The organism is Desulfobacterales bacterium, assembly GCA_030066985.1.
In the GTDB taxonomy this organism is placed as follows: domain Bacteria; phylum Desulfobacterota; class Desulfobacteria; order Desulfobacterales; family JAHEIW01; genus JAHEIW01.
This window is the reverse complement of record JASJAN010000012.1, coordinates 1-57,671: the sequence shown is the minus strand read 5'-3', so window position 1 is coordinate 57,671 and position 57,671 is coordinate 1. Positions and strand designations below refer to the sequence as shown.

General features: G+C 49.8%; 47 protein-coding genes and 1 riboswitch (1 of these 48 running past the window's edge). Of the genes, 15 read left to right on the top strand and 32 right to left on the bottom strand.

Annotation, left to right across the window (positions count from 1 at the left end; all coding sequences use genetic code 11):
• A protein-coding gene (locus QNJ26_07860; protein MDJ0985445.1) for an FHA domain-containing protein crosses the window boundary here: on the top strand, positions 1-398 show its 3' portion. The gene continues 265 nt to the left of window position 1, outside the view; 398 of the gene's 663 nt are visible here — the last part of the coding sequence; the start codon falls outside the window, past its left edge; it ends in the stop codon at positions 396-398.
• A 76-nt stretch (positions 399-474) separates the two neighbouring features.
• Here the strand turns inward: QNJ26_07860 and QNJ26_07855 are convergent, their stop codons facing one another.
• The 7 genes from QNJ26_07855 to QNJ26_07825 form a co-directional block, all read right to left on the bottom strand.
• A complete protein-coding gene (locus QNJ26_07855; protein ID MDJ0985444.1) occupies positions 475-3,357 on the bottom strand; it encodes an ATP-binding protein in 2,883 nt (960 codons plus the stop codon).
• Between the two features lie 194 nt (positions 3,358-3,551).
• Positions 3,552-4,550, bottom strand: a complete 999-nt coding sequence (locus QNJ26_07850; GenBank protein MDJ0985443.1) for a divergent polysaccharide deacetylase family protein — start codon at positions 4,548-4,550, stop codon at positions 3,552-3,554.
• A gap of 50 nt (positions 4,551-4,600) precedes the next feature.
• Positions 4,601-5,947, bottom strand: coding sequence for a S41 family peptidase (locus tag QNJ26_07845; protein ID MDJ0985442.1), 1,347 nt, complete (start codon positions 5,945-5,947; stop codon positions 4,601-4,603).
• A 179-nt stretch (positions 5,948-6,126) separates the two neighbouring features.
• Entirely contained in the window at positions 6,127-7,305 is a 1,179-nt protein-coding gene (locus tag QNJ26_07840; protein MDJ0985441.1) for a peptidoglycan DD-metalloendopeptidase family protein, read from the bottom strand.
• Between the two features lie 175 nt (positions 7,306-7,480).
• Positions 7,481-8,362 (bottom strand): permease-like cell division protein FtsX, encoded by an 882-nt coding sequence (gene ftsX / locus QNJ26_07835; GenBank protein ID MDJ0985440.1) that lies wholly within the window; start codon positions 8,360-8,362, stop codon positions 7,481-7,483.
• Positions 8,343-9,059, bottom strand: coding sequence for a cell division ATP-binding protein FtsE (gene ftsE, locus QNJ26_07830; GenBank protein MDJ0985439.1), 717 nt, complete (start codon positions 9,057-9,059; stop codon positions 8,343-8,345). The genes ftsX and ftsE overlap by 20 nt, the downstream gene beginning before the upstream one ends.
• The gene (locus tag QNJ26_07825) at positions 9,056-10,303 is read right to left on the bottom strand and encodes a TolC family protein (protein ID MDJ0985438.1); all 1,248 of its coding nucleotides are present in this window, start codon (positions 10,301-10,303) and stop codon (positions 9,056-9,058) included. The genes ftsE and QNJ26_07825 overlap by 4 nt, the downstream gene beginning before the upstream one ends.
• Before the next feature lie 540 nt (positions 10,304-10,843).
• Here QNJ26_07825 and pyrE point away from each other — a divergent pair.
• Positions 10,844-11,419, top strand: a complete 576-nt coding sequence (gene pyrE, locus QNJ26_07820; protein MDJ0985437.1) for an orotate phosphoribosyltransferase — start codon at positions 10,844-10,846, stop codon at positions 11,417-11,419.
• Positions 11,420-11,625: 206 nt separating this feature from the next.
• On the opposite strand, the gene queD is transcribed toward pyrE, so the two are convergent.
• The 6 genes from queD to QNJ26_07790 form a co-directional block, all read right to left on the bottom strand.
• Entirely contained in the window at positions 11,626-11,997 is a 372-nt protein-coding gene (queD, locus tag QNJ26_07815; GenBank protein ID MDJ0985436.1) for a 6-carboxytetrahydropterin synthase QueD, read from the bottom strand.
• Between the two features lie 64 nt (positions 11,998-12,061).
• Positions 12,062-13,177 carry a molecular chaperone DnaJ gene (gene dnaJ, locus QNJ26_07810; protein MDJ0985435.1) on the bottom strand — a complete coding sequence of 372 codons (1,116 nt, stop codon included), beginning with the start codon at positions 13,175-13,177 and terminating at the stop codon, positions 12,062-12,064.
• Between the two features lie 265 nt (positions 13,178-13,442).
• Positions 13,443-14,624, bottom strand: a complete 1,182-nt coding sequence (locus QNJ26_07805; GenBank protein MDJ0985434.1) for an MFS transporter — start codon at positions 14,622-14,624, stop codon at positions 13,443-13,445.
• Positions 14,625-14,881: 257 nt separating this feature from the next.
• The gene (gene uppP / locus QNJ26_07800) at positions 14,882-15,709 is read right to left on the bottom strand and encodes an undecaprenyl-diphosphatase UppP (protein ID MDJ0985433.1); all 828 of its coding nucleotides are present in this window, start codon (positions 15,707-15,709) and stop codon (positions 14,882-14,884) included.
• A 9-nt stretch (positions 15,710-15,718) separates the two neighbouring features.
• A complete protein-coding gene (locus QNJ26_07795; protein MDJ0985432.1) occupies positions 15,719-17,647 on the bottom strand; it encodes a molybdopterin biosynthesis protein in 1,929 nt (642 codons plus the stop codon).
• 196 nt (positions 17,648-17,843) lie between these two features.
• Positions 17,844-19,073 (bottom strand): molybdopterin molybdotransferase MoeA, encoded by a 1,230-nt coding sequence (locus tag QNJ26_07790; GenBank protein ID MDJ0985431.1) that lies wholly within the window; start codon positions 19,071-19,073, stop codon positions 17,844-17,846.
• A gap of 309 nt (positions 19,074-19,382) precedes the next feature.
• Between QNJ26_07790 and QNJ26_07785 the strand changes: the two genes are divergently transcribed.
• From QNJ26_07785 to QNJ26_07760, 6 genes are all read left to right on the top strand, one after another.
• Entirely contained in the window at positions 19,383-20,933 is a 1,551-nt protein-coding gene (locus tag QNJ26_07785; GenBank protein ID MDJ0985430.1) for a DEAD/DEAH box helicase, read from the top strand.
• Positions 20,934-20,992: 59 nt separating this feature from the next.
• Complete coding sequence (locus QNJ26_07780; GenBank protein MDJ0985429.1) at positions 20,993-21,778, top strand: class I SAM-dependent methyltransferase; 786 nt, start codon at positions 20,993-20,995, stop codon at positions 21,776-21,778.
• 120 nt (positions 21,779-21,898) lie between these two features.
• On the top strand, positions 21,899-22,912 hold the full coding sequence (amrS, locus tag QNJ26_07775) for an AmmeMemoRadiSam system radical SAM enzyme (GenBank protein ID MDJ0985428.1): 1,014 nt from the start codon (positions 21,899-21,901) through the stop codon (positions 22,910-22,912).
• A gap of 208 nt (positions 22,913-23,120) precedes the next feature.
• Positions 23,121-23,651: a TRAP transporter small permease subunit gene (locus QNJ26_07770; protein ID MDJ0985427.1), complete on the top strand. Its 531-nt coding sequence runs from the start codon at positions 23,121-23,123 to the stop codon at positions 23,649-23,651.
• Positions 23,651-24,976, top strand: coding sequence for a TRAP transporter large permease subunit (locus QNJ26_07765; GenBank protein MDJ0985426.1), 1,326 nt, complete (start codon positions 23,651-23,653; stop codon positions 24,974-24,976). Before QNJ26_07770 ends, QNJ26_07765 begins: the two co-directional genes overlap by 1 nt.
• 181 nt (positions 24,977-25,157) lie before the next feature.
• On the top strand, positions 25,158-26,315 hold the full coding sequence (locus tag QNJ26_07760; protein MDJ0985425.1) for a TRAP transporter substrate-binding protein: 1,158 nt from the start codon (positions 25,158-25,160) through the stop codon (positions 26,313-26,315).
• A gap of 103 nt (positions 26,316-26,418) precedes the next feature.
• On the opposite strand, the gene QNJ26_07755 is transcribed toward QNJ26_07760, so the two are convergent.
• The gene (locus tag QNJ26_07755; protein ID MDJ0985424.1) at positions 26,419-27,582 is read right to left on the bottom strand and encodes an MFS transporter; all 1,164 of its coding nucleotides are present in this window, start codon (positions 27,580-27,582) and stop codon (positions 26,419-26,421) included.
• 885 nt (positions 27,583-28,467) lie between these two features.
• Between QNJ26_07755 and QNJ26_07750 the strand changes: the two genes are divergently transcribed.
• Entirely contained in the window at positions 28,468-29,319 is an 852-nt protein-coding gene (locus QNJ26_07750; GenBank protein MDJ0985423.1) for an amidohydrolase family protein, read from the top strand.
• A 309-nt stretch (positions 29,320-29,628) separates the two neighbouring features.
• On the opposite strand, the gene QNJ26_07745 is transcribed toward QNJ26_07750, so the two are convergent.
• Together QNJ26_07745 and QNJ26_07740 are read right to left on the bottom strand one after the other, a co-directional pair.
• Positions 29,629-30,309 (bottom strand): YkgJ family cysteine cluster protein, encoded by a 681-nt coding sequence (locus QNJ26_07745; protein ID MDJ0985422.1) that lies wholly within the window; start codon positions 30,307-30,309, stop codon positions 29,629-29,631.
• A gap of 67 nt (positions 30,310-30,376) precedes the next feature.
• A complete protein-coding gene (locus QNJ26_07740) occupies positions 30,377-31,678 on the bottom strand; it encodes a porin (GenBank protein ID MDJ0985421.1) in 1,302 nt (433 codons plus the stop codon).
• Between the two features lie 249 nt (positions 31,679-31,927).
• On the opposite strand from QNJ26_07740, the gene QNJ26_07735 reads away from it, so the two are divergent.
• Positions 31,928-33,250, top strand: a complete 1,323-nt coding sequence (locus QNJ26_07735; protein ID MDJ0985420.1) for a hypothetical protein — start codon at positions 31,928-31,930, stop codon at positions 33,248-33,250.
• 186 nt (positions 33,251-33,436) lie between these two features.
• Positions 33,437-34,981, top strand: a complete 1,545-nt coding sequence (locus QNJ26_07730) for an 8-oxoguanine deaminase (protein ID MDJ0985419.1) — start codon at positions 33,437-33,439, stop codon at positions 34,979-34,981.
• Between the two features lie 45 nt (positions 34,982-35,026).
• Here QNJ26_07730 and QNJ26_07725 read toward each other — a convergent pair whose 3' ends face one another.
• Entirely contained in the window at positions 35,027-35,980 is a 954-nt protein-coding gene (locus QNJ26_07725; GenBank protein MDJ0985418.1) for a glycosyltransferase family 9 protein, read from the bottom strand.
• A 390-nt stretch (positions 35,981-36,370) separates the two neighbouring features.
• Here QNJ26_07725 and QNJ26_07720 point away from each other — a divergent pair, with 390 nt between their 5' ends.
• Positions 36,371-37,780 (top strand): DUF1800 domain-containing protein, encoded by a 1,410-nt coding sequence (locus QNJ26_07720; GenBank protein MDJ0985417.1) that lies wholly within the window; start codon positions 36,371-36,373, stop codon positions 37,778-37,780.
• Positions 37,781-37,792: 12 nt separating this feature from the next.
• Positions 37,793-38,959: a DUF1501 domain-containing protein gene (locus QNJ26_07715; protein ID MDJ0985416.1), complete on the top strand. Its 1,167-nt coding sequence runs from the start codon at positions 37,793-37,795 to the stop codon at positions 38,957-38,959.
• A gap of 430 nt (positions 38,960-39,389) precedes the next feature.
• On the opposite strand, the gene QNJ26_07710 is transcribed toward QNJ26_07715, so the two are convergent.
• From QNJ26_07710 to QNJ26_07675, 8 genes are all read right to left on the bottom strand, one after another.
• On the bottom strand, positions 39,390-40,139 hold the full coding sequence (locus QNJ26_07710) for a FliG C-terminal domain-containing protein (protein MDJ0985415.1): 750 nt from the start codon (positions 40,137-40,139) through the stop codon (positions 39,390-39,392).
• Positions 40,140-40,344: 205 nt separating this feature from the next.
• The gene (locus QNJ26_07705; GenBank protein MDJ0985414.1) at positions 40,345-40,863 is read right to left on the bottom strand and encodes a hypothetical protein; all 519 of its coding nucleotides are present in this window, start codon (positions 40,861-40,863) and stop codon (positions 40,345-40,347) included.
• An 11-nt stretch (positions 40,864-40,874) separates the two neighbouring features.
• Positions 40,875-41,096, bottom strand: coding sequence for a helix-turn-helix transcriptional regulator (locus QNJ26_07700; protein MDJ0985413.1), 222 nt, complete (start codon positions 41,094-41,096; stop codon positions 40,875-40,877).
• Between the two features lie 75 nt (positions 41,097-41,171).
• On the bottom strand, positions 41,172-41,996 hold the full coding sequence (locus tag QNJ26_07695) for an alpha/beta fold hydrolase (protein ID MDJ0985412.1): 825 nt from the start codon (positions 41,994-41,996) through the stop codon (positions 41,172-41,174).
• Positions 41,997-42,003: 7 nt separating this feature from the next.
• A complete protein-coding gene (locus tag QNJ26_07690) occupies positions 42,004-43,170 on the bottom strand; it encodes an ArgE/DapE family deacylase (protein MDJ0985411.1) in 1,167 nt (388 codons plus the stop codon).
• Positions 43,171-43,251: 81 nt separating this feature from the next.
• Complete coding sequence (locus QNJ26_07685) at positions 43,252-43,755, bottom strand: GNAT family N-acetyltransferase (GenBank protein ID MDJ0985410.1); 504 nt, start codon at positions 43,753-43,755, stop codon at positions 43,252-43,254.
• 12 nt (positions 43,756-43,767) lie between these two features.
• The gene (locus QNJ26_07680) at positions 43,768-44,058 is read right to left on the bottom strand and encodes a DUF1330 domain-containing protein (GenBank protein MDJ0985409.1); all 291 of its coding nucleotides are present in this window, start codon (positions 44,056-44,058) and stop codon (positions 43,768-43,770) included.
• 204 nt (positions 44,059-44,262) lie between these two features.
• On the bottom strand, positions 44,263-44,406 hold the full coding sequence (locus tag QNJ26_07675; protein ID MDJ0985408.1) for a DUF5679 domain-containing protein: 144 nt from the start codon (positions 44,404-44,406) through the stop codon (positions 44,263-44,265).
• A gap of 618 nt (positions 44,407-45,024) precedes the next feature.
• Between QNJ26_07675 and QNJ26_07670 the strand changes: the two genes are divergently transcribed.
• Positions 45,025-46,419, top strand: coding sequence for a BNR-4 repeat-containing protein (locus QNJ26_07670; protein MDJ0985407.1), 1,395 nt, complete (start codon positions 45,025-45,027; stop codon positions 46,417-46,419).
• A gap of 159 nt (positions 46,420-46,578) precedes the next feature.
• Here QNJ26_07670 and ftsH read toward each other — a convergent pair whose 3' ends face one another.
• The gene (gene ftsH, locus QNJ26_07665) at positions 46,579-48,429 is read right to left on the bottom strand and encodes an ATP-dependent zinc metalloprotease FtsH (protein ID MDJ0985406.1); all 1,851 of its coding nucleotides are present in this window, start codon (positions 48,427-48,429) and stop codon (positions 46,579-46,581) included.
• A gap of 78 nt (positions 48,430-48,507) precedes the next feature.
• Entirely contained in the window at positions 48,508-50,997 is a 2,490-nt protein-coding gene (gene lon / locus QNJ26_07660) for an endopeptidase La (protein ID MDJ0985405.1), read from the bottom strand.
• An 86-nt stretch (positions 50,998-51,083) separates the two neighbouring features.
• On the opposite strand from lon, the gene QNJ26_07655 reads away from it, so the two are divergent.
• The gene (locus QNJ26_07655; protein ID MDJ0985404.1) at positions 51,084-52,049 is read left to right on the top strand and encodes a MerR family transcriptional regulator; all 966 of its coding nucleotides are present in this window, start codon (positions 51,084-51,086) and stop codon (positions 52,047-52,049) included.
• Positions 52,050-52,359: 310 nt separating this feature from the next.
• Here QNJ26_07655 and QNJ26_07650 read toward each other — a convergent pair whose 3' ends face one another.
• From QNJ26_07650 to QNJ26_07630, 5 genes are all read right to left on the bottom strand, one after another.
• A complete protein-coding gene (locus tag QNJ26_07650; GenBank protein ID MDJ0985403.1) occupies positions 52,360-52,596 on the bottom strand; it encodes a MoaD/ThiS family protein in 237 nt (78 codons plus the stop codon).
• A gap of 281 nt (positions 52,597-52,877) precedes the next feature.
• Entirely contained in the window at positions 52,878-53,411 is a 534-nt protein-coding gene (locus QNJ26_07645; GenBank protein MDJ0985402.1) for a hypothetical protein, read from the bottom strand.
• Positions 53,365-53,631, bottom strand: coding sequence for a hypothetical protein (locus QNJ26_07640; GenBank protein MDJ0985401.1), 267 nt, complete (start codon positions 53,629-53,631; stop codon positions 53,365-53,367). Before QNJ26_07640 ends, QNJ26_07645 begins: the two co-directional genes overlap by 47 nt.
• 275 nt (positions 53,632-53,906) lie before the next feature.
• Entirely contained in the window at positions 53,907-55,646 is a 1,740-nt protein-coding gene (locus QNJ26_07635) for a hypothetical protein (protein MDJ0985400.1), read from the bottom strand.
• Positions 55,647-55,760: 114 nt separating this feature from the next.
• Positions 55,761-55,841, bottom strand: a riboswitch (cyclic di-GMP riboswitch).
• Between the two features lie 273 nt (positions 55,842-56,114).
• Positions 56,115-57,671, bottom strand: a 1,557-nt coding sequence (locus tag QNJ26_07630) for a DNA polymerase III subunit alpha (GenBank protein MDJ0985399.1), incomplete at its 5' end; no start/stop codon positions are given.

The following is a 57,671-nucleotide window of genomic DNA, read 5'->3' as shown; positions in this document are numbered from 1 at the left end:
GCGAAGAACTCAACAGTACCCAAATTTTTGAACCCTCCAAAAGTATGGGCAGCTCCATATCCGCTTCCGAGAGTTTGAAACATGCCGTATACCCGCTGGTCAAAGGTGAATATCCGGCAACTCCCCGCGGAAGCTTTTATATCGGGCGTATCAACGGTAACGATATGATTATGCCCGATTATGCCATATCCAAGCGCCACGCCATCATTGACATTGAAGATAGCGCCTACTTCATTCGGGATGCCGGATCAACTAATGGCACCAAGATAAACGGCTCGCGATTGGCTAAAAAACGCGTCAGGCTCAAAGACAAGGATGTCATTGGTTTCGCCCGGTACGAATTTACCTTTCTGTATCCAAAATCTCTCTACGAAATGTTGTGTGAAGCGAAGAGCTAAAGGTTAGCTAATCGATGCACTTGAAACCGACCGCGCTTGTGGCGGTAAGGTGAGGTGGTTTTGCAGGTTACGGCGGCTAAAGATTTAGTTCTGCTTTAACGGCACGTCCAAATTTTTCAATCAGGTACGGCTTTTTAATGTAGGTTCCCGCACCAATCCGTTGGGCCTCTTTGACCCGCTCGGATTCTGAATATCCACTGGCAATGATGGTTTTTTGACCGGGATGTATTTGCAATATTTTCTGATAGGTCTCAAGGCCGTCTATGCCCGGGTCCATGATCATATCCAGCACGATTAAATCCACTTTATGATTGACCAGGTAATCGACCGCCGCTTCACCGCTGGAGACAGTGGTTACCGTATAGCCCAATTTCTCCAGCATTTCAGAAGCAATTTGCCGCTGATCAGCTATATCGTCAATAATCAGGATGGATTCTCCATTGCCCTTAATGGCTTCAATATCAAATAGCTCCGTGTCTTTGTCCAATTCCTGGCGGGTTACCGGAAAATAGAGGGTAATGGATGTACCCTCACCCTCCTGGCTTTTAATATCGATAGAGCCCCTGTGATCTTTTACCGTTCCCCAAACCACTGCCATTCCCAGGCCGGTGCCACTGCGTCCCATGCTTTTTTTGGTATAAAACGGTTCAAATATACGCTCAATATCTTCGGGAGAAATGCCAATACCGGTATCTTCAACCGTCAGGGTAACGTAATCGCCTTTGCCAATCTCATCAAAAGCATTCAGCAGTTTGTCTTCGTGGCGATTTTCAGTGCGTATCGATATGTGTCCCCCATCGGGCATGGCCTCCGCCGCGTTGGATACCAGGTTCATGATGGTTTTGGACAGGTGAACCGGCGAACCCAATATATTTAACAAGTTGGCGTCTAACTGACGCGAGACCTTCACATCCGGGTTGTCCAGCAGCAGTTTCTCATACTCGGGGCTCAGCAAGTATTCTGATACGATACTGTTTATATTAACGACTTCGGTAGCCGCCACGCCCCTGCGGGCCAGGGTTAATAGATCCTGTACAATGGCCGCCGCTTTTTCGCCGGATTTTTGAATGGTCAAAATGGGCTTGGTCAGCGGGCTTTTTTCTTCCAAATCCATCAATATGAGTTCCGGATAGCTGACGATGCCGGACAATATGTTGTTCAAATCATGGGCAACACCGCCGGCCAGCGTACCGATGGCCTCCATTTTTTGGGCGCGTTGCAGCTGGGCCTGCAAATCCTTTTTTTCGATATCGGCTAATTTGAGCTCCGTAATGTCGTTGCCAATACATAAAATTTCCACAAAGCGCCCATCGTCATCAAATATCGGTTTATAAGTCCAGGCGATCCAAGCCCTTTCATTGTTTTTGAGCTTGGTTTCATTTTCACTGACCACGGGCCGATCTGGGTCCTTTTGCAGAATTTGGATCCAATTTTCAAAACCTTGCCGCGTGATACGGCGTTGCGGCCACATGATCTCACCGGCAGCCTTACCCATGATCTCATTTTCAGCATAGCCGAAGAATCGATGCGCAAATTCATTGGAAAAAGTGATCCGGCCCCGCGTGTTCATTCTCAGGATAATACTATTGGCAGTTTCAACCAGCTGGCGATATTTATTTTCGCTCTGCTCAAGTTTTTTAAATGACATGGCATTGATGATGCTGGTTGCCAATTGGGATGTGACACCGATTAAGAGATTAACATCCGTTTGCCGCAGCGGTGCTTTGGATTTGATATTGTCGACAGCCAAAATCCCAAGCGGTTCCTGTTCGTAAACGATAGGGACACAGATTACCGATTGACCGCCCATGCGTTTGGCAAATTCCAGGCTGCGCGGAGACAGTGTGTCTTCAATTTCCCTGATATCTTCAATTAAACGCGGCTTGCCCTCCCGCATGGCCTGGACAAATAGGCCCCTGGATTCCGGATTGGTTAAGCTAAATTCAAGGTTTTTTAAAAATTTTTCCTGTTCGCGCGTATGGCCGTATCCGGCGCTGAAACGCAAAAAGGACTTGTCCTCTTCTGCGAGCATGATCATGCCGCGATCGTAATTAAGACGCTTTTCCATAACACTGACAATGCTTTTGAGCAGGTCGTCAATGGCCAATATTTTAGATGCCGCCTGGCCGATCTCCTGTACGAGCAACGCATTGTTGTAGCGAATATTGCTTTCCAAAATATGATCTTCGGCGGCGGTTTTTTGGGTTTTTAGTGTCTGGGTCAGCTCTTTTCTGGCAAGAAATTCCGAATAAACGGAAATGGCTGCGGTCAGCAGCGCGATGCACAATGCCCCGGTACTCAAAACCGGCGAGGATCCAAACCAGAAAAGCACCAGAACGGAAAAAACAGCGGCCAGCAAAAAATAATTGCGAAACCGCTTCCAAAACAAATGCGGCTGTTTGGTCCAGCTAATAAGGTAGCGGCAGCAATCATCTCCCTTGTGAAAACAGGCAGGATGCTCAACGGTGGCCAGCGTATCTGTAAACAGCTTGGCTAAACCTTCCAGGGTCCCCATCCGATTGGCACATTGGTAGGGTTTTTCGGCGACACCGGGTTTGGGTTTGGCGGTCACTTCCACAGCATTGGGCTTCAATTTTTTTGCTTTGACGCTGGCGCCGCGACTCATATAAGGGTACAGCTTCTCTGAAAGTTGATAAGTTGCCGTCAAACTCATTAATCCCAAGATAATCTGCTTGACAGCACCGGCAGCCGCTGATGTTGCTGAATAGCGCCCGACATCCCGGGCAATATTGGCATTGCCGGTCTTTTCTACGAGCGCTGCATGAAACCTGTCGATCTGGCCCTGATTAAACCAATGCGCAGGATCTTCAACCTCAAAGCGGGTCATTCTGGCAGCATCCAACACCGCATCAATAGAGACTTCTGGATAATTTTTGATGAGGAACTCTAAATAGATCTTCATCAAACGGCTATTGTATAAAGGTGCTGTGTCATTCATGCCGACAACTCGCTCAGCATAGTGTTAAGGCTTTGTCTGTCCACCAATGCGTCCCAAAAATTTAACATTTTTCCTGTGGTCCCGACAGTTTTTCCCGGGTGTCCAATGACCCATTTTACCTGATTTTTGGCCGGCAATACAAGGCCAAAGAATTATTTCTAATGATTGCTTAAGGATATTACCATCGAGAGGTTTCATCCGACGGGGCGCACAATTTTAGAAGCCGGCACCAGATGAACCTTTTTTTGCAGATCCGGCAACATTTCCCGTAATATCTGATACGTTGTTGCGTGTGGGTGGAGGATGCCCACCGCCTGACCGTTGCGTCTGGCAATCCGTATCAGTTCTTTGATCTGGTTGCGGATAAACTCCGGCGTCGGGTCATGGTCGAGAAAAACATCGCGCTGGGCGAATGGTATCTGAAACAGCCGTGCGGATGGTTCGCACAAAGAATCCGCCGATGTACGGCTATCAATAAAATAAAGACCTCGTTTCTTCAAAACTGAAAATATCTGATACAGCTGGGTCGATTCTGCGGTTAACCGGGAACCCATGTGGTTATTGACGCCTTTCACTCCCGGCAGCGAGTTAAGGTTTTTATCAAGTTGGGCAATCAATTCATCGGCGGACATGGAAGTCAACAGCGTTCCGGGGCCCGGGTTCACCGCGGGATACTCAACCGGTTCCATCGGCAAATGCAGCATTATTTCCAATCCCTTTGATTCTGCCAGCCGGACAGTTTTTTGCTGAAAAGGACTGTGGGGCAAAATAGAAAAGGTCAAAACCACATTCAATTGCGCGAATTTTTTGGCTATTTTTTTGTCATAGCCCAAATCATCGATAATCAGCGCTACAGATGGCAGGCTTTTGTGTGGCTGCGGTTCGGGAATCGTTTCTGGAATTTTTGCTTTAGCCAACGGCTTGGCAGGCGGCGGCTTTTCTTTTGGATAAATCTCAAAAGTCGGTTTGGGGGCTGCTGGCGCTGTTTTGGTCTTCGCGGACGAGGTGTTGGCAGGGCTAGAAACAGGGGTCCCGGGCGGCAACAGGGTATAGATCAAAAAACCGGCAGCGGCGACCACCACAGCCAAGATGACCAGTCCGGACAAGGCTTTATAAAATGGACTTTTAGCGGCGGCCTTTTTGCGTGGTTTTTTGGGTCGTCGTTTTTTACGGGTTGGTTTTCGTTTAGCCATTTAAACGCTATCGTTAGGAGCACCGGTTTCCATCAGACCGAAATAAAGGATCAGCTGTTCAAACTTTTAAAGATGTCATAGCTGTTCAGGATTTCAAGCGCCCGGACGACCTGATTATCAGTCATAAGTCGATCGCGATTCAATGGGCCGACTCTAAACTGTATTTCTTGATTTTGTGACTCGCTGTTTTGGGAATCGTCGCTTTTCTTTTTATCTTTTCCAGGATCGGCTTCAAGATGATTTAACAAATCTTTTTCTTTTAATAAGCCTTCGTCCTTTGAATCTTTGGGGTCAATCCGTTTGTGTTTTAATACGATGTCCGGTTCGATACCCTTGGCCTGAATGGATCGCCCATTGGGTGTAAAATACCTGGCAATGGTCAGTTTAACCCCGGAACCGTCCCGCAATGTCTCCACGGTTTGCACGGATCCTTTGCCAAAGGATGTTGTGCCCAGTATCAGGGCTCGTTTTTGATCTTGAAGCGCACCGGCCACGATTTCAGAAGCGCTGGCACTGCCACCGTTGATCAGCACCACAAGCGGATAACTGCGAATATCTTCATCCGGCGTGGCCATATATACCTTAGTGTTTTTCTTGTTTCGTCCTTTGATGGATAGAATTTTGCCATCTTCCAGAAAAAGATCGGTTACCTGGATGGCCTGATTCAGCAAACCGCCGCCGTTGTTTCTAAGATCCAGTACCAGGCCTTTAACCGGAACCTCTGCGGATTCCATTTTATCCAATGCAGCTTCGAGCTCCTTCGTAGTGCTGCCTGAAAACTGCGACAAGCGAATGTAGTTGTAGCCCGGTTTAAGCTCGATGGCCTTAACACTGATAATTGGAATAACATCCCGAACCAGCTCAAACTCAAGCGGTTCTTTTTCCCCTTCGCGTATGATCGTCACCACAACTTTGGTGCCTTTCGGACCCCGCATCATATTGACAGCGCCACGTAAATCTTTCACCGGCTTGCCATCAACTCTTACAATTCGGTCCTGGGCCACAATACCAGCCTTATCTGCGGGTGTGTCTTCGATGGGAGAGATAACGGTGACAAACCCATCTCGCATGGTGATATGGATCCCAATACCCGTAAACTTGCCCTTGGTATCAATTTGCAAATCTTCAAATGCCTCTGGCGGCATCAGGGATGAATGCGGATCCAGGCTATGCAGCATACCTTCGATCGCTTTTTCAATCAGCTCCTTTGCCTCAACATCGTCAACATATTCTTTTTCGATAAGTTCGATAACATCCGCAAAAATCTTGAGTCCCTCGTAGGATTCGTCACTTTTAGCGGCAAGATCACCAAAAAAACCGGCCCCAATCGTCCAAAAAACCACGGCGCTGACCATGATCATCCAGATCTTAACATTTTGAATCTTTTTCAATTTCATTTATGCACTCCTTGAAAGTGTAGTCTCACAAACGCACCGTGATCAACAGTTCTCAATTGCCCATCTTGGGCGACAAGCCCGTCAGCTTTTGGTGAGATTTCCAATTCTTGTCAACAATCGGCTATGGCAAGCAACTGTAAGCTCGTTTGTATGGTTGTTGTTATGTCTTAACTGAAAAATTAGCTGGATTCAAGCCATTGCATTGGATCCAATGGTTCGCCATGGTGTCGAACTTCGAAATATAGCATAGGGCCGCTGATAGAGCCGGTATCTCCCACGGTGGCAATCACCTCACCGGCTTCGACCGAATCCCCCTTTGATTTAAAGGCATCTTCAAGATGGGCATAGACCGTATAGTAGCTGTCCCCATGATCTATGATAATCATGTTTCCGTAGCCTTTAAACCAGTCGGCATAAAGAACTTTACCGGCAAATACAGCCTGAATCGGTTCGCCTATTTCGGTTTGAATCTCAATCCCGCTGCGAAAATTCAATACCTGATAACGGGTATTTTTAAACTCACCGAAAAGACTTACTATTTTACCCTTTACCGGCAGTTTAAGCAAGCCTTTATATGACCCAAACGACTCGTCTGTGCGATAATCATCAGGCACTGCTGAGCTGGTGCCCAACATTTTAATTTTTTCATCTAGATCCTGGGCGGCCTGCTTCAATGATTCAATTGCGGCCAACTGGGCTGATTTTTCTTTGCGTACATAGGCCAAAAGTTTGGAGCGTTGGTTGCGCTCGGTAGCCACGCGATTGATTTGTTTCTGATAAGTGTCGGCTCTGCGGCGCTTTTCATTTCTATGCGTCTCCAGACGCGATCGCACAATGTCAAATTCGCGCCGGTTTTCAATTAAATCCCTGATCACCTTGTTATCCTGGGCAAGAATCAGCTCGATGGCCTTTTGGCGCTGGAGGAGTTCTTGCAGATTTTCAGCCGAAGCCAGCACGTGGAATTTTCCCAGCCAGTTCAATTTATAGAGCGCCACCATGCGGTTGGCGACATAGCGCTCATTGGCCTCTATTTGATGCGCCAGTTTAGCGGATGCCGCCTTTGTTTCGGTGATCATTTTATCCAGACGATCAATTTCGCGACTGAGACTGGCGGTGCGCTTTCGTGAGCGGTTCAACGCCCGATCCGCCCGGTTTAACTGCTGAATAATATCGCTTTCCTTGTGGATGAACTTTTGAATTTTAACCCGGCTCTTTTCGATTTCACGACTGATATCCTGGGCTTTCTTCTTATATTCGTCGATCGGCGCTTCTGGCTCCTGGGCATTTATCAAGGAGCCAACGACAACTATCAAAAAACAGCCTGTCATCTGGCATAAATATCGAATATATCTGTTCATTTTAGATGACACCAGGATCACCTTGGTGGTACAAGGCATTCGTTTAAATTGTGCCAATCGATTGACCTGCTAGATCTATTTTGCCATATCCGGCACAAAACCGCAAAGCTTTGCAAAGCGAGAGGATCTTAGGGCTTTGGCATCTTTGCGTGAGGATATGATTCCGTTTTCGTTGCTAAGTTCTCAAATATTGTTTGAGAGATAAATAAGAGCCAAACCAGCCAATCAGCATGCTCGTCAAAATGATCAGACCCGCCATAAGCGGCGAGAGAAAACGAATGTTAAACAATCCTGCAAAGGCGCCTTGTTCGATATTGGAGGCCATCAGCCAGTAAGCCCCAAACAAGATAGCCAACCCGATGACCGCGCCGGCGGCGCCCTGCATCAGACCCTGAAAGTAAAACGGAATCTTGATAAAATGCTCAGCGGCACCCACCAGCCGCATGATTTCAATTTCATCCCTTCGTGAATAGATGACCAAGCGGATCGTATTGGCTACGATAAACACCGCTGCCATAAAGAAAATACCGCACATGATATATCCGGCTAATTTAAACAGATTAAAAATCTGAGTGAAGCGTCCCAGATACCGCTGCCCGTATTCAACTTCGTCGATGGCTTCCAAAGCATCAATCTGGGTGGCCAGGACTTCCGCATTTTCCCAGTTTTGGGATTTTGGGTTTAACTGGATTTCAAATGCGTCGGGTAAGGGGTTTTTATCCAGGTTTTCAAAAAGCGATGCCTGGCGTTTCATGCGGGATTTCAATTGCCGCAACGCCATCTCTTTTGAAATAAAGCGCACGTTTTCAACACCGGGCATCGCCTTGATTTGATCCCATACGCCCGTGCGCTGTTCCGGTGGAAAATCCGGCTTAAGATAGGCCATCACCCGCAGTCCTTTTTTCCAGAAATTCATCATTTCACTGGTGTTGATAAAGAAAAGAATGAATGTGCTGACGATGAGGATGGATAGCGAAATGGTCAGTAGCGTGATGATATTTAGCAGCCGATTATTGCGAAAGTCTTCAAGGGCTCTTTTAAAAAATAGAATTATCATATTGCTTATCGATTATTGACGATCCTTCTAATCGCCCCTGATTTAAAAGCAACACCCGCCCGCCGGTTTTGTGAATAAGGGCTTTATCGTGCGTTGCGATGACAACGGTTGCACCCCGGATGTGCACGCCATTTAACAATTTCATTATAGTTTGGGCGGAATCATCATCCAGGCTTCCAGTGGGTTCATCGGCCAGGATAATTTTCGGATCCCCGACGATGGCGCGGGCAACAGCGACCCGTTGCTGTTCTCCGCCTGATAGACTGGGTGGATAAGCGGTTTGCCGATCTTCCATGCCGACTAGGCGCAGCACACCGCTGACCCTCTTTTGGATCAAGCGTCTTTTTTTACCGGCGGCCTCAAGTACCAGCGCAACATTATCAAAAACGCTACGGTTGGCGATGAGCTTGTAATCTTGAAAGATAATACCAAATTTTCTGCGCAGGAACGGCAGGCGCTTGCGCGGAACGCGGGAAAGATTCATTCCATCAATCAAGACCTGGCCTTCCGATACCGGTTCAGCCAAATACAACAGCTTGAGCAGCGTGGTTTTTCCTGCGCCGCTGGCACCGGTAAGAAATACGAAATCATTTTTGAAAATATCGAGTGTAATATCAATCAGGGCTTTTTTGGTGCCGTAATTGCGATGAACATGGAACATCCGAATTATGGAGCGCTTGTCATCGGTTTCCATCATTCAATGATTTCCTGCCCCATCGCACGATAAAGTGTGGCTTTTGCAATCTTAAAATTGTAAAGGGCATTAAAATAATTGGTCAGCGTATCGGAAAGCAACGTTTGGGCGTCTAAAACATCGGTGGTGGTGGCTACTTGTTCTTTAAACCGTTCCTGGTTGATACGGAAATTTTCCTTGGCCTGCTCGATGGCTTTTTCAACAGTGAGGATATTTTTTTCACTTTCGCGGGTTCGCAGAAAGGCCGTTTTAACCTCCAGCTCTATGTTGTCTAAAATCTGCTCCCGGCGATACTGCGCTTGTGAAAGACGGTGCAATTTTTCTCTTACGCCGAAATGGGTGCGGCCCCATTCCCAGAAGTCCCATTCAGCTGTTGCCCGGATATTCCAGCTTTTCGCATCGGAAATGCCGTCCCCGCCGCTCGAATTCCACTCATCTCCGACGCGGATATATTCACCTCTTAAATTAACCGATGGCATGTAATCTCTTTTGGCCAGCGTCACTTCTTTTTCAGCGATTTCAACATCCAGATCCGCTATAATGATTTCGAGGCGGTCATTTTTAGCGGTGTCCAGGCAATATTGGAAATCATGCACAAACGGCGTATAGTCAAGGACATCCTGCAACTCCACCGCTGCGTTGACCCGGCGCCGCAGAAGTATATTGAATTGAGATCTGGCGATCGCCAAATCGTTTAGGGCGACTATTTCATCCTGGCGGGCATTGGCCAGCGATGCCTGGGATTCCAGTAAGTCGTTGAGCGGGGACATCCCCACCTCGTAGAAGTTTTCGGCCACCTCTTTTTGAGCGGCAATCTGGTTGACCCTTTGCTTGGCAACATCCAGCAGTTTGACGGCTTTTAGTACCGAGTAAAATGCATTTTTGGCATCCAGAATCACATCCTGCCGCGTAATTTTCTCACTAAACTCGGCTGCATCCAGGCCCAGATCAGCGATTCGATACTGGTTAAATATTGAAAAACCTCTGAATATCGGCTGGTTAAAGGACGTCACAAACGTATACTCATCGTCGGGACGCACAACAAAGTCTTCTCCGACCAGACCGGTTAGTTCCTGGGTCTGCTCCCGGTTTCGATGCAGATAATCATAGGAGGCACTGAGGGTCGGGAAAAACTCAGTGATGCGCGCCTTGCGGTTTTCCTGGGCGGCCTTGACTTCTTCCTGGGATCGTTTCAGGTTTAAATTTGCCTCCAGAGCTGCTTTGATGGTATCAGTGAGTGAAAGCATTTGATGCTGCTCATCGGTCGCTGAAACCGCTGGTATCAACAGGATGTGTCCAGCGAGCAAATATAAAAATAGATTCCGAAGAGCCTTGCTGATTATCTTCATATTGGCGCCTTTATCGGCTAGCATGCGAAGCATTTTAAAGATACGAATTGACCGATCCTAATTTTATTGCTACAAACCTGCGTGAGTTCAAGGAGTGCCTCTCGGGTTTTCCTTGCTTAAAGCCTCCGCTGAATCCCATTAACAGGCTTCTTCATTATTGGTGGAGGCTTTTTTATATCCAATGATACTTTTAAAATCAATATTTTCTTGGCAAGCGATTCCAATCCTATAATTCGATTCGTCCAACAAATCCTGTAGTTACTCGGAAAAATGTGACAAAGAAGATACCTGACTATAACGGTACCCCGGTGGCGGACTGCAGGCTAAAATTCCTGTTTTTATATTTTGGCGATTTCGTGTTATACCTTTTTTTAATGATATGATCATTGTTAGCGTAAAACTATCATAACCCCCCATTCCATGACCAGGACATTCGCCATGAAAGCAGAATTAATCGAGCTGTTGTGTCAGAAGTCTTTCAAATTCAGCCAAGAACCCATCTATAAACTGGTGTCAGGCCGCATGAGCCAGTTTTACGTCAATTGCAAACCGGTAACTCTCAGCGCACGGGGCATGTTTCTGGCCGGACATCTGTTGTTTGAGTCGATCAAAGACGAGGATGTCAATGCAGTTGGCGGCCTCACTTTTGGCGCCGACCCGCTGGCAGTGGCCACAGCGTTTGCTTCCGAATTAAAGGCCAAACCCATCAACGCCTTCTCTATTCGTAAGACCCAAAAGGATCATGGCATGATCCGCTGGATCGAAGGCGATGTTGCACCCGGTGAGCGGGTGGCCATTATCGATGATGTGGCCACGACCGGCGGCTCCACCATCAAGGCCATCGAGCGGGCCCGCAGCGAGGGGCTTGATGTTGTCAAGGCGGTCATATTTGTTGATCGACAGGAAGGTGGGCTTGATAACATTCGGCAGCATGTGTCGAATGCTGCCAGCATTATTACACGGGATGAGCTTGTTGAGCGGTATAAGGCCCTTTTTGAAGGGCCCGGTTCATAGGTTCAAGGTTCAAAGGTTCAGAGGTTAATTAACAGCAGAACATGTTCTGATTTGATAACAAGGCGCGACAATTAGCAGCAGGTTCGCGAAAAGCATACTTGATTCTGAAACCCTCGAACCTCTGAACCCAGAACGCGGAACCGATTGGTGGCATAAAACTTAGGAAGTACTAAAACCCTTTTAATGAAACAAGAAGCCCCAGGCCTTCACTTCACAATATATGTGGCACACGCATCGTCGGATTCCCAGGCAGTGACCCGGCTGATACGGACCGATTTATCGCCGATTTTGCTATGTAGCGCAGTCGCCACATAATAAGCGATGTTCTCCGATGACGGCTTGCCATCCGGTATATAGTCGAGCTCGTTTAAATATTTGTGATCCAATTTTTTAATCACATCGGCCAAATGGGCTTTGATCTCTCCAAAATCCATCAGTACGCCGCCGGCGTTTAATTTGTCTCCGGTGACATACACCTCAATTTTCCAATTGTGACCGTGCATATTTTCACATTTGGCACCGACCATTGTTAGCTGATGCGCTGCTGCAAAACGTGTGACCACTTTTAGTTCAAACATGTTTGGTTTATCTCAACTTTCATTTTCAAATGCTTAAAATTTGCATTTCGTGATCTAAAATCGATTAGCCGGTGGCTTTGTTGGCATCGCCTTTGAGGATGTTTTTTATTTTATGTGATATTTTCTTTGATTCGAGTTTGGCAAACTCTTTCAGAAGTGTTTCCTGCTTTTTGGTAAGGTGTGTGGGGGTCTTAACGGCAACCTGAATGATCTGGTCTCCCCGTTGTGTCGTTCTGAGAGAAGGAATACCTTCTCCATGGAAATAAAATACATCGCCCGGTTGAGTGCCTTTCGGAACTTTGAGGATTTTATCGCCGTTTAGGGTCGGTACGCTGATTTTATCGCCTAAGGCTGCCTGGACAAATGAGATGGGGATCTCACAAATGATATCCGTATCCCGCCGTCTGAAAAACTCATGCGGCTGGACATGGATAAAGACATACAGATCGCCCGGGGGGCCTCCCATAGCACCGGGCTCGCCCTCTCCGGTCAGGCGCAACCTTGAGCCGTTGTCGACACCGGCCGGGATTTTGACCGCAACCTTTTTACGGGCCATCACCTGACCGGTTCCGCGACATTTTGGACAGGGATGGGTAATAATCAGGCCGTTGCCCCGGCATGTCGGGCAGGTGGTGCGAACGGTAAAAAATCCCTGACTGCGCGAAACCTGTCCGCTACCGCTGCAATGCCGACAGTTCTCCGGTTCGGTGTCTTTCTCGCATCCGTTACCGCCGCATTCGGGGCACACCTCCCGCTTTTCAATTTCGATTTCAGTTTCGATGCCAAAAACCGCTTCCATGAAATCCAGTTTGATATCATATCGCAGATCGGCACCGGGCATGGCGCGGCTCCTTGATCGGCGGCGGGATGAGAAACCAAAGAAATCTTCGAAAATGTCACCGAAGCTGGTAAAAATATCTTCAAAGCCGCCAAAACCGCTAAAGCCGCTATTTTCGAGTCCGGCATGGCCGTATTGGTCATACAAAGAACGCTTTTGGGGATCCCGCAGAACCTCGTAAGCCTCAGCAGCTTCCTTGAATTTTTCTTCTGCTTTTTGGTCGTTTGGATTTCGGTCCGGATGGTATTTTAATGCCAATTGACGGTAGGCGGCTTTAAGCTCTGTATCAGAGGCATTTCGGCTGACACTAAGAATTTCGTAATAATCCCGTTTGTTACTCATAATTTTTTCCAAAAAATCGATATTTCTGCGCCTAATTTGAGTGATTGTCGAGGTTGCCGCAGCTACAAGGCAGATGTCGTTCCGCTATAGTCACTATGCGGAACGGCATTTTACGCAGTAGATGTGGTGAAATCGACAAGCCCGAAGGGTTTTAAATTTTGAAATGTTAATTGGTAGAATTCATTTAAATAACATATTAATACCTTTTCAAAATTTAAAACACTCAATTTAGGACTAAAGTAATGCACCTAAATATGATGTCAATTTAACGCTGTGGTAATCGGTCTCGGGCACGCGTGCTCCATAGGAAAACCGCAACCGATATCATCATAACCGCTGCCCCCAGCGGAAATGCGGCTTGAAGCTGAAATACATCCATCATCAAACCACCGATTAATGCGCCGCTCAGCATTCCCAGGCTGTGTGCCAGTGTCAGAAGGGCCATCACAGAGCCCATTGAGTCTGTTTCACTGCCCTTAAGGACAGCAATGGCCATCAAGGCCGGCACGGCGATGCCGCCGCCGATGCCTAAAAGGATACTGGCCCACACCAGCCCCGCGAAATCCGGCACCCACCTAAACGAAAAAATGGCACCCGCAACGATCAATCCTCCGGACACCACCATCCAACGTTTGTTCAGTTTGTCGGCCAAATACCCCATGGGCACGTGCAATATGCCGCTGACGAGCACACCCAGCATGATGAGTATACCGATGGCCGAACTTGAAGCGTTATATTTAATTTTGGCATACAGTGGCAGAAAGGTCCAGATAATTCCGATACACAGAATGTGGGAAAACCTGATCAGAAAAATACTGGTTATATCCCGCTCTGCAAATAGCTGTTTCCATTTTACCGGTGATTTTCCGCTGCTGAGGTATTTTTCACTATGGGTCGGGGGCAGCAAAAACAGGCTCAAAAAAAAACCGATGAGGGCCAACAGCCCCATACAGGCAAAAGATGTTTCAAGACTGAACCGGTCATGGATGAAACCGCCTAAAAACGGCCCGAGACTTAACCCGCAGAACATGGACATGTTAAATAGCCCCATGCTAAACCCCTCATTGCCCGGAGGTGTAATATCGCCAATATAGGCTTGAATGATGGGCATCAGCATGGCCGAGGCAATCCCCTGAAAAAACCGCAGAACAATCAGCGCGTTGATGTCTTTAAAAACGATAAACCCCATTGAAATTGCCGCGTAGGCCAAAAGTGCAGGCACAATCAAGGGCTTACGCCCTTTGCGGTCCGACAGACGGCCGAAATACGGCAGGAAAAAAATTCGCGCCAGCGAAAAAGAGCCAAAAATCATCCCGATATAAAATCCGCTGGCCCCCAGCTTATGGGCGTAGACCGGAAGCAAGGGTATGACGATACCCACACCGGTGACGGTGGCAAATATGGAAAAAAAAAGGGTTGAAAATATTCTTTTGTCGCCAATGTTCATGGATCTGATTATTTTTCTTGCTTCTATAAATAGGCAGCTGACTATTTGCTGGTGAATGAGGGAACTGTTTTGGAGCTAACCATTTGTTTAGCGCGGCACAATTAGAAAACAACCGAGGACGAGGACGAGTAGGAGGACGAGTACGATAAAGCGCATGAGCCTTCGTCCTCGTCGTCCTCGTGCTCGTCCTCGAGATTTCAAACCACCAGGTTCCCGAAACCCGCAACACGTAATGCAATACCCGCCGTCAGCACCTACTATCCCCAAATGATCGCTACCAGACCGACCAGCCCGCAGTAGGGTGCAAACAGATGCAAGCCCCCTTTTTTGACCACCTGCAGCAGCACTTTTAAAGCGGCGTAACCCACAATTGCCGCTGTGATGGCGCCCACCAAAGGTATCTGAATGGTCGACCCTGCAGCGAATAAGCCCTCTTTGGGGCTCAGCATTCCAGCGCCGACGATGGCCGGTATCGAAAGCAAAAAGGAATATCGAGCTGCAATCTCGCGGTCGATACCCAATAGGAGGCCCGTACTGATGGTGGCGCCCGATCTTGAGATGCCGGGGATAATGGCCAATCCCTGCACGATGCCGATAGTAAACGCGTTTTTAGGAGTGAGGCGATCGATACCGGCCGCTGGGCCGTCTTTGGTTTTACCTCGGGTCGCCCATAACAGCAAGCCGGTGACGATCAGCATCACACCCACGATCATCACCGACGAAAACAGCCGGTCTGCTATACTGTTAAATAACAGCCCCAGCACTGCGGTGGGGATGGATCCGATAACGATCAGCAGGGCCATTTTTAGTTGCGGATCGGATTCAATTGCAGCCCGCATCTCCTCTTTTTGACCTGTCATCGCCATTAGCCGCAACAGCGCCAGGACGATATCTTTAATCTCCTGTCGAAAGACGATGATAACGGCCACCAGTGTTCCCAGATGAACACAAACGTCAAAAAAAAGCTCGGCTTCTTTGAGCCCAAGTAATTGCTGCAGCAGCACCAGGTGTCCCGAGCTGCTGACCGGTAAGAATTCGGTCAAGCCCTGGACAATGCCCAGTAGTATCGCATCCGCCAAATCCATATGCTGATCCTATAAAATAATTTCGCCTGTTCGTGCGGTACTGTACCCACCCAGATCTTCCACCCGTTGCTTAAAATCACGGCGGTTGATGATGTCAAAAAGCATCCGGATGGCATCGGTTTCGAAAAATTCCGGGAGAACAACCAGATCGTACTGTTCGGTAACGACCGGGATAAAGTCCAAATCCAGTGCCTTGGCAGCGGCATAAATCCCGAGGCCGGCATCTGCGGTTCCACTCAAAACGGATACGGCTACGGCCATATGGGTAAATTCTTCGTTTTGATACCCGTTAATATCGGCGGCTTTGATGTTCAATTGGCTTAATTTGTAATCCAATAAAATTCGCGTGCCAGAGCCGATTTGACGGTTGATAAAAGAAATCCCTTTGCGACTGAGATCTGCGATACCGCCAATTTGCTTTGGGTTGCCCTTCTTGACAATCAGACCCTGATCGCGCTCTACCAGATGGACCAGCCTGGCAGGCGTATCCGGCAGGTATTTTTTGAGATAGGACACATTATAGCTTCCATCAGCGGTATCCAGAAGGTGGGTGCCAGCCAGGTGGCACACGCCGCGCTTGATAGCCATCAGCCCGCCCATGCTGCCGACATGACTGGAGGAAAGCGTTAGCTCACTGTTGCGGGCCTTGAGCTGATCAGCGAGAACATCCAGGGAATTATCATGGCTGCCAACGATAACGATGGTTTTGCGAATGGCTGGCAGTGCGCGAAGCAATTCCGCCGAAACGATCTCATTGTCGTTAATGCCTTCGATGTGGTTGGGTATGCGAATGATGCCGTCGGCTTCGGTGATGGATGTAATCGTGCCGGCGCCTCTGGGCAGCGGGCTGGCGACAATACGTCCGCCGACATCACCCAGTTTGACGCGCAAAAATTCCTCCACGCCCAGTTTGGAAGCGATCTTTTTTGTCGGCAAAACATCAATGGTTTCTCGTTGCGATTCAGGTTGGCCGAGCAAAGCCAGCAGCAAGGGTTGGACAAACTTCTCAAAAGCGATAATGGCTGAAACCGGATAACCCGGTATGCCAAAGACAGGTTTAGATGCCACCGATCCGATCACAATGGGTTTGCCGGGCATGATGGTAACGCCGTGAACATGTATATCGCCCAGCTCAACGATGGCGGTTTTGGCAAAATCCTCAGAGCCGGCAGAAGATCCTCCGAGGACTAAGATCATGTGATAATTTTCGTCCACAGCGGCTTTGACGGCGTTTTTAATTTTAGCGCTATCGTCCACAACCATTTCATGGCGCTCAAATATACCGCCGCTCTTTTCAATCAGCTTGCCCAGAACAAACGAATTGGTTTCCAGTACCTGCCCGGGGCGAAACGCATCGAGCTCAAGTTGACGCCAGTCCACCAGTTCTGATCCGGTGGGAATAATCAGCACTCTGGGCCTGATCTTAACTGGCACGCGAAACACCCCGCCTGAGAGCAGGGCGCCGACGCAATAAGGTGTGATCACATGATTTTGGGGAAAGAGCAATTCGGTGGCGACAATATCTTCACCGACTCTGCGAACGTTTTGCCAGGGAAATACGGGCGCTTCGATTTCAATGTGTTCTTCATCCAGCGCATTGACATCTTCAACCATGATAACCGCATCCGTATCATCCGGCAGGACCTGGCCGGTATTGACATAAAAGGCTTCGTGTCCGACGATCAGGGTTTTGGGCGCTGCGGCGCTAGCACCGAAAGTGATGTCCGCTTTAACGGCCAGTCCGTCCATTGCCGCCAAGTGAAAATTGGGGGAAGACAGCCGGGCATTTATCGGTTCTGCCAGCACCCGGCCAACGGCATCGGGCACCGCTAGGTTTTCACTCGCCAAAGGCGGCAGGTTGGCAAATGTATCAAAAAGGATGTCCCGGGCTTCTGCCAAGGTCTTCATTTTCAGGTAGACGTTGCGTTTAAATTCCATTATTTTTTCCTAATAATCAGGTTCAGGGTTCAGAGGTTCAGGGTTCAGGGTTTCCAAGTTCCGAGGGCTAGCTTCAGTGATCCGGGCGACTTTCACTCAATATCTGTCTATGGTCATCAAAGCTCGCAACCTTTGAACGTTGAACCTTTGAACCTGTTGATTGAAATCTAATACCTGCATTCTGTTGACTCTCTGACTAGATAGGGATTACTTCCACTTCGGCACCCTTGTCCAGCCCTTCGGTATTGATATCAATCTGCACCAGACCGTTGGCATTGACCATGGTGCTGATCAATCCGGATTTTCCCAATACCGGATCCGCCCATAAACCGTCGTCCTCTTCGCGCAGCCGGACCCTTATAAAATCCACTCGGCCCTGCTTGGAGGCCACATTCCGGCTCAATCTGGCAGGCAGGCGCTGCACGCTGTCCTCTGTATCAGATTGTCCAGCCACATAATCAACAAAGGGTTTAACCACTTTTGAAAAAACAATCATGGCAGAGACAACATGGCCAGGCATCCCCCAGAAGGACTTATTGGCAACCCGTGCCAGTATGGTGGGTTTGCCGGGACTGATCGATATGCCGTGGACCAGAATTTTTGAATCCTGCAGGGCTGAAAGCACATCGACAGTAAAGTCACGGGTGCCGACCGAACTGCCGCCGGATATCAACACCACATGGCATTGTTCCAGCGCACGCTGGCATTTTTCAAACAGCAATTGAAAATCATCACGCACAATTCCATATGGCACAGCAACCGCACCGGCTTGATGAATCTGGCCCGCAAGGGTATAGCTGTTAATGTCGCGGATTTGTCCCACCTGCGGCGTTTTGCTGATCGGTATAATTTCATCTCCGGTGGAAATGATGCCGACCATGGGTTTTTGATAAACGGGTATTTGCTGTTTGCCCAGAGCTGCCAGAAGTCCGGCTTCCTGCGGGCGGATGACCTGTCCCTTGCTCAGCACAGCAGCGTGTTTTTTGATGTCCTCTCCAACAGCGATCATATTCTGACCTGGGGCAACACTGCGGTAAACTTCGATGGTGGTGTCATCTATGGCTTCGGTATGTTCAATCATGACCACACTGTCGGCGCCCCGCGGAAGCATTCCGCCGGTGGCGATGCGGGCGGCCTCTCCAGGAGCAATTTCAATGTCCGCCGACTGCCCCATAGCGATGTTGCCGGTGACCACCAGGTAGGCAGGGTTGCCTTCACTGGCACCAAAGGTGGAAGCGCCATTAACGGCATATCCATCGACAATAGTGCGCGGGAAATCAGGAAGATCTTCCTCGGCAGTGATATCTTCGGCCAAAATTCTGGAAATGGCTTCCGGTAAAGGAACCTGCTCGACCCCAACCCGCGGGAAGGTGCTGCGAAAGTCTAATACCGTTGCTAAATCGGTAACCTTAAAGAAATCTTTCATTGTTTGGCGATGTCCATTGCAATGTATTTAAAAATGAAAACCTATTGTTAGCATACCGTGTTACGCAATTCAATGCAGGTTTCAGAGGACAGCCTGCGACGAGCTCAGCCGAGTCGAGGGCAGAAGTCAGAAGACAGAGGCCAGGCGTCGTATAACTGCTTTTGCGCTTCACTATCCATATTTTTCTGTCTTCTGACCTCTGACATCTGACCTCTGTCCTTGCAAAACATGACAATAAATGGGTATAATCGCGAGGAAAATGGATTCAAAATGACACCTTCCCAACAATTCCAAGAATAATGAAATCTTATGTCTGAAACGGATGAATCTCCAGCGCCGGTACCGCGGGCTGAGGAACCGGATTTTTTAACCGAAAAGCGCTTTGACGCCTTTGAGCTACCGGAGCCAATGTTGTCGGCTTTGAACGACGCCGGATTTGTGCATTGCACACCGATCCAGGAGCAGACGCTTCCCATATCGCTGAGCGGCCGGGATGTTGCCGGTCAGGCGCAGACGGGAACCGGTAAAACAGCTGCTTTTTTGGTGACGGTGATTACGCGTCTGCTGATGTTGTCTGATCGTAATCCGCTTTTGCCCTCGGCTCTGATCATCGCGCCCACTCGGGAGCTTTCCCATCAAATCTACGAAGAAGCGCGTACCCTCTGCCGGCACTCTGATCTAAAGATTGCCGAAGTTGTCGGTGGTGTCGATTACAAACGCCAGGCCAAGATTCTGCGACAGGGAGTTGATATTGTTATCTGCACACCCGGGCGCATCATTGATTACTACAAAAAGGGCATTTTCAAAACGGAAGCCATCAAAATTCTGGTTATTGACGAAGCGGACCGTTTGTTTGATTTAGGATTCACCAAGGATATGCGCTATCTGCTGCGCAAGCTGCCCCTTTATGAAAAACGACAATCCATGCTTTTTTCAGCAACCCTTTCTTACCGGGTCATGGAGCTGACTTATGAATACATGAATTTACCCGAATTCATATCCGTCACGCCCCAGACCATCACCGTCGAGGGAATTGACCAACAGCTGTATCACGTCGGAACGGATAAGAAACTGGAGCTCCTGCTGGGTTTGCTCAAAAGAGAAGACTGGCGCCGGATGCTCATATTTGTGAATACCAAAGTCGGCGTTGATTGGCTGACGCGCAAACTGAAAGGCAATGGCTGGCCGGCGGAAAGGATCACCGGCGATTTGCCCCAACCCAAGCGATTCCGGCTGATGGAGCAATTTAAAAATGGCAAAATAAAAATACTGGTGGCTACCGATGTCGCCTCCCGCGGCATCCACGTTGAAGATATCAGTCATGTGATCAACTATGACCTGCCGCAGGATTCGGAAAACTATGTGCATCGTATCGGCCGCACCGCGCGGGCCGGCAAGACCGGCAAAGCCTTTGCTTTAGCCTGTGAAGACTATGTCTACCATCTGGAGCCTTTAGAGGAAATGCTCGGATACAAAATACCAGTGGTTTGGCCGGACAATGACTGGTTTATTTCCGATAAATCAAAGCCCATCGCCCGCGAGCGCAGGTCACGCATCAGAAAGTCTGGCCGCAAGCGCAGCCAGCAGCGAGCCAAGAGGCGCTCTCAGACACCAACGGCACCCAAAAAAACCAAGACCCGTTCGTACCCGGGTGCATTGTTCGGGTTTGGCCCTGAATCTGCTAAAGGCGCGGCTGCCAAGAAATCAGGAGATTCAGATTCACCGCCCCCCAAAAAACGAGCCCGGCGCAAAAAAAAGAGCACCCGCCGGGCGACCAAAAAATCTGAACCGGCAAAATCGGCCAAACACACCAAACACACCAAACCCACCAAACCCGCCAAAGCGGCCAAGAAGCATTAAGCTTCTGCTATATCTGCTATAGTTGTATTGCGTACCTACATCTCGCCTGACAGAACCTGATGCTGAATGTACGGTTTTCTTCCTTGCTAAAGCCCAACTTTTTACTTAAATTACCTGCTATGGGGCATGTATTCGATTTTAAAGATGCGATCGCTTATGAGCAGTGGTTAAAAAAACCCGAGAACAAAGCCACATTTGAACTGGAAACCCAGCTGATGCAAACCCTGCTCAAACCCATGAGGGGCGAATCGGTATTGGATATCGGGTGCGGGACCGGTGCCTGCCTGCAGGCGCTGCTGGATATGGACTTGCAGGTGACTGGCCTGGATGCCTCGACTTACATGCTGGATATTGCTTCGCGAAATGTCGACAACCGTGCTGATCTGTATCAGGGTTATGCTGAGGATTTGCCGTTTGATGATAATTCTTTTAATTATGCCTGCCTGTTTACGACCCTGGAATTTGTCGATAACCCCCAAAAAGCGTTGGAAGAGGCGTGTCGGGTCGCTAAAGATCGTATCTTTATTGGTGTTTTGAATCGTTATGCCATCAAAGGCATCCAGCGACGCGTAAAAGGCATGTTTACGGCGACTATTTATAATCATGCGCAATTTTTCAGTGTCTGGGAACTGAAACAGCGAATCCGCCAAATCGTCGGCCACACCCCCGTATCCTGGCGGACGGTATGCCAGCTGCCGTCTCAATCGGGAAAAATCGCCGCCAGTCTGGAGCAATCCAAGATTATTCAGCGTTGCCCGTTTGGTGCTTTTGCCGGCATGGTCGTATCCCTGGTTCCAAAATTTAGGTTGCGTCCGTTGACAATGCGATACCACGCCGGAAATTAGGGCAGAGCGATAACATGATGTGCGGCCGGTTATTGCATCATGCAATTAGGTTCGCACAGCAGTTTAAATTAGGGGTCTACTTCTAATTCTCGAGTTCTGCCATTCCTCAATGTGATTGTAATGGAAGCGTATCTGTATGAGGCCATAGAAGACCGCAAGGTCAAATGCAATTTGTGCAACCATCGCTGCCTGATTAAAGACGGCCGCCGCGGCCTGTGTGCTGTGCGTGAAAATCAAGCCGGGAAGCTCCAGACATTGGTCTATGGCAAACTCATTGCGCGACATGTGGATCCCATTGAAAAAAAACCGCTGTTTCATTTTCTGCCCAGGACCCTGTCATATTCAATAGCCACCGTCGGGTGCAATCTGCGCTGCCGATTTTGCCAGAATGCGGATATTGCCCAGATGCCGATCGATTTCAAAGGCAAAATCATGGGAAATGCGGTCACCGCCTGGCAAGTTGTCGAAGATGCGGCTGCATCCGGCTGCCGCAGTATCGCTTATACGTACACCGAGCCAACGGTGTTTTTTGAATTTGCCTATGATACTGCCAAAATGGCCCATGCCCGCGGCATCCGCAATGTTTTTGTCACCAACGGTTACATGACCTCTGAAGCAATTGACATGATCAAGCCGTATCTGGATGCCGCCAATGTGGATTTGAAGGCTTTTAGTGACGACTATTACAAAGATTTATGCGGTGCGCGCCTCGGCCATGTCCAGGATACCTTGAGACGGCTGAAAGCTGCGGGCGTTTTTATTGAAGTGACGACATTGATCGTAACGGGTCTTAATGACGATCCGGCTGAGCTGCAACAGTTGGCTGAATTTATCGCCCATGACCTGGGAACTGACACCCCCTGGCATATCAGCCGTTTTCACCCGACATACAAACTGACCGACCGTCCGGCCACTCCAGTGCAAACACTTGCGCGGGCGCGTGAAATCGGATTGCAGGCTGGACTTAAATACGTCTATACCGGCAATGTGCCCGGTGATGACGGCGAAAATACCTTCTGTCCCGGCTGCGGTCAAAAGGTCATCGAACGCTGGGGATTTCAGGTGGGCGCCCTGCACATCACAGACGGCAGCTGTACCTACTGTGGTGAGAAGATTGATGGCATTTGGAATTAAATTGGTGTTGGCCACATCATAGCCTCTTAATTTCCGGCGCCAAACGACGCAGGCTTTCATTTCCCCAAAATCCATTCCATCCGATTGTCCAAAGCATCTTAAATTAAAGCAGCAGATTAAATCTTGACTCCCAAATTCCATTTCTTTATAGTCGCATATTTAAACACCATTATATGCCAGATCCTTTGGGGATCGAGGTGGACGCCTGATGCAAACACTCCAAAAAATAAGCGCCAAAATTGATACGCTCAATCAGTGGGTTGGGCGGGGCGTTGCCTGGGTGACACTGGGCCTTGTACTGGTGGTATTTGTCGATGTGGTCATGCGCTATATGTTCAGCACCAGTTTCGTATTTACCCAGGAGTTGGAATGGCATCTGTTTGGCTTTATTTTCCTGATCGGTGCCGGTTATACCCTGTTGCATGACGGCCACGTGCGGGTGGATATCATCTATCAACGGGTCGGGTTTAAAACCCGGGCGTGGATCAATCTTTTTGGCGTGATTTTATTTCTGATACCCGGCTGCATCATGGTGATTTCAACTTCATGGACATTTACGGCCAATTCATTTGCCATTTTGGAGGGCTCTCCGGATCCCGGCGGCATCCCCTTTCGGTTTATACTCAAAAGTTGTTTGCCCATCGGGTTTACGCTTTTGCTGCTGCAGGGCATTTCTTTGGGTATCCACAGCCTGATGCAGATTTTAGGAATTGAGACGGCAGAGGAGGCGAAACCCTGATGGAATATCTCGCCGCCTGGATGTTTTTAGCGCTGACCATCTTATTGATGGGTGGGTTTCCGGTCACCTTCACCCTGTTGGGTACCGCGCTGACGTTTGGGTTGATCGGTTTTGGGTGGGATTTTTTTAATTTACTGCCCTTGCGGATCTGGGGTCGCATGACCAACGTGACATTAGCGGCGGTACCATTGTTTGTTTTTATGGGCGTTATGCTGGAACGATCGGGTCTGGCCGAAGAATTGCTGGATACCATGGGATTGCTTTTCGGACGCCTGCGGGGTGGATTGGCCATATCAGTGGTTGTGGTCGGCGCTCTTTTGGGCGCTTCCACCGGAATTGTCGGTGCGACGGTGGTCACCATGGGACTGCTGGCGGTGCCGACCATGATAAGGCGAGGCTATCAGAAAGAATTGGCCACCGGTACGGTATCGGCCTCTGGCACCCTGGGGCAGATCATACCGCCCAGTATCGTATTGGTGCTCATCGGCGATATTGTTGGGGTCTCCGTCGGTGATCTGTTTATCGGGGCGGTCCTGCCGGGCCTGTTGCTGGTGGGTCTTTTTATCGTCTATATCCTTATTATTTCCTATTTGCGGCCCGGTGTGGCACCGGCCATCTCAAAAGAAGAGCTGGCGGAAATCGGCCCCCGCCAGCTGGCCGCCCGCGTCGGTCGTGCGCTCGTTCCCCCTTTAGTTTTAATGGTGGCTGTGTTGGGCTCCATCTTTGCCGGCATCGCATCACCGACTGAAGCGGCAGCCGTTGGCGCGGTGGGTGCCACTTTTCTAACGATCGTCAACCGTAAATTTAGGCTAAAAATTCTGCGCGAGGTCATGCACACCACTGTGCGGTTAACCTGTATGGTGTTCATTATTCTGTGCGGGGCGGCGGCATTCGGTCTGGTTTTCCGGGGTCTGGGCGGCGATACCATCGTGCGTGAGTTTTTGGGAGGCATCGCCGAGCAACACAGCCAGACAGCGGTCCTGGTTATCGTAATGCTCCTGATTTTCTTTATCGGATTTTTTCTGGACTTCATCGAAATTACCTTTATCCACGTGCCGGTTCTGGCACCGATTATGATCGATTTCGGCTATGACCCGGTCTGGTTTTGCATCCTGCTGGCGGTCAACCTGCAGACATCGTTTTTAACACCGCCTTTCGGTTTTTCATTGTTTTATCTTAAAGCGGTGACACCGCCCGAAGTGAGCACCGGCCATATCTACCGCGGTATTATTCCGTTTGTCCTTTTTCAGCTTATCGGGCTGATGATCGTCGTATTTTTTCCCAAACTGGCCACCTGGTTGCCCCGGCTGGTTTTTGGACCTTAAACAACCGATAAAAGTACCCCCATGCCTTGACTTCAAATGCGGAGTCAACTAAGGTGAGCCGATATTCATTGGCCGCTGGAAACAACGGCCGATTATTATATAATAATCAAGATATTTTTTAACGTGGGTTTCTGTCGAAACCGTTTTAGAATCAAAAGTTGACGTATAAAGGAGGATCGTTATGAAGAGACGTGATTTTCTGAAAAAGGCAGGTATTGGAGCCGCTGCTGCAGCTACAGCGGGTGTTGCCGGCCTGGTGGGCTGCGCCAAGGAGGAAGAAAAAAAACCTGAACCGGCAGTCGAAAAGGCGCCGGCGGTGGTTGCCAAAAAAACCTATAAGTGGAAAATGGTCACTACCTGGCCGCCCAAGCTGCCGGTATTGCAGGAAGGCTGTGAACGTCTGGCACAACGGGTGAATGAAATGTCCGACGGGCGCCTGACCATCGAGGTTTTTGCCGGCGGCGAACTGGTTCCCCCATTGGAAAGCTTTCAGGCAGTTTCCGACGGCACGGTTGAGGTCGGCAGCGGTGCTTCTTATTACTGGGCCGGGAAAGAACCTGCAACCCAATGGTTTGCGGCTGTGCCTTTCGGCATGAATGCTCAGGGTATGGGCGCCTGGTTTCACGGCGGAGACGGGCTCAAGCTCTGGGAGGAAACTTATGCACCGTTTAACCTGATCCCGCGTCCGGGCGGATCGACCGGTGTTCAAATGGGCGGCTGGTTTAACAAAAAGATCGACACCATCGATGACTACAAGGGTTTGAAAATGCGTATCCCGGGCCTGGGCGGCAAGGTCGTGGCCAAGGCCGGTGGAACGGTGGTGCTGCTGCCCGGCGGCGAAATCTTTACTTCCCTGGAGCGCGGCGTTATCGATGCCACCGAGTGGGTAGGCCCCCTGCATGACCTGCGGATGGGATTTTATCAGGCCGCCAAATATTACTATTATCCCGGGTGGCACGAACCCGGCACTTATTTGGAATATTTTTTCAACAAAAGCGCCTATGAAGGATTGCCCAAAGACCTGCAGCACATATTAGATGCCGCCTGTATGGAAAACGAACAATGGACACTGACCCAATTTGATGCCCAAAACGGTGCGGCCTTGCAGACGCTGATCAACAAGCACAAAGTCGAAGTGATCCAGTTTCCGGATGAGGTCCTGAGCGCATTACGGAGCCTGGCCACCGAGGTCGTGCAGGAAGAAGCTGCTAAGAGCCCCATGGCTAAAAAGGTTGCCGAGTCCTTTGCCAATTTTCAAAAAGTTGTCGGCACCTGGGGCAGCGTGTCCGAGCGCGCCTATTTTAACGTTATACAACAGGCGATGTCTCTCAAAGCATAGGCTAATATGTAACCAGGGTTAAACTGCTTTACATCTCATAAACAACCAAACGCCAGCCGGAATTGTTACCCGGCTGGCGTTTTGTATTTTGGGGTAGGTATGTTTACGCCGCCGTCTCTTTTTGCCTGATGCTTTTGTCGATCGCCTGCACTGCCAGCAATGAAATGAGTGCCATGGCAGCACCGCCCAAAAACGGAATGCGATAGTCGATGACCCATAGCATTCCTCCCAGGGCCGGCAGAAATACGGCGGCGATGTGATTGATGGTAAAGCCGACGGCCATGCTGGGCGCAATATCGCGCGGATCGGCTACTTTCTGGAAGTAGGTTCGAATGGCAATGGCAAAATTAAAGAAGATATGATCCAGAATATAGAGTACGGCCACCATCCATTTCGCATCAGTCAAGGCGTAGGCCACAAAAATGATCACCAAGCTGGCATATTCGGCAGTCAACACCTTGCGTTCACCAAAACGGATAATGCTTTTTCCGATCAGCGGGCTCAGATAATAGTTGATCAGGTTGTTGATCACAAAAAGGATGGTTATCTCCTGAACCGAATACTTGAATTTTTGCACCATCAGCAAAACTGAAAAAGCAATAAAAATTTGGCGCCGCGCACCGGCCATGAAGGTTAGAAAATAAAACAGCCCGTACTTTTTGCGAAACACCATTTTCTTGCGCTGCGGTACCAGGTCCTTCTGTTCCGGTTTGCGGGTCAGGGCCCAGGCAGATGCGGCCATGATCAATGCACCGATCAGCAAATAGATCTGGGGAAAACTGAAGAAAAAGGCCAGAAAGTAAATGGCCAATCCGACCGCGATGGCGGAAGCGGCGGCATAGCTGCGCTGTTTGCCAAATACCCAGGGTGAAGTTTCGATATCAAAATATTGCAGCGTCAGAGACATATTGGTGGTTTCAAAATAATGGAAACCGAAGCTCATCAGCAAGGTGGTCAACATCAGACCGGCAAAACTGGGCAGTAAACCGGTGATGGCCAGCCCAATGCCCAGAATTAGAATTGATACGGCCGAAAGGCGATGTTCCCGGATGATCATGATCACATAGACCGCCAACAAGGCTAAAAATCCAGGAATTTCCCGCACCGACTGAATGACGCCGATATGGTCTCCATCCAGCCCGGCAATTTCGACAGCAAAATTGTTGAACAGTGTTTGCCAGGTCTGCAATCCAATGGTGGAGCAGATGGTTAAAACCGCCAGATACCAGAACATCGGGTTGCGTTTAATGTCTGTTTCAGGTGTCATTCGTTTCTTGTTAGATCGTGCTGTAAAAAATCATTGGCCTGATAATTGCTCTGTATATCAATGGCTTTAGTCTTACCAGCCGTGGTGACGGCAGGCAAAGGGCTGGCTGGTAATTTTTCTTGTGCAACCTTTCACGAAACCCCCGGCCCCCTTATGTCATTGAGAAGAACGGGGTTATATTTAGCCATGCGTGGTTAGGCCTTTGGTAGGCTGTTTTTTCGCCAAAATAAAGGCCCGTTCAAAGCTGTAAACCACACTAATAAAAATAATTATAAGTGGTTATAGCCTTTCGGCGTATTTTCAAAAGCGCAGGTTCAAAATTTTGAACCTCTCCCAATAATAAAAAAATGGTTTAAAAACAACAGGTTTTTCAAATTACGGGCTTTTGGGGTTAAAATATATGAACTTTGCCCGCCTTTTTTTGTTGTTATGTAGGTGTCGTAGGCTGCCGCATGCGACAAGTTGATAATTCATAAGTCTCTGAAATTTATATATATAAAAATAAATTCACCAAATTTAAAATATTCTGGCTGTTTTTGGCAAGGCTTTTGCAACTCCCTTAAGTGCAGCCTAATAATTTCTTCATCTGTTCTCCTCCTTAACGGCTAATCAAAAAACTGATTAGCCGTTATTTTTTTGTTTGAATTTTGATAATCTTTTCCATAACAATATCCACCTGCCACAAAATTAAAAAGCTGTTATCTGGCAAACTCAAGTTGAACACAACTGATATGTATCTGACCACGAAGAACACGAAGATTACAAAGGGAAAAACATATTTTTACTTTTATTTTTTCGTGTCCTTCGTGCCCTTCGTGGTTAGGGTTGCTTCACTTGAGCTTTCTGCATAACTATAAATTAAAATTTAGCTTCCGGAGCGTCAGCTTGAAGATCATTGACATGCACACCCATATTTTCCCAAAGGCATTCCGTGTCCAACGGGAGACCTATTTTTCTAAAGAGCCTGCCTTTAAAAAATTATATCAATCGCCCAAATCCCGGCTGATCGGTGCAACCGAAATGCTGGCAGCCATGGATGAGCACCAGGTGCAGCAATCTGTCATTTTCGGTTTTCCCTGGAAGGATGCAACACTTTTTAAAAAACACAATGATTACATCAGTGAAGTGGTCAAGCGCTACCCGGACCGTTTCATCGGCCTGGGGTGTTTCGATCCCGCTAGTAAAGGCGCTGCCGAAGAAGCCCATCGCTGCATTCGGCAGGGCGGGTTATCTGGAATCGGAGAGCTGGCATTTTATCAAGGCGGGATCGACCCTGCAGCACAGGACCGTTTGCAACCGGTCATGGAGATTTGCAAAGACGCCAACCTTCCCGTTCTGATTCACACCAATGAACCCATCGGTCACACCTATCCCGGCAAAACTGCCAATACGCTGGCGCAGATCTATCAATTGATTGTTCGCTTTCCACAAAATAAAATTGTGCTGGCCCACTGGGGCGGCGGGCTGTTTTTTTTCAGTCTTTTGAAAAAAGAGGTCAAACAGCGCTTAGCGCATGTCTATTTTGATACAGCCGCTTCTCCCTATCTATACGATCCAAAGGTCTACCGCCTGGCCATCGACCTGATCGGGGTGGATAAGATCCTGTTTGGCAGTGATTATCCCCTCCTAACGCCCGACCGCTATTTTGATGAGATGAAAATTGCTGGACTATCGGATGCGGAGATGCAGCACGTCTGCGGTCTAAACGCCGCCAAGCTGTTCAATTTGGCTGTATAAGCTGGATCTCATCTTTGGTTCCCTTTAAGAAATTTTAATTTTTCACCGCAGAGACGCAGAGTTCGCAAAGGGTATTTTTCTTATTTCTTTTCGGTGAGAGGCCGAAAAGAAATAAACCCAAGCCCTGCGGGCGGGTTCAAATATTCACACCCTGCTAATATAGGCATGTCGCTATATGTATTGCCACCGGGTTACTTTTTGAATGATAATCCTGCCGCGCAGCGGCTGAGGATTTTCATTTACCGCCCTCTCAGCGGTAAATGAAAAAATTAAATCTCTGCGAGCTTTGCGTCTCTGCGGTGAACTGAATCAAAAACGAATTTCGCGCAGGGACTGCAGGATGGGCGCCATGCGGCTGCGGTGCTCTGGGGGGATCATCAGGACCTTAAGCGGCTGATTGGCAATCAGCCCTGTTGAGGCGCAGTTTAATTTGCCCTGCTGAAACGCCTGACGATTATCTTCCCCGGACATGATCTTAAGCACATCCAGCAAGTTGCCGCTGCAGCCATCGGCATCCAGGTGCTCGATGGTCTGCAGCATCACCGTGTTGACCGAAAGCGCAAAATCGTCGATATCGGCATAGCCATGCCGGCCGCAATCGTGGCGCGATACCAGGCAGCGGCAGCCAAAGGGGCGGACGGTGTAAAGGGGGCATAGGTCAGCGCTTAAAAACGGGCACGTATTGCTTGTGGGCAATTTTTCTTGCGGCGCATCCATTCCCTGGGCGCACAGCTGAGCCAGCCGGTTGGTGGTTATTTTCGGCTGGAAATGGGGCTGCTCAACAGCCTGGACGATTTTTCCCAGCCAGTCCGTATCCCTTTCTGAATTTAGCTGCTGGATGATGTGATAGCCCTCGATTGTGGTCAGGGTAACGCTGGTGGTGCAGCAGTGGGCGCAGTGTTTTTTGCATGCCAGCTCCAGCGAGTCCGCAAATTCGTCGTAAATGCGGTATATGTTTTCCAGGGCCGTCAGTTTGCCGGCGACATCCATTTTTAACAATCCTCATTTGATTTCTGCTCTGTGATCTCAGTGTGCTCCGCAGTAACATATTTATAATTCAGAATATCTTGCGCGTGCCAATCACCGGCACATGGATGGATTCCGTATCCAGCCCCTGGCGGTCGAGGTCGTAATAGCGGTAGCCGCCATATACCTGCAGACCCCAGCGCTCGATGTCCTGTACCACAAAGGCACTGTAAGTTTTGCCGTCTTCATCATCCGCGCTGGAATCATCGTTTTGTACATAATCAATTGACAGCGCTGTTTCACCGAAGTCAAAGAATTTTTTGCGCCAGCCGCCTTTGACGATAAAGCCTTGCAAGTGGCGATTGTCGCTGTTGGCCCTGGCATAAAAAGCGCCGCCGGTAAGACTGAGTCCGCTGGGCTTATGCAATGTCGATAAAGCGCCGTCGACGCGCCAGTCCAGCAGCCCGCCGAATGAGTTTCTCTGGTAGGCCGAAGCGCCGGAAAATTTAAAATCACCAATGTCGTTTTTATAGCGTAAGGTAGCGTCATGGCGCTGATTGGAGCCAGTGCTGCCCGAAAGCTGAAATCCATAAAAGTGCGGTGAATCATAGCGCACACGGTTGACGATCGATAGGTTTTCCAGGTCGACAAAAACATCACTTACTCTGATATTGGTATAGTCGTTGATGTCATTGCTGTAAAAAAGCAGGCCGCCGAAGAGATTTCCGGGAGAGAGCAAACTGACCACCTGGGTGCCGGACAGATCGGTTTCATCAATATAAAAGGAGGACGCAAAGCCTTTGCCGACGCCCAGTTTGCCAAAACGCTGGCTGGCAACATAGGCCTCGAGCCAGCGGCTGGTGAAATCAAAACCGGAATTTTCATTGTTCTGGTTGACTTCCAACGGGCGGTTGTCCTGGTAGCCGGTCTCGACTCGGGCACCCACGGTCAGATCCTCACTGACTTTGCCCTGGGCCTCGATATTGATTCGGGTAGGGCTGTTGTCGCTGTCGGTGTGATAAAACTTGCTGTTGTTGCCATCTTCAGCATAGGCCACCTGGCGATTGACTTGGCCGGATATCTTGACCTTGAAGCGGGGGTCTTTAGAGGTGACGATAGCCTTGCCAAACACCTGCACTTGGGTGTCACTGGATCCTTTGGGCCCTTGATCCGCCCCGGTCGCTTTATTCGCGGCGGCCTGCCGCAGCTCTTTTACCTGTTTGCTTAGCTCTTCGAGCATGGCCTGTTGTGCTTCGATTTGACGCTGCAGTTCTGCTATGCGGTCATCATTCGTTGCCAGGGCCGGACTGGAGAGCGTGACCAACAACAGCGCCCCGCATACCAGTGCCAATGCCAACCGGTTGCCGTTTTTTTTCACCGATACCTTCTCCATAGGAGTCCTCCTTATCCTGATTGCCAATTGATTTTTAAACCAAGGTATGAAACGTTATCGTCTGCAATGTCAAGCTTACATCTAGTTTTCATTTGCACTTGAAAAGCATCTTAAGATACTTAGTTTTTACGATTGTGAGCCATTCGGGGTTAATGGTTTCCGGTGACGCGGGAAACCGGCCCTGAATTCTGCCCTTATTCCAATACCCCATCAATTTGTGTAAATCACGCATTAATAAGGAGGACAACCATGATCACCAAATTTAACCTGCGCATTCTGACCATTATCTTGACCATCGCGGTTGCTGGTCTGGGTTTTACTTTGGCCGTGGCGGCGGACAAGCCTGCTTATGTAAAACCGCCGTTGAGGTTAAATGCAGCCCTGGTGGTGCCGGATGGCAATATGGTGGGCAAGGGCTATAAAATTGACCCCGAGGCCCTCAATGACGGTTACAGCAACACCTATACCTTGAAGACTGAAGTCGGTGATGTCCAGGCCATCAGCGATTACCAGCTGGCGCGTCAGATCCAGGAGGTGCGGGCCCTGATCATTTTAGACGAGATGAGTAAAGCCGGCGTGTTCGGCGACGCCATGAAAGAGGGTATCCTAGCACCTATTCGCGGGGGCAAGGCGCTTGTAACCGCGCCGGTAGAGACCACCAAAGGGGCGGTCAAGGGCGTGGGCCGCTGGGTGGGCAACATCGGCCGTTCGATTGCCAGCGATGATCCCTACCAGGAAAGCGGTGTTTCAGCAGCGACGGGCTGGGCGAACACCAAACGTGCGTTTGCCCTGGAATTGGGGGTGGACCCCTATACCGACTGGGAACCGTTGCAAAAGGCGCTGACGGCCGTTGCCCGGGCGGCTTTTGCCGGCGGTATTACCGTCGGGGTGGCCATGGGTGCCGTGACAGAGGGCACTACGGTCGGCACCATCATAACCGTAACCAGCTTAACCGCTGAAATGAACGCCATATTACTGGACAACCCTCCCGAGGGGCTGACCAAGATCAACCGTGAAAAACTTGAAAAAATGGGTGTTTCCAAAAAAGTGATCGATCCTTTCCTTAAAAATTACAACTATACCCCCATGGAGAAAACCATGCTGGTGGAAGCCCTGCGGTTGATGAAAGACACCAAGGGTCGCGATCTTTTCGTGGCCCAGGCGACAGGGGCGCCGGATAAGATCATTGCGCGCTACTATCACCAGATGTCAGAGATGATGCTCAATTACCAGAAAAAAAACGGGCAGGCGGACATCGTCAAAGTCGAAAATGAGGTCTGGCTGATGAACCGCAAGGGTGTTTTAGTGGGCGCATTCCCGATTGATTATCTGGCCTGGACTGCAGAGACCTCCAGGATCGCTGCGGCGGTTGAGAAAAATCCACAGGCGCAAAACCGGGAGCTGTGGCTGGAAGGCAGCGCCTCGCCGGAATGCAACAAGGCGCTGAGCGCTCGGGGCTGGAAGATCAAAGAGCGTGTAGCGCTACTGACGGGCAAGCCGCTGCAGGATGTCACTGCAGCCGGTGCCGGTTTGGGCGCCACGGCCACCTCGGTAAGGGTGATTACAAAATAATCAAAACCAATACATGCCCTTACATTTTGCCTGACGCATGGCTGTCAACAAGCCCTTATGGGCGCACCACTAAAAATTACATTGGTAAAATTAACGCGGGCTCCTGCCTTTAGGGAGGCCTTTGCAATCTTGCTGGACAATCCGCTGCATGGGACACCCAAATGCCAGAGAAAGTAGAGGTGCGGTATGATCGAAACCAGAGGACAAATGAAAAATGAAACCCATTGTGGTATGCACAACAGCGAGGTGTCGCGCCGTGAATTTTTGAAAGGGTGCGGCACATTGGCGGCAGCGACACCGCTTCTGGCGGCGGCCTCGAGTGTGACCGGCGCAGCCAGTGCCCATGCGGCCGGCAAGACATCAACCGGCGGCGGTGGAGACCGGACCCTGCTGGTCAAAAACATCCACACCCTTGTGACGATGGATGAAAAGCGCCGGGAAATACGCAACGGTGCTCTTTTTGTGCGCGGTAACGTCATCGATGCCATCGGACCGACATCAGAGCTGCCCAAAACTGCTGACGAGATCCTGGATTTCAAAGATCGCTATATTGTCATGCCGGGGATGGTCAACTGCCATCACCACTTCTACCAGGTGCTGACCCGCGTGGTAAAGCCGGATGGCACCCTCTTTCCCTGGCTCAAGGCGCTTTACCCGATCTGGGCCAACATGCGCTCCAGTGACATCTACTTGAGTGCCAAGCTGGCCGCCGCCGAGCTGCTTCTGAGCGGCTGCACCACCTCCAGCGATCATCTCTATATCCTACCGAATGACTGCAGGATCGATGATGAGATCCAGGCGCTGCAGGAAATCGGCATGCGTTTTACCGCCGTCCGGGGCAGCATGAGCATCGGTGAGAGCAAAGGCGGATTGCCTCCGGACTCCGTGGTGGAAGAAGAAAAAGATATTTTAAAAGATTCTCAACGGCTGATCGAACAATACCACGACAACTCCCGCCATTCGATGTTGCGCATTGCGCTGGGACCCTGTTCGCCATTTACCATTACCGAGCAACTCATGCGCGAGTCTGCGGAGCTGGCGAAAAGCTACGCGGGCGTAGGGCTGCATACTCACCTGGCAGAGAATCGGGATGACATCAAATATATGGCCAGGAACTACAAGATGCGGCCCGGGCCGTGGACCGAAACCCTCGGCTGGCTCGACGATAGGGTCTGGCATGCCCATTGCGTTCAGCTCGACGACAAAGATATCGGCATGTTCGCCAGAGCGGGTGTGGCGGCCTGCCATTGCCCTGCCAGCAACATGCGCCTGGCAAGCGGTGCCGCCCCAATCAGAAAAATGCTGGATGCCGGTATGGAAGTGGCTCTGGGGGTGGATGGCTCGGCCTCCAATGATACCAGCAACCTTATCCAGGAAGCCAGACTTGCGCTGCTGTTGGCCCGTGTGCGCGAAGTGGATGTAAAGGGCATGACGGCTCGCGAAGCGCTCGAAATCGCCACCCTGGGCGGCGCAAAGGCGCTGTCGCGCGACGATATCGGTCATCTTGCCAAGGGCATGTCAGCGGATTTCATTGCTTTCGACACGCAACGCGATGCATTCGTCGGGTCCCATGCGGACCCAGTGGCCGCTCTGGTCGTATGTCACAATGACTATGTCGATTACAGCTTCGTGAACGGTAAAAAGATTATCGATCAGGGCCGGCTCACTACGGTTGATTACCGTGATCTGGCCGCGAAAACCCGCAAGGCCGCGATCAAGCTGTCATCCTGATCGTGCGACCGGTGATGCTGTTATGCAGCTTTCCGGACAACTATGTCATTCACGCACCTGATCAAAAGCGGTGAGAACCGATTCCAGGGTCGCATCTGCGAGGCAGGCGGGCTGATCGCAATTTTGTGCTTCGATTTCAAAGCACGGGTTGCATTCTAGCTTGGGACGCACGATTTGCACCCGAGGCCCCACGGGTTTCCAGCGCTGCGGATCCGCCGGGCCAAAAATGACCACACTGGCCACCCCCAAAAACGCTGCCAGCTGACTGACGCCGGAATCATTGCCGATATAACCGCCGGCGGATTCAAGCGCATCCGCCAGATCCGTCAGCTCATCAAACTTGTGTACCTGTCGATTTTCATTCCGTATGTCTTCGATCAGATCCAGCTCCGCCGGGCCGCACACGAATTGCGGCTGTAACCCCTTTTTTCCGAGATCATCCGCCAGTTGTAAAAATCGTTCGAACGGCCAGCGTTTGCGCTTGCTGCCGGCGCCCGGGTGGATGATGATTTTTGGGCTGTCGGTCGGTCGGCTTACTTTTTCAGTGTGTTTCCTAAGCCAGGATGTGACAACATCCTGTGAATCAACGGCGTCGATCAACCCGCCCTTGATGATGTTTTGCATCAGATGTTGGGCGACATGGATGCTGGCTTGAACAGGCGGACGGGGAGGGGTGCGCAGGCAGGGGCTGTTGCTGATCTGATTGATGGTGTTCTCAAGATCGGAAGAAAATGAAAAAATAAGGATCCTGGTATAACTGTTGATAAGGTCTTTGACTTTTACATCCACCTGATCTGAAAAAAGAGTTGCAAAATAGGCCGCCTCCAGCGGATAGGTTTTATCAACCAGTCCCAGTCTGACAGCCAGCTTTCCGATCTGGCTCTGGCAGAGGATATCGATGCGATCATAGTTTTGGCGAAGCGCGATGATGGCCGGAAAGGTTAAGACCACATCGCCCAGGGCGCCCTGGTGGATTATTAATAGTTTGGCATCGGTCATAGAGCTCCTTATAAAATGCAATCAAATTCCCTGGCAGAAGCGGAATGAATTATCAGTCTTGCTTTGAGCGGGATGCACTGTCTGAATGCATTAGGGATCGTTGCGAAAGAACATCGCTAAACCGTTAAGCAACCTGATAGCACCATGATAAATTAACATATCCGAACATTATTCCATTTTTGATCGCTGTTCTTTTGCTACGAGCCTTTTTGCATGAGTTTGCATACCGCTCATGCGGGACTGATGATTTATGCAGCCGCAGAATTCTGAAAATTCCTCCCTATTTCAAATAAATGTTCATGCATCAGCGAAACTTTTACAATCCCGGCGGGTTATTATACAACAGGAAAATCAAATTTGATTTTATTGCCGCTTAAAGAGGATCGCGTCATGAAACGCTTGCTTTTTTTTTCTTTGTTATTGCTGTTGTTGGGGTTGCTGTCGCGGGCCGCATTCGGAATGAGCTTTGAAGAGGCGCGGCATCTGCTGGCGCGTACCGGTTTTGGCGGCACACCGGAACAAATCAAGGCGCTGGAATCAACGGATTACACTGAAGCCGTGACTGCCATCCTGAAACAGCCGCGTCAAAAGCCGGCAACCCCGCCACCGGAGTGGGTTAATGAACCGTTGATGAGCCGCAAACAGATCAAACAGCTCAGTGCGGAGGAGCGTAAAAAATTACGCCAGCAATGGCGGCGGCGCAGTTTTGAGCTCAAGGCCTGGTGGCTTCGCGAGATGGTTGAAACCGATGCGCCCCTCGCTGAACAAATGACGCTTTTTTGGCACAATCATTTTACCTCGGGCCTGCGCAAAGTAAAATCCCCCAAACTAATGTACCGTCAAAACCTGCTGTTACGGCAGCACGCGCTGGGCAATTTCCGACAGTTGCTTCGCGCGGTGGCCAAAGATCCGGCCATGATCATTTATCTGGACAATGCTTTCAACCAGAGGGCCAAACCCAATGAAAACTTTGCCCGCGAGCTGCTGGAACTGTTTACCCTGGGTGAAGGCCATTACACCGAAACCGATATCAAAGAAGCCGCCCGGGCATTTACGGGCTGGACCATCGATCGGCGCACCGGCAAGTTCAGATTTGTCCGCCGCCGCCACGATTTCGGATCCAAAACCTTCATGGGGCGCACCGGCAATTTTAACGGGGATGACATCATCGACATTGTGCTGGAGCAGCCGCAGGTGGCCATCCATATCACCACCAAACTCTGGCGAGCGTTTGTTTCGCAAACAGTGGATGAAAAGGAAATTGAGCGTCTGGCCGGTGTGCTGCGCTCGAACGAATATGAATTAAAACCGCTGATGCAGGCTCTGTTGACCAGCAAGGCCTTCAGGGAACCGCAAACAGTGGGCGTCATGATTAAATCCCCGGTGGATTTAATCGTGGGGACCCTGCGGGTGTTTCAATTTCCCATGGGTGATGGCCGCGGTATCGTACTGGCCAGCCGCCGCCTGGGTCAGGATCTGATGGACCCGCCCAATGTGAAAGGCTGGCCAGGCGGAAACCACTGGATTTCATCCGATACACTCATGATGCGCCACCAGATACTGGATCGATTCTTGCGCGGTATGGAAATGCTGCAGGCCGGTCAAAAGGCGGGACGCTTAAACGCCGCAAACATGAGCGCCCAAATGGCATCCAGCCCGCTATTTGGTGAAAATTTAACCGATCAGACGGTCAGCAAAGTTTTGTTGCCGTTGCCACCGATATCAGCACCCCAAGCATTGACCGATCGCCAAGACCTGATTTCGCAGTTGGTGCAGGACCCGGTGTATCAGTTAAAATAGGAAGGTATGTAGATGAAACGCAGAGAATTTCTAAAGATAGCAGCCGGCGCGCTTATCTGGTCGCTCCATTCCCGTCTGTTGCCAAATGTCCACGCTGCGGAAAAGCCCTCGCAGCGGATTTTGGTGCTCATCGAATTGAAAGGCGGCAACGACGGGCTTAATACCCTCGTGCCCTACACCGATCAGCGCTATTATCAGATGCGATCCGGCCTGGCCGTCAAACGTGGCAGCGTCCTGCAATTATCTGAAAATTTGGGACTTAACCCGCGCCTGAAAGCCCTGATGGAGATCTGGCAGCAAAAGCAGCTGGCGGTTATTGCCGGTGTCGGGTATCCACAGCCGAATCGGTCGCATTTTCGCTCCATCGAGATCTGGGAAACCGGATCTTCGAGCAGTCAATATCTGCAAACTGGATGGTTGGCTCGTACATTAATGCATTTGCCCGAGCCTTCGCGGACTATTGCCGACGGAGCGGCCATCGGCGGTGATGCCGGGCCGCTGGCCGGCGGTGACCTGCGGCTGGTGATCATGAAAAACCTGAAGCAGTTTTTCCGGCAAGCCAAACGCGTGCAACAAATCGAAGCCAGCAGCCGGAACCCGGCCCTCAAACACCTGCTGGCGGTCCAAAATGATGTTTACCGCTCGGCCCGGGAATTGGATCAGAAGATCAGCATTCAGCTACCATCCGAGGTGGTTTTTCCCAAAACGATCATAGGACGGCACCTTCAAACGGCGGCCCTGCTGATTGCCGGCGGCGCGGCCATTCCGGTGATCAAAGTATCCCACGGCGGGTTTGACACCCATGCCAACCAGCGTAACCTCCATGATCGACTGCTTGAGCAGCTGGCCGAAGCCATGATGGCTTTTCAGCGTGCGATGCAGCAGATGGGTCTTTGGGAGCAGGTGCTGGTGATGACCTATTCGGAATTCGGCCGACGTCCGGCGGAAAACGGCAGCCGCGGTACCGATCACGGCACGGCGGCACCTCATTTGGTCATGGGCGGTAAGGTCAAGGGCGGACTTTACGGCCGGCAGCCCTCATTGCAGGAACTGGAAAATGAAGATTTAAAATTCAGTGTGGATTACCGCAGCCTGTATGCAACAGTGGGGCGTCGCTGGTGGGAACTGAAGCATGAATTTCTGAACGGCGGCCCTTACCCTCAATTGGACGTTATCTAGTGTCCCATTTTAAAGATAAAATTCAGCTTTGTGCGGTCATGTCATTTTCCGATAGGCGATTCGATATTTGGGATGAGTTCAACCTCGCAAAAAAATTTTTAGACAGGATTTACAGGTTTTTTGGCCGTTCTCCAGATGAGAACGGCCAAACCCAATCGCCTGCGGCGAGCATTACCTACTTTTATCAACCAATTTGATGGTTTTAAAATATAAAGTCTATTCCAAGGTAAAATTTTATGACCGAAGGTTTTTATTCCGCTGAAAGCGGATTGAGTTTAGTCGCTCTCGTCCGGAGAGCGACTAAGTAAAATATCCTCAAAATCCTGTAGATCCTGTCAAAACTAAGATCTAATCCATTTATCCTGGAGAACAAAGCCCATGGGCGCCTGTCCGCCTCAGGCGGATTAGATGCATTTTTAAGATCGCTTTTTTAATTTGGAGAGAGCAGCTTATCCTGCCTAAGCATATCAGCAATGACCCAAAGCATTTTTTCCTGGGCTTCGTTCATTTCTGATTCCCGCATCAAATCCAGGTGTTCGACTGTTTCCTGCAGGATGGCGGCAGATCGTTTCGGCAAATTCTTAAATACTTTTATCTGGGCACTGCCCTCGATTCCTTTGAGGGCCCTGGCCAAATCGACCGTGCTGATCTCTTTGAGACATTGCTTAATAGAGTGGTCATTAAGCTTGAGTATGGTATGCCCCAGTTTTGAGCTTAAGGGGGTAGCGGCTTTGGACTTTTGGATTTTTTTAAAAAAGGCTTTTAAGCGGTCAGCTTTTCCGTCGCCATATTCGCGTTCATAGACGGCATAGCTATCTTCACCGAACAATGACAGCACCAGCTCTCTGATGATGGTGGGATTGACCCCGTTTTGGATGGCCAAAACACCTTCGACGATGATGCAGCGTTGCAAAAGTTCCCTGCCATGGTGCTTTCCTGACAGGATATAGTGCTTCATCGTGGTTTCGACCATCTGGGGATTAACACCCTCTAAGACGAGCTGAAGACCTTTGCGCAAAAGAAAGTGGGGCGTTTCTTCAGCTTCTTGCACAAGGGATAGCAGGCCGTTGCGCTTGGCTTTGTTGGCCATCGCAACCACTTCAGCGACAAGTGACATACATTCTTTCTTTTCAGCCTCACTGCACTGAATGCGCTCGCTGAATTCCCAATCATAATTCATTGAATCTACTCCCAAATACCATAGCTGGGCAATTTATCTTTTAATTATACCACAAATCGTCGAAATTCCTACTAAAAATTGTAAATCATCCGATTTGCGCGGCTAGATCCTTTGATAATGCCTTATCTAGATTCCAGCTGGGTCAACATCATTGTGGAAATGCGATTTGACGACTATGGTTTTCGAGAATGAGAAAGACGGGGCGCTAATTTAAGGGTTGCTTGCTGAGTTGAAGGTCATCAATCCAGACCGTACCGATACCGTTAACGACCAGATTTAACGTGACGACTTGGGCTATTTGCCCCTTGTTGAGTACAAACGCCGTACTGATTTTCTGCCAGTCCTTTGTGCCCGAAATGGTCGAAGTTAATCCGCGGGAAAAGTATTGACCGGGGCCGACTTTGCACCACATTTCCAAAAATGCGGCGCCGTCCAGATCCTTTGTTTTGACCTTTGCCTGGTAGACCAGGCGGGCATTTTCAATGTTCACATCTGGTATTTGACCCAAACAGACGGTCGTAGGCCATTTTGTTGAAATACGAATTGAACCTTTACCTTCGAACTTGATCTTTTGATCAGCGGAAACAATTGTGCCCAAGGCTGCGGTATTGTCCAAATTGAGTTTGGCAATCTCAGATGCACTGGTGGGCAGACTTGCTACTAGAATAGCGCTGGCAGAAATTGCCAACCGCCATGTCAACCGGTAAAATTGCCGAATCGCCATACACGTTTCCTTTAGTCGGTTTTTTCTAATGCTTCGGCCAGCTTGACCAGCTCTCCTGAATCGATCTCATAAAAATTTTCCAGATGTTCAATCTGGCCGCTGGTGGGTATGCGGGTGCCCCTTTCCAGTTCGACCAGGCGGGATGGTGGAATACCGGCGCCGTGGCAAATCTCATTTAACGTTAATTTGCTGTCCGCCCGTAACTGAATCAATCGCTCACTGAATTCGCTCATCGTCCATCTCCTTCGTGAAAAAATGTTATCCGAATTGTAACCAAATGTAGAAAACGATCATCAGACCTGAAGCCGCTATTTGGGGTCATCCCCGGCAGCAGTTGGCTGCAAAAACCGCATCATTTCACCCCACCAGGGCTCATGGGAGCCAGATGGCCAGCTGTTGTGTCCTGCTTTGGGAAATATCCACAGGCGCTTCGGCCCTGGCAAGGTCTCATAAAGATTGCGGGTCAACCGGTTGGGGACAATGTCGTCCTGCCCCGCCATGATGATGGCCACCGGCCCCGTATAATTTGCCAAGTTAGCTACATTATCATATTGGTCCTTAACAATCCAGCGGGCCGGCAGAAACCAATATTGATCCTGGGCCAGATTCGGTAGGGTGTCCCAGGGTGTGATCAAGGCCACACCGTCAATGGGGACCTCTGTTTTGGCCACTGCGGCACACACGACACCGCACCCCAGAGATTCGCCCACCAGAAAGATCGGACCACCGAAATCATCTTGTGCCTGGCGAATCGTTTCAACGGCGTCTGCAGTGAATTGCGACTCGCCGGGTTTTCCCGGACGGGCCCCATAACCCGGATATTCAGCCAGAATCACCCGATATGCAAGTTTGTTAAAGGCGGTGACGTAGTAGATGCGATTGAGGGCATAGCCTGCGTTTCCATGGAACACCACTATGGTGCCGCGGGGTTTTTTGGATGTGCCCTCAGATACAAACCCCCGGTATGTGTCAATGGTACCCGGCCACAGGCGCAGGTTTCTGTTTTTGGCCAGTTGCTCGACGGTTTCCGGGTTTGAGCGATTGGGGTGATAGATGAAAAAATCCTGCAAGAAAAACATGGCGGCCACAATAACAAGGTAATATATGGGAAGGCGCAGCATCAGTTTTTTCATATGCAATCTATTGATTACAGTAGTCCATTATGGTTTGTACCAGCACTTGTGTGGTTGTGATGACCGAATCCACATCCACGGATTCAACTGCGGCATGTTCGCCCTCGCCGGAGGGGCCGAAAATAACGGCCGGTATGCCCGCCTGGGCTAAAATAGCGGAATCCAGCCAGGCCCACATCCCCTTAAATTGCGGTGTTCGGCGGCATGTCGCTTCAAAAGCCCGGCTGATGCTCTGAACGATGGGCTGTTCGGGCGAAATTTCAAATGCCGGTCGGAAGAAAAAAACATCTAAATCGGCTTTAAATTCATCATCCCGGGTGCGGATATCTTCCAAGATGGCCTGCATTTCGGCGGTCACCGTCTGGCGGTCTTCGCCGGGCAGGTTTCGTCTTTCCAGCTCGACTTTGCAGTAATCCGGATAGGTGCTGAGCTCGGTCCCGCCCTTTATCAAAGAGGCGTGGATAGACGGCGACCCCAGTAAAGGGTGGGTTTTGCGGGTCAACTGCGTGTTGGCATAGCCTTCAATTGCCGTCAGCAGGTTGGCGGCTTTGACAATGGCATCCACTCCTTTATGGGGCAAACTGCCATGGGCAGCGCGGCCGGAAATGTCAATTCTAATCCAGGCAAACCCCTTATGGGCAATCACAATATCCAGATCGGTGGGCTCGCAGATAATGGCGGCATCCGCAGCGTATTCGGCTACAAGCGCTTCAGTCCCAATACTGGCATACTCCTCATCGGCAACCAGCGCCAGGATCACATCGCCTTTTAGCTTAACGCCGGCTTCGATCAGGGTTTGGATGGCGCCAATCTGCGCGGCAACTCCGGCTTTCATATCCAAAGCACCCCGGCCGTAAAGTTTACCATCCTGGATGCGGGCTTCAAAGGGGTCGGCAGTCATCTGATCGACGCTGACTGTATCGGTGTGACCGTTTAGCATTAAGCTGGGCCCGCCCCCTGTTCCTTTCAAAATGCCAATCACATTGACGCGGTCTTTTTGGATCCGTTGATAACCAACGGTTAATCCCAGGTTTTCAAGATAACCCCCAATATACCTGGCAATGTCTGCCTCGCCGACGCCTTTGGCTGAGAGGGACGGATTTACCGAGTTAATTTTTATCAACTCCTGTGTCAGGCGAATCACTGCCTGATGGTTGATTTGATTGGCAGTCATTTATTTTTCCTGAAGTAGATAAAGTATCTTTTTTCAATAAAAAAGGGGTCTGAGGCCTTTGGCACCGGTGCCCTCCGGCCACTATTGTTTGACGACAGGCTTTATCTGAAGCGAGACGGTTTTTTTACCATTTTCGGTTTCTTGAGTCCCCACCTCCTTGAAACCATATCTTTGGTGAAACTGTCGCGAGATGTCATTTTGCGGTTGCAGGTTGTATTCGCATGTCATCAGGGGGATCTGGCGTTGCGCAGCAAAATCTTCCAGATCCCGGTACAGGGCGAAAGCAATGCCTTTGCGGCGGGCTTCGGCTGCGGTGATGATGCGGTCTATGTAGACAAACTCAGGATAGCGTTTTTTAAACCACAAAAAATTGAGACTCCCATAATCAGCGTCAGGCTCAAAAGCGATTAGAAATCCCAAGATCTGGTCCGTTAGTTCGGCCAACCGAAAATAGCTGGCCTGACTGTGAAGATGCTGCATTTCAGGCAGCGAGATCGAGCCGACATGGGGCAAGTTGGATTGATTTAAGGCCAGCAATTGCGCTAACTCTTGCAGCCGGACACTGCGAATGGATGGTTTTTTCATGGTTGGCGGCTTCTATTCAACACCTGAAATGGCGACAAATTGGGCCTCTGCTGCGCCGGCACGAATCTTTTTGGCATTCGCATATTCCGGCGAATGATAAAATTCCTTGGCTTTATCCAGATCGGGAAATTCAATGACGACAATGCGCCATTTTTCTTCGGGACCTTCCAAGGTCACGGTGTCGCCGCCGCGTACGATAAAACGGCCCCCATATTTTGCGATAATGTCCGGCGTAACTTTTATATATTGATTGTATTTGTCCCAGTCGGTCACGTTGATTCTGGCAATCATATAGGCAGACATCGGGGTTCCTCCTTTTTAAGGCACTAACATTCTGGGGCGTGAGATCACATTTGGCTGTTCGTGATCCACAAAGGTTCGATGAGGGGCGGGGGCAAGCGCCTATCCGGCGCGGTAAAACATCGACGGTTTTACCGCGCCAAACAGGGACGTTTTTTGCCTCGGGCGCAACCCAGGGCAGCATAAGATGGTCAAAGACCGGCCGACTTATTTGGCCTTACCGATCCTGAACATCTTGGTGCCGCACGTTGGACAAACGCCCTGGGTCGCGGGCCTTCCGTTTTTCATTGTGATTTCCTTAGGGTCATTCATCTCTCGTTTGGCTTTGCATTTAACGCAGTAAGCTTCCATCTTGTTACCTCCTCGAATTTATTAATATGACGGCTTGGATGGGTTGACAGTAAATTGAACTTTTCGTTGCAGGCACATATTGACATTCAACGCAGCGTTTTTGTCAGATGCTTACCTGCAATGTTAAATTTTACACCCAAAACAGCAATTTTAGCAACATTATAAAAAACCAGCGATCTGATTTCGAAAATTCAGATGATCCGGACAAATCGATAAAAGGACTTTTTTATCTGAAATGGGCAGTAATCCGCTTCATTTATAATTCTGTATACGCAAAGTTATAATTTTTCGTACACAAACCCAGTGGGTCTGTTGAAATCCGGCGGTCTGGGTTTTAGCTGAAAATACTTCAGTAGGCGATTTAAATGGGCCTAAGGAAGTGATTAAACTAATGTTTTGAAAGCCGGAATCCAATAGTAATGCCGTCTGGGGGTGTTTTCAACGGTTGGTGGTCTGAAAAATCCAATTGGTACCTATTTTGCAGATGAAAATAGCGCCAACCAGTCAATCCGTTTTTGAGACGCTTGAGCCCGGATAAACAGCCGGGGGGCATTTCCGGGCCATTGGTTCTCAATCCCGTACGGATGCAAGTCGGAGGTGGTAAGAAGGAGACCAATCATGCGGCGATTTTCCCCCGCTTTGGTGGCGGTTCCGGTGGCTCTATGTATATATGCAATGACGGCATGGGGGCAACAGTCACCGGAAACCGTCACCATAACCAAAGAATTCGAATTCAATGATGCTTCCAAAGTAACCGGTAGCGATTGGCAAACGCCGGTGGCCACTTACAACGATGCCATTTATTACGTTTATGTCAACCGGGAATTAAAGACCCTGATCGTCAAAAAGTCAGCGGATGGTTCGGTAACCAAAAGTGTGATCTTTGAAGAGACCGACCCGGCTTCCTGGTATAATGGCGCATCCGTGGGTATCGATCGAAACGGGTATATACACGTTGCCGGTAACATGCATCACTCGCCCTTCAATCATCCCAAAAACGGCAACCCTTTCTATGAATACGCCTGGCAATATGTTGTATCCGATAAACCGGAAGATATCTCTTCTTTTACGTTTGTCGGCAGTGAGAAGGCCCGCACCATCCCGGGAAACTGGATAACCTATCCGTCCTTTGCGCGGGACTTAAACGGCGTCCTGTTCGCTGCTTTTCGCCATCGCATCAAATTTGGTACGGGGTGGTCGCCCGGCATTATGGCCGCCGCCATCGCCCGTTATGATGCTGATGCCAAGACCTGGGTGATGCTGGGGGGTACCAACTACCCTCATGGCGCCAAAACCTTCTTTTGGAATGATTCCGGAGCCGACGGCACCGCCTATCAACCCTATCGACAGCGGATTTTTTTCGATCGCAACAACCGCATGCACATTACCTGGGTGGTGGATGACGGCAATGGCTCTTCGGGCTATCATACCCACGTACTGTATGCCTTATCGGATGATGGCGGCGACTCGTTTAAACGTGCGGACGGGTCCTCATACGACTCATTGCCGATCACTCTTGACTCAGCAGATGTCGTCGTCGGGCCCGACTGGACGGGCAGCGCCGGCAACCTGTGGTACACCAGCTATGTGGGAGCGATTGCAGATGGGCACCCGGCGGTCTCTTTTGCGGATAACAGCACCGACACGGCCTGGTGGTCATTGTGGCGTCCGGAGACAGGCTGGTCTTCGCCGCTGAAACTGCCGTTTGCTTCCATTCCCGCAAGAATTCTGACAGATGCCAACGGCACCATTACGGCAGTGGACGGGCACAATAAGCTGCACCGCAGCTTGAACAAAGGGCTAAGCTGGCAGCCCTACCATGTCGAGACGCTGGGTGTTCACTCCACCAATTTTGATTACCCTTACCTTTTAGAAACTGGAAATCTGCGATATCAAACCTATTCCACCCGATCCGGCAAAGTAAAAGTCTGGACCGTTGGATTTGATTCGGGCACCTCGGCTTCAGACAGCATTGCAGATGTCTCTCAGAAAAGCAGCGTTGTCGCCGAATAACGATTGAAACAAGCGCTGACAAAGTTTACATACTTCGCCATCAATGCTGTGTGATATCCCTTTAAAAAAATGGGCCATGCACAGCTCAATAGCCCATTAAACTTATTAATTACATGCTGTGCATGACCCTAAAGTCATTATGCTGCGGATTTTGATTTTTTAAGCCGCAAGCTCGCGCCGGGTATTTGAAACGGCATCATTGCGTTTTGTGATGGCATCTGACAGCACTCTGAGTTCCTCGCCCTCTATGATTTCTTTTTCCAGCAAATTTTTTGCCGCTTGATTTATGATGTCTCTGTTAGTTCTTAAGATCTCAACGGCCCTATCGTGTTGTTCGTCGATGATGCGTCTGATCTCTTTATCAATGAGATTGGCTGTCATCTCACTGTAGTTACCACTGGCATTTTGATTTTGAACCATAAACGGATTTGGGTTGTCATGAGCAAAATACACCTGTCCGAGGGCTCGGCTCATGCCATACTCTTTTACCATGCTGCGAGCGATGTCAGTTGCTCTTGAAAGATCATTGTGCGCGCCTGTGGAAATGTCATCGAAGAAAATTTCCTCGGCAGCGCGACCGCCAAGTAGCGTCGCTATTCGATTTAACAATTCTGTGCGCCGCATCAGAAAGCGATCTTCGGTGGGCACTTGCATTGTGTAGCCGAGCGCTGCGATCCCGCGGGGAATAATAGAGATTTTTTGAACAGGGTCCGTTTCGGGCAGCGACATCGCAATAATGGCATGCCCCAATTCGTGGTAGGCAACGATTTCTTTTTCCTTCGGGTTGATCAGGCGATTTTTCTTTTCCAGACCGGCAACAACGCGTTCGATGGCCTCCCCAAACTCGGCCATACCAACCTGGGCCTTATTTCTTCTGACCGACAACAACGCAGCCTCGTTGACCAGATTGGCAAGATCGGCGCCGACCATACCGGCGGTCATTCCTGCCAAGGTATCAACATCCAAATTTTCAGCAGATGTCACTTTTTTAAGATGAACCTTTAGGATTTCCGCCCGTCCAATCTTATCGGGTCGGTCGACAAGGATCTGACGGTCAAAGCGGCCCGGTCTGAGCAAGGCCGGATCAAGTATTTCCGGCCGATTGGTAGCCGCCATCAAAATCACACCCATATTGGGATCGAAGCCGTCCAATTCAACCAAAAGCTGGTTGAGCGTCTGCTCGCGTTCATCATGGCCGCCTACCGACCCATATCCGCGCGCCTTGCCGAGCGCATCCAGTTCATCGATAAAGATGATACAGGGTGCATTGTCTTTAGCCTCTTTAAACAGGTCTCTGACCCGTGCTGCTCCTACACCAACGAACATCTCGACAAATTCTGATCCGCTAAGGCTGAAAAACGGCACACCACTTTCACCTGCCACTGCTTTGGCCAATAATGTTTTGCCTGTGCCCGGAGGGCCCACCAGCAAGATACCGCGGGGAATTTGACCGCCGATGCGCGTAAAGCGCTCAGGCTCTTTCAAAAAATCGATGATTTCAACCAGTTCCTGTTTGGCTTCATCAACGCCGGCGGCATCCTCAAATCGTACCCGGACATCGTCATCCATATATATTTTAGCTTTATTTTTACCAAGGGTCATAAAGCCGCCCTGCTGCCTTTGAAACCTTTTCATAATGAAATACCAGATGCCGATAAAAAGCAGCACCGGAAAAATCCAAGACAAAAGGGTTGGTAAAAAGTTTGACTGGATTCTACCTGCATATTCAACGCCGTTTTGGTCGAGAACATCCGTTATGGCCGTATCGACCCTTACGGTTTGGAAGGGTTGGCCTTGATCAGAAGCGCTATTTTCACTAAACATTTTACCCCGTATGACATTTTCGGTCACTTCGATCTCTGACACTTTCCCTTCTCTGGCAAGCTTCAGAAATTCACTGTATGGAATCGTCTCTGAGGCTACATTGGATGCCAGGCTGTTGAACAATATTAATGTCAGCCAGATACCACCAATGATGGCCAATGTTTTGAATCTATTGTTATTTTGCATTGAACCAACCCCTTCTATCTGGAAACTGGTTGTGATTAAAATTCATGATGCACAGTTGTTTTTGTCACCCATCCAGAATTATCTTGATTTAGCCAGCACATTTTCGTTTATCGGACCGATATCAGAATCAGCGCTGCGATCCTCACTTTTGACGTATGCTTCATCGGATGTCAGGGCGCTATCGATGGCCTCATCGATTCTTTCAACCAGAACGAATTTCATGGCATTACGAACCTCTTCGGGTACATCTTCTAAATCGCGCCCGTTGCGTTTGGGCAAAATTACCGTCTTGAGGCCCGCTCGATGAGCGGCCAACACCTTCATTTTTATGCCCCCCACGGGAAGCACCCGACCACGCAATGTGACCTCGCCAGTCATGCCGACATCGCTGCGCACATTGCGACGGCTGTATAAACTAGCCAGGGCCATCACCATCGCGATACCCGCTGACGGACCGTCTTTGGGAATCGCACCTGCCGGCACGTGCAAATGAAGGTCTGAGCGCTCAAAATATTTGGGTTTTATCGACAATTCTTCTGCCTGTGCCCGAGTGTAACTGTGGGCAATCTGAGCGCTTTCCTGCATGACATCGCCGAGTTGTCCGGTCAGTTTGAGCTTTCCGTTTCCAGGCATCCGGGTTGCCTCTACGAAAAGAATGTCACCGCCGGTGGCGGTCACCGCCAGGCCGGTGGCAACACCCGGCATGTCAATGGCCTCCGAAACTTCAGGTTCAAATTTTTCTCTCTTCAGATAGTCGGCCACCAGCTCTGGCGTAACGATAATATGCGACCAGCCATTGGTTGTCAGATTGACAACACATTTGCGGCAAATAGAACCCACCAGTCTTTCCAGCTGGCGAACTCCGGATTCGCGAGTGTAGTGGGTTATGATTTTACGAACAGCTTCGTCCATGAATGTAATGTCATTATCATCCAGGCCATGGTTTGCGATTTGCCGCGGAATCAAGTGCTGTTTGCCTATTTGAAGTTTTTCAAATTCGGTATAGCCATCCACCTGTATGATTTCCATCCGGTCCCTCAGCGGGGCTGGAATCGTTTCCAGTTGATTGGCGGTGGCGATAAAAATGACTTCACTTAAATCAAAATCCACACTTAGGTAGTTGTCGCGAAATGCTGCGTTTTGAGCCGGATCCAAGACCTCAAGCAATGCACTGCTGGGATCACCGCGCCAGTCGGCGCCGAGTTTGTCAACTTCATCGAGCATAAAAACCGGATTGCGAGTTCCGGCACTTTTGATCGCCTGAATGATTCGTCCGGGCAAGGCACCGACATAGGTTCGACGGTGGCCACGGATCTCAGCTTCATCCCGTATGCCACCAAGACTCATGCGGGTAAACTCACGCCCCATGGCGCGCGCGATACTCTGACCCAAACTGGTTTTACCGACACCCGGTGGTCCGGCAAAACACAAGATGACACCCGTGCCGGATGATACCGGCTCTGAAGTGTCTGAAGGTAGATTCGCTCGACGAACGTTCAAAAGATTGCGAACCGACAAAAATTCAATAATGCGTTCTTTAACCTCTTGTAATCCATAATGATCTGAATCCAGCACATTTCGAGCTGCCATGATATCGGTCTGATCTTTGCTCATTGTGCCCCAGGGCAAATCCAGCAACCATTCCAGATAGCTTCTGACCATCGAATATTCTGCGGATTGTGGTGTCATCTCAGCAAAGCGGTCCAACTCTTTTAAAGCCTCGGTGCGGGCTTCAGCACTCATATCTGATTTTTCTAACCGTTGACGGAATTCAGCAGCTTCAGCAGCTTCGTTTTCTGTTTCACCCAGCTCTTTTTTGATCGCTTTAAGCTGTTGTCGAAGGTAATAGTCGCGCTGTGATTTGTTCATGTCCTTGCTAACTTTATCCTTAATTTTCTTACCCATCGCCAGCACTTCTCTTTCGTGCGACATGATGGTCACCAACTCAGCCAGCTTGTCTTTTAATTCATCTGTTTCAAGCAAAGCTTGGCGCTTCTGGAAATCAATATCAGAATAGGCAGCAGCAATGTATGCCAGATGTAGCGGGTCTTTAATGTCAGCCAATCCCTCAACTGCTTCCTTGGGCGCCCGCATTGACAAGCTAAACACCTCTATAGCAAGGTCTCGCAGACTGCGGTGCAGTGCTTCTATTTCCAAATCAGCACCGGTAACCTCGGGTGCCAAAGCGATTTTAGCCTTGAGGTACGGCTTGTCTGAAAGCCATTGCGTTATACGAAAACGCTCAAGACCTTCGACCACGATGATAGTCGTATTTTCTGAGGCGCGGGTGACGTATACGATTTTTACCACTGTCCCGATTTTATGTACCTGCTCGGTTAGGGGCGATTGTTTTTCGTCACCCGTTAGTCCAACGACGCCGATCAACCGATTTCCCTGCATAGCGGATTCAAGCAATGTAGATGAATCTGTCTTAAGCGCCAATGAAGTATGTATCGTTGGAAATGCCACCTGGTCCCTTAAAGGCAATATCGGCAGTACATCTGGAAGCTTATTTCCGTCGACGACTATTAGAGACTTTGAATTTTCTTCGATAGCAGTATCGTTCATGTTAGAACCCCTTTCACTCTGAAATTATCTTAGACATAATTTAAACAAAATTTTGACAGTGTCAAAAAAATTATTATCATATCAACATGAAAAATTCAGATAAGCTCAATAATTATATTTCCATTAAATATGCTGCAGACAGAACAGGCCTATCGACGCACCTCATTCGGGTGTGGGAAAGTCGCTACCAAGCTGTTTCACCCGAGCGAACAGGCTCCAACAGAAGGCTTTACAGCGAGGCGGATGTTATACGTCTGCAACTGCTAAAGAATGTTGTCGATACGGGGCACAGCATTTCTCAAGTAGCCAAATTGTCATCCGATGCGCTGATGCGACTCATTAACAGGCATTTTGCAGCTGACCATAAGCCCCAGTCGGACTTTCAGCGGCAATCTGATCCATCATATCATCTCGACCTGGCACTCAAGGCTGTTTTACAGCTTGACGCAGAAAAACTGGAATATGCCCTAACACAGGCTTCTGTGAATCTGACAAAAATAAAGTTGATTAATGAGGTGATCACACCTTTGGGAAAAAAAATAGGAGAGTTCTGGAGGCAGGGTGAGCTCAAGATCATCAATGAACACATTGCAACGCCGGTCATCCGTTCAGTTCTCTGGAATCTTCTGCGATCAATTGATATCTGTGGCGATGCGCCTCGAATCGTCGTTGCGACTCCGGTGAACCACCATCACGATCTGGGGGCGCTTGCAATCGCTCTGATCGCCCGAGAGTCGGGCTGGCGTTCTTCATTTTTTGGATCGAATTTGCCTGCAAATGAAATTGCTGCAGCCGTTAAACGTACAAATGCTCGCGCTGTGGCATTAAGCATCACATTCTGTTTAAACCATCTTCAACTTGTTGCAGAGTTACAAAAATTGCGTCGATATTTACATGATGACATTGCCGTTTTTATAGGCGGCCAGAGTGCCGCGACAATTATCGACAGTGTTGACGGCAATGGTGTGCAGCTTCTGAAAGATTTGAATAGTCTAAATTCGGCTCTCGATTATTTGCTGAATTCCAGGCCAATTGGTGAGATCGGACAATGATTTGATTTTATTAGGATATGCAGGTAAAAAATATGATAGTCACCGCTTAACTTACCCTTAAAATTTAGCGTACAGTGATAGCACAGTCGATAAGATAAGTAATGACTGGCCAACGCAGAATCATATTAATTATGGATGGCGCAAGCGAAAAGGTACAAATGTGTGACCATCAGGTAAGATTATAGAGGTTGCAAAGTCGTAAAGCAAAGTTAGAATTTGAGCAGAAAAGTAATTACTGACGAACTAATGCTGCCCGGCTTTGTAGCCTCTCTTATTTTTTGCTACCATTAATCCGTTTTGCCGAAAGAATCTACATGCCGCCTGTTGCCGGCGCAAATCCGACTTGATCCCCATCTGATAGTACCGCATTGGCTTCTACTATGCGGCTATTCACAAACATAATCTTTACGTCCTTTGTTGCAATACCAGCACGATTCATCAGATCTTCAACGGTTTGCCCGTCTGTTAGCTCATATTCTGTACTGTCTTTAAAATCGCAAGTTTCTGGATTCACAAGCGTTGAAAAGCATTTTAAGTCAATTTTCATTTTTATCTCCCTTTAGTAGTGTGTCATTTCAAGCTTACATCGTGAACGTTAAACATTTTAATTTTTTTTTCAATGGATAGCTCTAATAAAAGTTGATGGCTACCAAACTACGGGATTTATAATGGGGGAAATTGGTGGCAACACATCATAATAAAAATACGTGGAACGCTTTACGGTCTGTATATCGGTGTTGCCCGGTTTATAGCAGCCATTTTTAGGCGACCATGATTGGAAGAGCAACCTTTAAAATCTTAACCTACCAGAAGAAGGGTTTTGAGGTATTATGAAGCAAGCGCCTTTTTATTGAGATATTCCACGCCATAGTCAATTTTCAATTCTAACCACATAATCAGGTGATCTGACATTTGCCGCCGCCAGTGGTTGCGGTAATAAAGGCGACGCTGTTTTTCGCTGCGCTTTTTTCCGCTGGTGTTAAATGTGAGCGGATTGGCCGGGTCATCGGCATCCTTGCCGTCCATCATGGCCCCAACACAGGCCTCGTAGTCCTCATTGCGATAGACCTGTTCAAAATAGTCAAAAACACCGCCGCGGCCGGTGGGCGCCAGATTGTTTGCGCGCACTTTTAAGGCGATCTGATCATAAAAGCGCTTCTTTTTACCGACATTGGAGGGGGGGATGTTTTGCAAAGCCGGCGGGATGGTAAAACCGTTCTGGGTAATGGCACTGTAAGCGGCATTGGCCGGGTCAGCGGCAAAGATATTGAAATCTCCGAGCAGGATCAAATTGCGGCTCCAGGCGGTTTCATCTTCACTGCGGTTTTTGAGAAATTTTCCCAGCGCCTTGATCTCGGCCACCCGCGCCGTAGGATTCGTCGATGCGCTTATCGTTGCGGCCGCCTTCAAATTCCTTTAAATTCCAGGTGGCCAGCAACAGGGTGTCGGTGGCGTTTTTATCCGGCACGCTGCGCTCGGCGCCGTTGGGATGGTTTTGCAGGGTGTGGCGCAATTCCACTATGCGGCCGGCGACTCTGCCCGCATCTTGACCGTAGCGGTCCAGATTATAAAATAGCGCCATTTTTGTCTCTCAATGGTGGCGTATCTGTTTGATTAAAACTTTGGCAGGGATATCTGAGCGTCTGCCTCCTTTTTTAATTAAGACAAATATCAAAGCGTTGTGTTGTCAACTGCCATTAGCGATCCAGACGGCTGCCTTAAATGAAAAAAGCCGGGTTGCCTGAATGCTGTCTTCAGGCAACCCGGCTATCGGGTTTTAATTAATAATTTTGTCAATTTGCTAGGTAATGTCTGCCCTTACAACCGTTTACAAATTAATCTTGATTAGTGGTTGCATTAGCGACGCTTATCATAACGATCCCAGCGTGTCTTTTTAACCTTTGAGTATTTGGACTTTTTCTTATTTTTCTTGGTTTTTTGCGGCTTTTCGATTTTGCAATCTTTGCCTTTCTTGGCTTTCTTGTGCGCCTTCAGCCAGGAAAAAAAGAATTTTTTAAACCATTTTTTGCTGTACCGCTTCTTTTTGGCTTGGATGAGGACCACATCATCGCCCATAATGGTGGTGCCTTCATCGGTCTTGCCGGTCAGGTTCAGTACGCGGCATTCCCCGTTATTGACCGAACCGAGGGCTGCGACGATATCCTGCTTTTTAAACTTAAGCTCCAGATCCAAAAAGCCATCGCGTCCCTTGCGGGTGCAGTCTTTACAGTCGCCCTTCATGTTGTCACTTTCGTAAGGCGTCGCCACATCTCTGAATTTCCAGCGCAGCGGACTGGCTCCTTCTAATCGAACGGTGCTTGGATCAACGGAAGTTGCGTCAAATTCGTCGCTGCCCAGGATGGCAACCTTCACTACCCCCTTGCTCCTGACATTTAACCGATTGGGGCAGTTTCTCGGTTTGATATCAACGGCAACTTCGATATCCGAAATTTCCGAGATTCTCGACACTATTGCTGAGCAGGGCAAAGTGGCAACCGAATAAATTCTTACTCCTTCCAGCATGGGGATTGATCCCCTCAGCTCCGGTAGGTCAGAGTAGACATCATAGATATCGATCTGTTGCTGGCCACCGACAAACAGCAGGCTGCCATCGGCTGAAAAAGCCACCGTCGAGGTGGAGTTGTAATCGATTCGAGCAGGACCGAAATTTTCGCTTAAAACCGTTGGCGGCGTGGACTCCAGGTCGATCCACATGAGGCCTGCAAAGGTTTCCACCACCGCGCGGGTGCCGTCGCAGGTGATATCCACCGATTCCGGGCGACCCGGCATACCATCCGGATCAGTTGATGTCGGTATAACAATGGGGTCAAAAAGTTCGCTGAGCGAACCGATCGTAATGTACAACAGCCCGGGAGTACCCGTTGCCACGAAGGTGTCATCGTCATATTGGGACAGACTGATACCATGGTGACTCAAGCCTTGCTCCGGATTATCGGGATTGGCCGGTGTTGGAATCGTATTGACCAGCTCCGGTATATCTCCGGTGACATCCACGACCGCAAAAAAATCAGACCGAAATGTTGGCAGCACAGCCAGGGTGCCACTGCTGTTCATATGCACATCCTGGGTAGAGCCACCAAAAATATCTTCAGTATCCCAGGGTCCGGCAGGATTGTCCGGTAGGACTTCGAAAGGCTCCAGCGTGAACTTGGAGATCAGTCCATCGGCGCTGCCGGTGGCGATGGCAAAACTGTTGTCCGGCGCAATGTCAAGCTCCTGGACACATCGTACGCCTGAATCGATCCATGGTGGCGGCTCAGTACCCTCGACATTATAGTCCACCGTAAGATCGACAAGTGTCAATCTGTTGTTACCGCAGTTGCCGATAACGGCCCGGGTCCCGTCGCTGGTGACATCGATGCCTTCCGAATACTGGTCGCAAGGAAAGGTACTGACCACATCCATCGTATCGGCACTGATGATCCCGCACTCGGTTCCGGTAAAATCGATAAAAATGGCCTGATCACTGCCGAGCTCTGCGAAAGCCGGTGAGCATACCAGCTGCAAGCTGAATACCGTAACTGCCAGTACCAGAATTTGCCCCAACCCCCCCGTTGGTCTTCTTAAAATTCTCATGGCCCGTCTCCTTTTTAAAGTGAATATCTAAAATCCGCAAACTGTATATATAAAATATTGCTTTGTATTACATTTCATCCAAAAAAAAACAGCCCGATTGCCTGATTAAAGGATAAAGGCAACCCGGCTGTCTGTGTTTGGTTCAGACCCGTGGTTTTCCGTCCCCACCTCACGATGGGTTTGGCTTTTTCTTTAAAAAGTCTAAGCGAATTTCTCAGATTTTTAGCCAGATAGGTGCAAAAACCAGGCCGAAAATCCAGGTTTATAAAAGTACAAATATTTTCAGATAGTTGTCTAAAATAGAGAATTTTGAAGGGCTGAAATAGTGACAAATATTGTCAAAAAAGCAGTCAAAATTGGGATTAAAAGCGGAGTATGCCTCAGGCTTACACCTCTTGAAGAGCGCTAACGCGGTTCCTTATATTAAACGGTTGCTGCTATTTATTCACATCGCCTTGTAAACAACTATCATGAACGCATAATCCGTTCCGTCTTGTTGACTGTCAGGGTCACCGCGCCCCAGTCTTCTTCGACCTTGCCGCTCAACAGGTAGGGCCGCTGACGGTCGATGATGTGGCAGAAGCGGCGGTAGGCCTGGGGAAAAAAGGTGGTTTCGACAATTCCGGTTTCATCTTCAAACGTTAAAAACTCCATGGGATCCCCCTTTTTGGTGGAAACCACCTTGCCGGTGATCAGCCAGCCGGCCAGGCTGACGCGCCGGTCGATAAAGCGCGGCAGATCAACCGCTTTGACGGTGCGGCGCTCGTGCAGTCTGTCGGCAAACAGCTCCATGGGGTGACGGTCGCACAGAAAACCCAGCACGGAAAACTCACGCCGCAGCCGCTCATGCTCATCTTCGGCGGGCAGTGCCGGCCGGGGGCAGTCGGCGCCGTGGCCGGCGTCACCAAACAGGGACGGAGCGGGCGCCCTGGGACGTTTGGATTTCAGCCAGCAGGCCAGCTCCCACAGCAGGGCTGCGCGGTTGCCGTCGGGATTGAAGGCATCGGTGGCGCCGCAGTTGATCAAAGAGCGGGCCTCGTCTTCGGCGGGCCGCACGCGCTCCAAAAAATCTCGCAGACCGTTGTAGGGTTGGTGTTGGCGCTGCGAGACGATGCGCGCCTGGGTGTCGCTGCCCAGGCCTTTGACCGACTGCAGCCCCACCCGCAGGGTGTCGGCCCGCCCGGTCCAGTGGACCTGGCTTAGGTTAACATCCGGCGGCAGCACCGTCAGGCCCGTGCGCCGGGCCTCGGATACGTAGGCAAAGGTGCCGTAAAAGCCGCCCTGGTTGCTGATCACCGCTGCCATAAATTCGGCCGGATGGTGGACCTTGAGATAGGCGGCCTGAAAGGAGACCCGGGCATAAGATGCGCTGTGGGGTTTGCAGAAGGAGTAGCCGCTAAAGCTCATCATCATGTCCCAAATCGCAGCGGTTTTGTCGGCGGGCACCCCGCGCTGCTGGGCACCGCTGTAAAAACGCTGTTTAAAATCTCGCAGCTGGTGCTCGCGATCCTTTTTGGTCATCACTTTGCGCAGCGTATCGGCTTCGGCGTGGGAGAAGCCGGCCAGCACCACTGCCGCGCGCGAAACATCTTCCTGATACACCATAATGCCGAAGGTTTCAGCGAGCACTTCGGCCAAAAAAGGATGAATGGGGTCCCAGCGACCGCCGTGCAGGCGACGGATGTATTCCTGGATAAATTCGTTGGCGGCCGGGCGGATGATACTGCTGTGAATGACCAGGTGCTCAAAATCGCCGACTTTGGATTTTTGCTGCAGCAGGCGCATGGCCGGGCTTTCGATGTAGAAGCAGCCCATGGTGCGACCCTGGGCCAGGGCCTCCTGGGTGGCAAAGTCGTCTTCGGGCTCCCAGCGCAGCTCGTCGAAGGTGATGCCATTGTCGCGCAAATTGGCCAGCGCATCGCGAATGACGCTCAGGCTGCGGTTGCCCAACAAATCGATTTTAACCAGACCGGCATCTTCGGTGGCATCTTTTTCCCACTGGATAATGGGCACGCCTTTGGGGGC

Coding starts and splice junctions, on each gene's coding strand:
- QNJ26_07855 (MDJ0985444.1), bottom strand. CDS start 3,357: ATGAATGACACAGCACCTTTATACAATAGCCGTTTGATGAAGATCTAT.
- QNJ26_07850 (MDJ0985443.1), bottom strand. CDS start 4,550: ATGGCTAAACGAAAACCAACCCGTAAAAAACGACGACCCAAAAAACCA.
- QNJ26_07845 (MDJ0985442.1), bottom strand. CDS start 5,947: ATGAAATTGAAAAAGATTCAAAATGTTAAGATCTGGATGATCATGGTC.
- QNJ26_07840 (MDJ0985441.1), bottom strand. CDS start 7,305: ATGAACAGATATATTCGATATTTATGCCAGATGACAGGCTGTTTTTTG.
- ftsX (MDJ0985440.1), bottom strand. CDS start 8,362: ATGATAATTCTATTTTTTAAAAGAGCCCTTGAAGACTTTCGCAATAAT.
- ftsE (MDJ0985439.1), bottom strand. CDS start 9,059: ATGATGGAAACCGATGACAAGCGCTCCATAATTCGGATGTTCCATGTT.
- QNJ26_07825 (MDJ0985438.1), bottom strand. CDS start 10,303: ATGCTTTCACTCACTGATACCATCAAAGCAGCTCTGGAGGCAAATTTA.
- pyrE (MDJ0985437.1), top strand. CDS start 10,844: ATGAAAGCAGAATTAATCGAGCTGTTGTGTCAGAAGTCTTTCAAATTC.
- queD (MDJ0985436.1), bottom strand. CDS start 11,997: ATGTTTGAACTAAAAGTGGTCACACGTTTTGCAGCAGCGCATCAGCTA.
- dnaJ (MDJ0985435.1), bottom strand. CDS start 13,177: ATGAGTAACAAACGGGATTATTACGAAATTCTTAGTGTCAGCCGAAAT.
- QNJ26_07805 (MDJ0985434.1), bottom strand. CDS start 14,624: ATGAACATTGGCGACAAAAGAATATTTTCAACCCTTTTTTTTTCCATA.
- uppP (MDJ0985433.1), bottom strand. CDS start 15,709: ATGGATTTGGCGGATGCGATACTACTGGGCATTGTCCAGGGCTTGACC.
- QNJ26_07795 (MDJ0985432.1), bottom strand. CDS start 17,647: ATGGAATTTAAACGCAACGTCTACCTGAAAATGAAGACCTTGGCAGAA.
- QNJ26_07790 (MDJ0985431.1), bottom strand. CDS start 19,073: ATGAAAGATTTCTTTAAGGTTACCGATTTAGCAACGGTATTAGACTTT.
- QNJ26_07785 (MDJ0985430.1), top strand. CDS start 19,383: ATGTCTGAAACGGATGAATCTCCAGCGCCGGTACCGCGGGCTGAGGAA.
- QNJ26_07780 (MDJ0985429.1), top strand. CDS start 20,993: ATGCTGAATGTACGGTTTTCTTCCTTGCTAAAGCCCAACTTTTTACTT.
- amrS (MDJ0985428.1), top strand. CDS start 21,899: ATGGAAGCGTATCTGTATGAGGCCATAGAAGACCGCAAGGTCAAATGC.
- QNJ26_07770 (MDJ0985427.1), top strand. CDS start 23,121: ATGCAAACACTCCAAAAAATAAGCGCCAAAATTGATACGCTCAATCAG.
- QNJ26_07765 (MDJ0985426.1), top strand. CDS start 23,651: ATGGAATATCTCGCCGCCTGGATGTTTTTAGCGCTGACCATCTTATTG.
- QNJ26_07760 (MDJ0985425.1), top strand. CDS start 25,158: ATGAAGAGACGTGATTTTCTGAAAAAGGCAGGTATTGGAGCCGCTGCT.
- QNJ26_07755 (MDJ0985424.1), bottom strand. CDS start 27,582: ATGACACCTGAAACAGACATTAAACGCAACCCGATGTTCTGGTATCTG.
- QNJ26_07745 (MDJ0985422.1), bottom strand. CDS start 30,309: ATGGATGTCGCCGGCAAACTGACGGCCCTGGAAAACATATACCGCATT.
- QNJ26_07740 (MDJ0985421.1), bottom strand. CDS start 31,678: ATGGAGAAGGTATCGGTGAAAAAAAACGGCAACCGGTTGGCATTGGCA.
- QNJ26_07735 (MDJ0985420.1), top strand. CDS start 31,928: ATGATCACCAAATTTAACCTGCGCATTCTGACCATTATCTTGACCATC.
- QNJ26_07730 (MDJ0985419.1), top strand. CDS start 33,437: ATGATCGAAACCAGAGGACAAATGAAAAATGAAACCCATTGTGGTATG.
- QNJ26_07725 (MDJ0985418.1), bottom strand. CDS start 35,980: ATGACCGATGCCAAACTATTAATAATCCACCAGGGCGCCCTGGGCGAT.
- QNJ26_07720 (MDJ0985417.1), top strand. CDS start 36,371: ATGAAACGCTTGCTTTTTTTTTCTTTGTTATTGCTGTTGTTGGGGTTG.
- QNJ26_07715 (MDJ0985416.1), top strand. CDS start 37,793: ATGAAACGCAGAGAATTTCTAAAGATAGCAGCCGGCGCGCTTATCTGG.
- QNJ26_07710 (MDJ0985415.1), bottom strand. CDS start 40,139: ATGAATTATGATTGGGAATTCAGCGAGCGCATTCAGTGCAGTGAGGCT.
- QNJ26_07705 (MDJ0985414.1), bottom strand. CDS start 40,863: ATGGCGATTCGGCAATTTTACCGGTTGACATGGCGGTTGGCAATTTCT.
- QNJ26_07700 (MDJ0985413.1), bottom strand. CDS start 41,096: ATGAGCGAATTCAGTGAGCGATTGATTCAGTTACGGGCGGACAGCAAA.
- QNJ26_07695 (MDJ0985412.1), bottom strand. CDS start 41,996: ATGAAAAAACTGATGCTGCGCCTTCCCATATATTACCTTGTTATTGTG.
- QNJ26_07690 (MDJ0985411.1), bottom strand. CDS start 43,170: ATGACTGCCAATCAAATCAACCATCAGGCAGTGATTCGCCTGACACAG.
- QNJ26_07685 (MDJ0985410.1), bottom strand. CDS start 43,755: ATGAAAAAACCATCCATTCGCAGTGTCCGGCTGCAAGAGTTAGCGCAA.
- QNJ26_07680 (MDJ0985409.1), bottom strand. CDS start 44,058: ATGTCTGCCTATATGATTGCCAGAATCAACGTGACCGACTGGGACAAA.
- QNJ26_07675 (MDJ0985408.1), bottom strand. CDS start 44,406: ATGGAAGCTTACTGCGTTAAATGCAAAGCCAAACGAGAGATGAATGAC.
- QNJ26_07670 (MDJ0985407.1), top strand. CDS start 45,025: ATGCGGCGATTTTCCCCCGCTTTGGTGGCGGTTCCGGTGGCTCTATGT.
- ftsH (MDJ0985406.1), bottom strand. CDS start 48,429: ATGCAAAATAACAATAGATTCAAAACATTGGCCATCATTGGTGGTATC.
- lon (MDJ0985405.1), bottom strand. CDS start 50,997: ATGAACGATACTGCTATCGAAGAAAATTCAAAGTCTCTAATAGTCGTC.
- QNJ26_07655 (MDJ0985404.1), top strand. CDS start 51,084: ATGAAAAATTCAGATAAGCTCAATAATTATATTTCCATTAAATATGCT.
- QNJ26_07650 (MDJ0985403.1), bottom strand. CDS start 52,596: ATGAAAATTGACTTAAAATGCTTTTCAACGCTTGTGAATCCAGAAACT.
- QNJ26_07640 (MDJ0985401.1), bottom strand. CDS start 53,631: ATGGCGCTATTTTATAATCTGGACCGCTACGGTCAAGATGCGGGCAGA.
- QNJ26_07635 (MDJ0985400.1), bottom strand. CDS start 55,646: ATGAGAATTTTAAGAAGACCAACGGGGGGGTTGGGGCAAATTCTGGTA.